This is a genomic window from Micromonospora sp. Llam0 (genome assembly GCF_003751085.1).
In the GTDB taxonomy this organism is placed as follows: domain Bacteria; phylum Actinomycetota; class Actinomycetes; order Mycobacteriales; family Micromonosporaceae; genus Micromonospora_E.
The window spans coordinates 1-57671 of sequence record NZ_RJJY01000002.1 but is presented as its reverse complement, the minus strand read 5'-3'; the positions used below and the strand labels follow the sequence as shown (position 1 = coordinate 57671).

49 protein-coding genes (1 of these 49 running past the window's edge) are annotated in these 57671 nt (G+C 70.6%); 25 read left to right on the top strand and 24 right to left on the bottom strand.

Features of this window, described 5'->3' with window-relative positions; all coding sequences use genetic code 11:
• The 6 genes from pta to EDC02_RS27210 form a co-directional block, all read right to left on the bottom strand.
• Window positions 1-1972 carry the 5' portion of a phosphate acetyltransferase gene (gene pta / locus EDC02_RS27230; RefSeq protein ID WP_123605221.1) on the bottom strand. Its footprint begins 92 nt before the window's first position, so 1972 of the gene's 2064 nt are visible here — the first part of the coding sequence; it begins with the start codon at window positions 1970-1972; its stop codon lies off the left edge, out of view.
• An 80-nt stretch (window positions 1973-2052) separates the two neighbouring features.
• Entirely contained in the window at window positions 2053-2229 is a 177-nt protein-coding gene (locus EDC02_RS41010) for a DUF6104 family protein (protein WP_199757927.1), read from the bottom strand.
• A gap of 12 nt (window positions 2230-2241) precedes the next feature.
• On the bottom strand, window positions 2242-6135 hold the full coding sequence (locus EDC02_RS27225; protein ID WP_370461609.1) for a multifunctional oxoglutarate decarboxylase/oxoglutarate dehydrogenase thiamine pyrophosphate-binding subunit/dihydrolipoyllysine-residue succinyltransferase subunit: 3894 nt from the start codon (window positions 6133-6135) through the stop codon (window positions 2242-2244).
• 234 nt (window positions 6136-6369) lie between these two features.
• Entirely contained in the window at window positions 6370-7197 is an 828-nt protein-coding gene (locus EDC02_RS27220) for an ABC transporter permease subunit (protein WP_123605219.1), read from the bottom strand.
• Complete coding sequence (locus tag EDC02_RS27215; protein WP_123605218.1) at window positions 7194-8108, bottom strand: ATP-binding cassette domain-containing protein; 915 nt, start codon at window positions 8106-8108, stop codon at window positions 7194-7196. Before EDC02_RS27215 ends, EDC02_RS27220 begins: the two co-directional genes overlap by 4 nt.
• Window positions 8109-8121: 13 nt before the next feature.
• Entirely contained in the window at window positions 8122-8850 is a 729-nt protein-coding gene (locus EDC02_RS27210) for a hypothetical protein (protein WP_123607139.1), read from the bottom strand.
• Between the two features lie 103 nt (window positions 8851-8953).
• Here EDC02_RS27210 and EDC02_RS27205 point away from each other — a divergent pair, with 103 nt between their 5' ends.
• The 10 genes from EDC02_RS27205 to EDC02_RS27160 all read left to right on the top strand — a co-directional run bounded on the left by EDC02_RS27205 (window position 8954) and on the right by EDC02_RS27160 (window position 21532).
• A complete protein-coding gene (locus tag EDC02_RS27205; RefSeq protein ID WP_123605217.1) occupies window positions 8954-9739 on the top strand; it encodes a GNAT family N-acetyltransferase in 786 nt (261 codons plus the stop codon).
• Window positions 9739-10704, top strand: coding sequence for a 1-acyl-sn-glycerol-3-phosphate acyltransferase (locus tag EDC02_RS27200; RefSeq protein ID WP_123605216.1), 966 nt, complete (start codon window positions 9739-9741; stop codon window positions 10702-10704). The genes EDC02_RS27205 and EDC02_RS27200 overlap by 1 nt, the downstream gene beginning before the upstream one ends.
• A gap of 89 nt (window positions 10705-10793) precedes the next feature.
• On the top strand, window positions 10794-11495 hold the full coding sequence (locus EDC02_RS27195) for a response regulator transcription factor (protein WP_123605215.1): 702 nt from the start codon (window positions 10794-10796) through the stop codon (window positions 11493-11495).
• Window positions 11492-13114, top strand: a complete 1623-nt coding sequence (locus EDC02_RS27190; protein WP_233606461.1) for a cell wall metabolism sensor histidine kinase WalK — start codon at window positions 11492-11494, stop codon at window positions 13112-13114. Before EDC02_RS27195 ends, EDC02_RS27190 begins: the two co-directional genes overlap by 4 nt.
• Before the next feature lie 62 nt (window positions 13115-13176).
• Window positions 13177-14703: a S1C family serine protease gene (locus EDC02_RS27185; protein ID WP_123605214.1), complete on the top strand. Its 1527-nt coding sequence runs from the start codon at window positions 13177-13179 to the stop codon at window positions 14701-14703.
• A gap of 103 nt (window positions 14704-14806) precedes the next feature.
• Window positions 14807-15262, top strand: a complete 456-nt coding sequence (locus EDC02_RS27180) for an SRPBCC family protein (protein ID WP_123605213.1) — start codon at window positions 14807-14809, stop codon at window positions 15260-15262.
• A gap of 127 nt (window positions 15263-15389) precedes the next feature.
• Window positions 15390-18869, top strand: coding sequence for a cyclic nucleotide-binding protein (locus EDC02_RS27175; protein ID WP_199757926.1), 3480 nt, complete (start codon window positions 15390-15392; stop codon window positions 18867-18869).
• Between the two features lie 84 nt (window positions 18870-18953).
• The gene (locus EDC02_RS27170) at window positions 18954-19109 is read left to right on the top strand and encodes a hypothetical protein (RefSeq protein ID WP_233606460.1); all 156 of its coding nucleotides are present in this window, start codon (window positions 18954-18956) and stop codon (window positions 19107-19109) included.
• 103 nt (window positions 19110-19212) lie between these two features.
• The gene (locus EDC02_RS27165; protein ID WP_123605211.1) at window positions 19213-20025 is read left to right on the top strand and encodes a hypothetical protein; all 813 of its coding nucleotides are present in this window, start codon (window positions 19213-19215) and stop codon (window positions 20023-20025) included.
• A gap of 124 nt (window positions 20026-20149) precedes the next feature.
• Window positions 20150-21532 carry an ABC transporter ATP-binding protein gene (locus EDC02_RS27160; RefSeq protein WP_233606459.1) on the top strand — a complete coding sequence of 461 codons (1383 nt, stop codon included), beginning with the start codon at window positions 20150-20152 and terminating at the stop codon, window positions 21530-21532.
• Between the two features lie 64 nt (window positions 21533-21596).
• On the opposite strand, the gene EDC02_RS27155 is transcribed toward EDC02_RS27160, so the two are convergent.
• Complete coding sequence (locus EDC02_RS27155; RefSeq protein ID WP_123605209.1) at window positions 21597-23138, bottom strand: serine/threonine-protein kinase; 1542 nt, start codon at window positions 23136-23138, stop codon at window positions 21597-21599.
• A gap of 203 nt (window positions 23139-23341) precedes the next feature.
• On the opposite strand from EDC02_RS27155, the gene EDC02_RS27150 reads away from it, so the two are divergent.
• The 5 genes from EDC02_RS27150 to EDC02_RS27130 all read left to right on the top strand — a co-directional run bounded on the left by EDC02_RS27150 (window position 23342) and on the right by EDC02_RS27130 (window position 30429).
• Window positions 23342-24178 (top strand): patatin-like phospholipase family protein, encoded by an 837-nt coding sequence (locus tag EDC02_RS27150; protein WP_123607137.1) that lies wholly within the window; start codon window positions 23342-23344, stop codon window positions 24176-24178.
• Window positions 24178-25200, top strand: coding sequence for a 1-acyl-sn-glycerol-3-phosphate acyltransferase (locus EDC02_RS27145; protein ID WP_123605208.1), 1023 nt, complete (start codon window positions 24178-24180; stop codon window positions 25198-25200). Before EDC02_RS27150 ends, EDC02_RS27145 begins: the two co-directional genes overlap by 1 nt.
• Window positions 25201-25210: 10 nt before the next feature.
• A complete protein-coding gene (gene cutA / locus EDC02_RS27140; RefSeq protein ID WP_123605207.1) occupies window positions 25211-25531 on the top strand; it encodes a divalent-cation tolerance protein CutA in 321 nt (106 codons plus the stop codon).
• Window positions 25532-25657: 126 nt separating this feature from the next.
• Window positions 25658-29176 carry an SCO7613 C-terminal domain-containing membrane protein gene (locus EDC02_RS27135; protein WP_123605206.1) on the top strand — a complete coding sequence of 1173 codons (3519 nt, stop codon included), beginning with the start codon at window positions 25658-25660 and terminating at the stop codon, window positions 29174-29176.
• A gap of 227 nt (window positions 29177-29403) precedes the next feature.
• Window positions 29404-30429 carry an acyl-CoA desaturase gene (locus tag EDC02_RS27130; RefSeq protein WP_123605205.1) on the top strand — a complete coding sequence of 342 codons (1026 nt, stop codon included), beginning with the start codon at window positions 29404-29406 and terminating at the stop codon, window positions 30427-30429.
• A 200-nt stretch (window positions 30430-30629) separates the two neighbouring features.
• On the opposite strand, the gene EDC02_RS27125 is transcribed toward EDC02_RS27130, so the two are convergent.
• Together EDC02_RS27125 and EDC02_RS27120 are read right to left on the bottom strand one after the other, a co-directional pair.
• The gene (locus EDC02_RS27125) at window positions 30630-31436 is read right to left on the bottom strand and encodes a hypothetical protein (RefSeq protein ID WP_123605204.1); all 807 of its coding nucleotides are present in this window, start codon (window positions 31434-31436) and stop codon (window positions 30630-30632) included.
• Between the two features lie 233 nt (window positions 31437-31669).
• Complete coding sequence (locus EDC02_RS27120) at window positions 31670-32482, bottom strand: hypothetical protein (RefSeq protein ID WP_148083650.1); 813 nt, start codon at window positions 32480-32482, stop codon at window positions 31670-31672.
• Between the two features lie 98 nt (window positions 32483-32580).
• Here EDC02_RS27120 and EDC02_RS27115 point away from each other — a divergent pair, with 98 nt between their 5' ends.
• Both EDC02_RS27115 and EDC02_RS27110 read left to right on the top strand, forming a co-directional pair.
• Window positions 32581-32874: a 4a-hydroxytetrahydrobiopterin dehydratase gene (locus EDC02_RS27115; protein WP_123605202.1), complete on the top strand. Its 294-nt coding sequence runs from the start codon at window positions 32581-32583 to the stop codon at window positions 32872-32874.
• Between the two features lie 46 nt (window positions 32875-32920).
• The gene (locus tag EDC02_RS27110) at window positions 32921-34036 is read left to right on the top strand and encodes an FHA domain-containing protein (protein WP_123605201.1); all 1116 of its coding nucleotides are present in this window, start codon (window positions 32921-32923) and stop codon (window positions 34034-34036) included.
• A gap of 13 nt (window positions 34037-34049) precedes the next feature.
• Here EDC02_RS27110 and EDC02_RS41925 read toward each other — a convergent pair whose 3' ends face one another.
• Genes EDC02_RS41925 through EDC02_RS27095 form a run of 3 tightly spaced genes read right to left on the bottom strand, consistent with a single transcriptional unit; the run spans window position 34050 to window position 34864 of the window.
• The gene (locus EDC02_RS41925; RefSeq protein WP_233606458.1) at window positions 34050-34190 is read right to left on the bottom strand and encodes a hypothetical protein; all 141 of its coding nucleotides are present in this window, start codon (window positions 34188-34190) and stop codon (window positions 34050-34052) included.
• Window positions 34180-34473, bottom strand: coding sequence for a hypothetical protein (locus EDC02_RS27100; RefSeq protein ID WP_158632328.1), 294 nt, complete (start codon window positions 34471-34473; stop codon window positions 34180-34182). The genes EDC02_RS41925 and EDC02_RS27100 overlap by 11 nt, the downstream gene beginning before the upstream one ends.
• The gene (locus EDC02_RS27095) at window positions 34457-34864 is read right to left on the bottom strand and encodes a hypothetical protein (RefSeq protein ID WP_123605199.1); all 408 of its coding nucleotides are present in this window, start codon (window positions 34862-34864) and stop codon (window positions 34457-34459) included. The genes EDC02_RS27100 and EDC02_RS27095 overlap by 17 nt, the downstream gene beginning before the upstream one ends.
• 142 nt (window positions 34865-35006) lie before the next feature.
• On the opposite strand from EDC02_RS27095, the gene EDC02_RS27090 reads away from it, so the two are divergent.
• The 4 genes from EDC02_RS27090 to EDC02_RS27070 all read left to right on the top strand — a co-directional run bounded on the left by EDC02_RS27090 (window position 35007) and on the right by EDC02_RS27070 (window position 37184).
• Window positions 35007-35780, top strand: a complete 774-nt coding sequence (locus tag EDC02_RS27090; RefSeq protein WP_158632327.1) for a helix-turn-helix transcriptional regulator — start codon at window positions 35007-35009, stop codon at window positions 35778-35780.
• On the top strand, window positions 35767-35961 hold the full coding sequence (locus EDC02_RS27085) for a DUF397 domain-containing protein (RefSeq protein WP_123605197.1): 195 nt from the start codon (window positions 35767-35769) through the stop codon (window positions 35959-35961). The genes EDC02_RS27090 and EDC02_RS27085 overlap by 14 nt, the downstream gene beginning before the upstream one ends.
• Window positions 35962-36450: 489 nt before the next feature.
• Entirely contained in the window at window positions 36451-36645 is a 195-nt protein-coding gene (locus tag EDC02_RS27075; RefSeq protein ID WP_123605196.1) for a DUF397 domain-containing protein, read from the top strand.
• A gap of 14 nt (window positions 36646-36659) precedes the next feature.
• A complete protein-coding gene (locus EDC02_RS27070) occupies window positions 36660-37184 on the top strand; it encodes a GNAT family N-acetyltransferase (RefSeq protein ID WP_123605195.1) in 525 nt (174 codons plus the stop codon).
• On the opposite strand, the gene EDC02_RS27065 is transcribed toward EDC02_RS27070, so the two are convergent.
• On the bottom strand, window positions 37167-38159 hold the full coding sequence (locus tag EDC02_RS27065) for a fibronectin type III domain-containing protein (RefSeq protein WP_123605194.1): 993 nt from the start codon (window positions 38157-38159) through the stop codon (window positions 37167-37169). The two genes, EDC02_RS27070 and EDC02_RS27065, sit on opposite strands and share 18 nt — an antisense overlap.
• 391 nt (window positions 38160-38550) lie before the next feature.
• A complete protein-coding gene (locus EDC02_RS27060) occupies window positions 38551-39114 on the bottom strand; it encodes a Uma2 family endonuclease (protein WP_123605193.1) in 564 nt (187 codons plus the stop codon).
• A gap of 95 nt (window positions 39115-39209) precedes the next feature.
• Between EDC02_RS27060 and EDC02_RS27055 the strand changes: the two genes are divergently transcribed.
• Window positions 39210-39443, top strand: coding sequence for a hypothetical protein (locus tag EDC02_RS27055; RefSeq protein ID WP_123605192.1), 234 nt, complete (start codon window positions 39210-39212; stop codon window positions 39441-39443).
• 54 nt (window positions 39444-39497) lie between these two features.
• On the opposite strand, the gene EDC02_RS27050 is transcribed toward EDC02_RS27055, so the two are convergent.
• Window positions 39498-39959, bottom strand: coding sequence for an SRPBCC family protein (locus EDC02_RS27050; RefSeq protein WP_123605191.1), 462 nt, complete (start codon window positions 39957-39959; stop codon window positions 39498-39500).
• Window positions 39960-40047: 88 nt separating this feature from the next.
• Between EDC02_RS27050 and EDC02_RS27045 the strand changes: the two genes are divergently transcribed.
• Window positions 40048-43335, top strand: a complete 3288-nt coding sequence (locus EDC02_RS27045; protein WP_123605190.1) for a DEAD/DEAH box helicase — start codon at window positions 40048-40050, stop codon at window positions 43333-43335.
• A 51-nt stretch (window positions 43336-43386) separates the two neighbouring features.
• Here the strand turns inward: EDC02_RS27045 and EDC02_RS27040 are convergent, their stop codons facing one another.
• Complete coding sequence (locus EDC02_RS27040; protein WP_123605189.1) at window positions 43387-44772, bottom strand: FGGY family carbohydrate kinase; 1386 nt, start codon at window positions 44770-44772, stop codon at window positions 43387-43389.
• A gap of 105 nt (window positions 44773-44877) precedes the next feature.
• Complete coding sequence (locus tag EDC02_RS27035; protein ID WP_370461574.1) at window positions 44878-45801, bottom strand: oxidoreductase; 924 nt, start codon at window positions 45799-45801, stop codon at window positions 44878-44880.
• 103 nt (window positions 45802-45904) lie between these two features.
• Here EDC02_RS27035 and EDC02_RS27030 point away from each other — a divergent pair, with 103 nt between their 5' ends.
• Both EDC02_RS27030 and EDC02_RS27025 read left to right on the top strand, forming a co-directional pair.
• Window positions 45905-46729, top strand: a complete 825-nt coding sequence (locus EDC02_RS27030) for a helix-turn-helix domain-containing protein (RefSeq protein ID WP_123605188.1) — start codon at window positions 45905-45907, stop codon at window positions 46727-46729.
• A 120-nt stretch (window positions 46730-46849) separates the two neighbouring features.
• The gene (locus tag EDC02_RS27025; RefSeq protein ID WP_148083649.1) at window positions 46850-47092 is read left to right on the top strand and encodes a hypothetical protein; all 243 of its coding nucleotides are present in this window, start codon (window positions 46850-46852) and stop codon (window positions 47090-47092) included.
• Window positions 47093-47970: 878 nt separating this feature from the next.
• On the opposite strand, the gene EDC02_RS27020 is transcribed toward EDC02_RS27025, so the two are convergent.
• The 7 genes from EDC02_RS27020 to EDC02_RS26990 form a co-directional block, all read right to left on the bottom strand.
• Window positions 47971-49173 carry an ABC transporter permease gene (locus EDC02_RS27020; protein WP_199757925.1) on the bottom strand — a complete coding sequence of 401 codons (1203 nt, stop codon included), beginning with the start codon at window positions 49171-49173 and terminating at the stop codon, window positions 47971-47973.
• 35 nt (window positions 49174-49208) lie between these two features.
• The gene (locus tag EDC02_RS27015; protein WP_233606457.1) at window positions 49209-49823 is read right to left on the bottom strand and encodes an ABC transporter ATP-binding protein; all 615 of its coding nucleotides are present in this window, start codon (window positions 49821-49823) and stop codon (window positions 49209-49211) included.
• A 53-nt stretch (window positions 49824-49876) separates the two neighbouring features.
• The gene (locus EDC02_RS42555) at window positions 49877-51274 is read right to left on the bottom strand and encodes a peptidoglycan-binding protein (protein WP_148083648.1); all 1398 of its coding nucleotides are present in this window, start codon (window positions 51272-51274) and stop codon (window positions 49877-49879) included.
• Between the two features lie 222 nt (window positions 51275-51496).
• The gene (locus EDC02_RS39770; RefSeq protein ID WP_148083647.1) at window positions 51497-52432 is read right to left on the bottom strand and encodes a hypothetical protein; all 936 of its coding nucleotides are present in this window, start codon (window positions 52430-52432) and stop codon (window positions 51497-51499) included.
• Between the two features lie 426 nt (window positions 52433-52858).
• A complete protein-coding gene (locus EDC02_RS27000) occupies window positions 52859-54247 on the bottom strand; it encodes an IS1380 family transposase (protein WP_199757464.1) in 1389 nt (462 codons plus the stop codon).
• 377 nt (window positions 54248-54624) lie between these two features.
• A complete protein-coding gene (locus EDC02_RS26995) occupies window positions 54625-55437 on the bottom strand; it encodes a transposase (RefSeq protein ID WP_233605787.1) in 813 nt (270 codons plus the stop codon).
• Between the two features lie 78 nt (window positions 55438-55515).
• Window positions 55516-57036: a reverse transcriptase/maturase family protein gene (locus EDC02_RS26990; RefSeq protein ID WP_233606456.1), complete on the bottom strand. Its 1521-nt coding sequence runs from the start codon at window positions 57034-57036 to the stop codon at window positions 55516-55518.
• Window positions 57037-57671 lie beyond the last annotated feature (635 nt).

The following is a 57671-nucleotide window of genomic DNA, read 5'->3' as shown; positions in this document are numbered from 1 at the left end:
GCAGACCCTGCATGACGGGCCCGACGGCGACCGCGCCGGCCGAACGCTGGACCGCCTTGTAGGTGTTGTTACCGGTGTTCAGGTCGGGGAAGACGAAGACGGTGGCCCGCCCGGCGACGTCGCTGCCGGGAAGCTTGGTGGCGGCGACCGTGGGGTCGATCGCCGCGTCGTACTGGATCGGGCCCTCGACCAGCAGGTCCGGGCACCGCTTGCGGACCAGGTCGGTGGCGGCGGCGACCTTTCGGACGTCGTCACCGCTGCCGGAGGTCCCGGTGGAGTAGGACAGCATTGCGACCCGTGGCTCGATGCCGAACCGGGCGGCGGTCTGCGCCGAGCTGACCGCGATGTCGGCCAGCTGGTCGGCGTCCGGGTCCGGGTTGACCGCGCAGTCGCCGTACACCAGCACCCGGTCGGCGAGCAGCATGAAGAACACACTGGAGGCGACCGACACCTCCGGCAGCGTCTTGATGATCTCGAAGGCGGGGCGGATCGTCGCGGCGGTGGTGTGGGTGGCCCCGGAGACCATGCCGTCGGCGTGCCCGGCGTGCACCATCATCGTGGCGAAGTAGTTGACGTCGCCCATCACGTCGTGCGCCAACTCCCAGGTGACGCCCTTGTGTCGGCGCAGCTCGGCGTACCGGGACGCGAAGTCGTCGCGCCACGGGCTGACCGCCGGGTCGACGACACGTACCCCGTCGATCTGCACGCCCAGCTCGCGGGCCCGGCGGCCGATGTCGTCGGCGTCGCCGAGCAGGGTCAGGTCGGCGACGCCCCGGCGCAGCAGGATCTCGGTGGCCCGCAGGATCCGTTCGTCGGTGCCCTCCGGCAGCACCAGCCGGCGGCGGGCGGCCCGGGCCCGGTCGATCAGCGCGTACTCGAACATCATCGGGGTGACCCGGGCCGACCGGGTCACGTCCAGCCGGCGGGCCAGCTCGGTCGTGTCCACGCTGGACTCAAAGGCGCCGAGCGCGGCCTCCACCTTGCGCGGGTTCGCGGTGCTGGGCCGGCCGGAGATCCGCCCGGCGGTGGCGACCGCGTGGAAGCTGTCCGCCGGTGCGGACAGCACCGCCAGGTTGGTGCCGAGCCGCTCCACCAGGCGCATCGCCCGCGGGTCCGGCCGTTCGCCCAGGGTCAGCGCCACCCCGGCCAGCGAGACCAGCCCGGCGGCGTGCGCCGCGCTGACCGCGACCAGCAGGTCCGCCCGGTCGCCGGGGGTGATCACCAGCGCGCCGTCGACGAGATGGTCCAGCAGCACCGGCACGTGCGCCGCGCCGACCACGAAGTCCAGCACGTCGCGGCCCAACGCGGCCTCGTCGCCGGCCAGGACGGTGGCGTCGAGGGCGGCGGCGACCTCGGCGACGGTCGGCGCGGAGACCGCCGGGATCTCCGGGATGGCGTAGACCGGCACCGGCAGCGTCGGGGTCACCACCCCGGCGTCGACCCGGTTCGCGATCACCGCCAGCACCGTCGCGCCGAGCTCGGTCAACGAGTGGTACGCGCTGCGGGCCGCGCCGGCGACCTCGGTGGCGTCCCGACGGATCCCGTCGACGAGAGCCACCACCACACTGCCGAACTCGGTGGCCAGCCGGGCGTTGAACGCCAGCTCGCGGGGGAGACCGCCGTTGTCGCCGGTGTCGTCGAAGTCGCTGCCGATCACCAGCACCGCCGGGCAGCGCCGCTCCAGTTTGCGGTACCGGTCGACGATCCGGGAGATCAGCTCCTCCCGCCGACCGTCGGCGACCAGCTCGGCCGCCTCGGCGTAACTGGCGCCGTACAGCTGGTCGTCGGGCAGGTCGATCCGGTAGCGCTCACGCAGCAGGGTCAGGGTCGCGTCCGGGCCGGCGCCGGCGACCAGCGGCCGGAACACCCCGATCCGCTCGACCCGGCGGGACAGCAGCTCGGCCAGGCCGAGGGCGACGGTGGACTTGCCGCCACCGGGGCCGAGACCGGCTAGGTAGACACTTCGCGCCACCGCCCCAACGTACAAGGCGGCGGCGGCCGGAGTCTGGTGACCTTGGTCCCGGCCCGGGTGGGTCCAGCGTCAACTGGTCGTCAGTCGTCCTCGTCGTCGAGCCGGGCCAGCCAGGTGGCGAACCGTTCCACCGGAGTCTCGAACTCCGGGTGCAGGTCGACGAAGTCACGCAGCCGTTCGGCGAGCCAGGAGATGGCGACCTCCTCCTCGCCGCGGCGCTGCGCCAGCTCCTCGATGCCCCGGTCGGTGAAGTACACGTGTGCCTCCGGTCAGCGTCGCGGCAGCGCGGCGTCGATCAGCGCGGACTGCTCGACGTCGTGCAGCTTCGTCGAGCCGACCGCCGGTGCCGCCGCCGCCGGCCGGGAGATCCGCCGCAGCCGTACGCCGTCGAGGTGCTCCAGCAGGTTGAGCGCGACGAACGACCAGGCACCCTGGTTGGCGGGCTCCTCCTGGACCCAGGCGAAGTCCTCGGCGTTCGGGTAGCCGGCCAGCGCCGCGCGGAGCTGCTCCACCGGCAGCGGGTACAGCTGCTCCATCCGAATGATCGCGGTGTCGGTGTCGAGCTGACCGTTGCCGCCGGCGACCGCGTGCCGTTCGGCACGGGCCTGCAGCAGGTCGTAGTAGATCTTGCCGGTGCACAGCAGCACCCGCTTGACCGCCTCCGGCCGGCCGTCGGCCACCGGGTCCGGTAGCACCGGCTGGAAGGTGCCGGAGGTGAAGTCGGCGACGGGGGAGACGCAGAGCTTGTGCCGCAGCAGCGACTTGGGGGTGAACACCACCAGGGGTTTGCGCTTCGGCGACAGGGCCTGCCGGCGCAGCAGATGGAAGTAGTTCGCCGGGGTGGTCGGGATCGCGATGCGCATGTTGTCCTCGGCACACATCTGCAGGTAGCGCTCCGGACGCCCGGACGTGTGGTCCGGACCCTGCCCTTCGTGGCCGTGCGGCAGCAGCAGGGTCAGCGCCGACCGCTGCCCCCACTTGACCTCGCCGGAGGAGATGAACTCGTCGACGATCGACTGGGCGCCGTTGACGAAGTCGCCGAACTGCGCCTCCCACAGCACCAGCGCCTCCGGATTTTCCACCGAGTAGCCGTACTCGAAGCCCATCGCCGCGTACTCGCTGAGCAGTGAGTCGTGCACGAAGAACCGCGACTCGTCGGTGACCAGGCTGGCTAGGGGGAGGTAGTCACGCCCGGTGCGGGCGTCGACCACCGAGGCGTGCCGCTGCACGAAGGTGCCGCGGCGGGAGTCCTGGCCGGCCAGCCGGACGGTGACGCCGTCGGCGAGCAGCGTGCCGAACGCGATGATCTCGCTGAAGCCCCAGTCGATGTCGCCGGAGACCGACATCTTCGCCCGCCGCTCCAGCAACTGCTGGATGCGCTTGTGCGGGGTAAAGCCCTCCGGCAGGTCCACATGCGCGTCGCCGACCGCCTGCACGGCGGCGGCGTCCACCGCGGTCGCCACCTGCGGCTCCGGCCCCGGCTGTCGGCTGGGCAACCGGCTGGTCGCCGAGGTGGCGGCGTCCCGGGTCGCCTTGAACACCTGCTCCAGCTGGGTCTGGTAGTCGCGCAGCAGCTCCTCGGCGTCGGTGATGGTGATGTCACCCCGGCCGATCAGCTCCTCGGTGTAGAGCTTGCGGACGCTGCGCTTCGAGTCGATGATCGCGTACATCAGCGGGTTGGTCATCGACGGGTCGTCGCCCTCGTTGTGCCCGCGCCGCCGGTAACAGACCAGGTCGATCACCACGTCCTTGTTGAACGCCTGGCGGTACTCGAAAGCGAGCCGGGCGACCCGGACCACCGCCTCCGGGTCGTCGCCGTTGACGTGGAAGATCGGCGCCTCGATCATCCGGGCCACGTCGGTGGAGTAGAGCGAGGACCGGCTGTGCTCCGGCGCGGTGGTGAAACCCACCTGGTTGTTGACCACGACGTGCACCGATCCGCCGGTCCGGTAGCCGCGCAGCTGCGACAGGTTGAGCGTCTCGGCGACCACGCCCTGCCCGGCGAACGCGGCGTCGCCGTGCACCAGCAGCGGCAGGACGGTGTAGCCCTCCAGCTTGAGGTCGATCCGGTCCTGCTTGGCCCGGACGATGCCCTCCATCACCGGGTCGACCGCCTCCAGGTGCGACGGGTTGGCGGTCACCGACACGGTGATGCCGTGCTCGCCGTCCGGGGTGGTGAACTTGCCGACCTGGCCGAGGTGGTACTTGACGTCCCCGGAGCCCTGGGTCGACTTCGGGTCGAGGTGCCCCTCGAACTCGGAGAAAATCTTCTCGTACGGCTTGCTGACGATGTTGGCGAGCACGTTGAGCCGGCCCCGGTGGGCCATGCCGATGACCACCTCGTCGAGGTCGGCCCGGGCCGAGGACTGCAGGATCTCGTCCAGCAGCGGGATCAGCGACTCGCCGCCCTCCAGCGAGAAGCGCTTCTGCCCGACGTACTTGGTCTGCAGGAAGGTCTCGAACGCCTCGGCCGCGTTGAGCCGGTTGAGGATGTGCTTCTGCTCGGCGGCGTCAAGTTTCTCGTAGCCGCGTTCGATGCGTTCCTGGATCCAGCGGCGCTCCTCCGGGTCCTGGATGTGCATGTACTCGATGCCGACCCGGCGGCAGTAGGAGTCGCGTAGCACACCGAGGATCTGCCGCAGCTTCATCCGCTGCTGGCCGGCGAAGCCGTCCACCGGGAAGGTGCGGTCCAGGTCCCACAGGGTCAGGCCGTGCTGCAGCACGTCCAGATCCGGGTGCTTACGGATCTTGAATTCGAGCGGGTCGGTGTCGGCCATCAGGTGCCCGCGCACCCGGTACGCGTGGATCAGCTCGTTGACCCGCGCCGTCTTGTTGATCTGCCCCTCGGAGCTGACCGCCACGTCGCGTACCCAGCGCACCGGCTCGTACGGGATCCGCAGCGCGGTGAAGAGCTGGTCGTAGAAGCCGTGCTCGCCGAGGATCAGCTCGTGCATGGTCTTGAGGAACTCGCCGGACTGCGCACCCTGGATGATCCGGTGGTCGTAGGTGCTGGTCAGCGTGATGACCTTGCTGACGGCCAGGTCGGCGAGGGTCTCTTCGGACATCCCGGCGTACGGGGCCGGGTACTCCATCGCGCCGACACCGATGATCGTCCCCTGCCCGGTCATCAGCCGGGGCTGGGAGTGCACGGTGCCGATGCCGCCCGGGTTGGTCAGCGAGATCGTGGTGCCGTTGTAGTCGTCCATGGTCAGCTCGCCCCGGCGGGCGCGGCGGACCACGTCCTCGTACGCCTGCCAGAACTGCCGGAAGTCCATCTGCTCGCACGCCTTGATCGACGGCACCACCAGGGTCCGGGAGCCGTCCGGCTTGGCCAGGTCGATGGCGATGCCGAGGTTGACGTGCTCCGGCGCGACCATGTTCGGCTTGCCGTCGATCTCGGCGAACGAGTTGTTCATCTCCGGATGCTCGACGAGCGCCCGGACCATGGCGTACCCGATCAGGTGGGTGAAGCTGACCTTGCCGCCACGGCCCCGGGCCAGGTGGTTGTTGATCACGATGCGGTTGTCGACCAGCAGCTTGGCCGGGACCGCGCGCACACTGGTCGCGGTCGGCACCGCCAGCGACGCGTCCATGTTCTGCACGATCCGGGCGGCGACCCCACGCAGCGGGGTCTGCCGGCTACCACCGGCCGCCGAACCGTTGCCGCCTGCTGCCCTGTCGGCTGGTGCCCTGTCGGCTGGTGCCCTGTCGGCTGGTGCCTTGGCCGCCGTCTTGGTCGCGGCGGACCGGCCGCCGGTCGACTTGCCGGCGGCTGCCTTTCTGGTGCTCTCCGTGCCGGTGCTCGCCGTGCCGGCGGCCGGCTTGGTCGGTGCTGTCCTGCCGGCCGGGGCAGCCTTGCCGGCCGGTGCGTTCGCCCGGGTGGGGCTGCTCGTGGCCGTGGCGGGCTCGGCCGCCCGGGTGGTCCCGCGCCCCGGCGTGGACGCTTCGGCCTGCTGGACGGGCCGCGCGGCCGGCGCGTCGGTGCCGGCCCGGGCGGCGGCCGTGGTCGCCGTCGCGGCGGCCGCCTCGGTGGGCGAGGCGACCTGCTCATGGCTGTAGTCGGCGAAGAAGTCGTGCCAAGCCGGATCTACGCTGGCCGGATCGGTGAGATACTTCTGGTACATCTCATCGACGATCCACTCGTTCGGGCCGAAGCCCGCCAGCGGATTGTCCTGCGAAGTCTGCTGGGTCGACACGGCCGGTAATCGCCTCTTTCACGCGGTCGGATTGTCACGCGGGGGACGCCACCAGGGTCGGGGCGCTGGTCGGGGACGGCTACCAGGCTACGCTGTACGCCGACGGGCGGCATTGTCGCATGCGGCTCGTGTCACTTTTCACAACGGTTGCCCCAGCCGTACCGGCCGGAATGGCAGGTCAGTGGTGATATTCCGGACCGGTCAGGAGATGTCCCGGCGGCGGGTGATCACCGTACCGACGATGCCGGTCAACAGCGCGTAGCCGATCAGGATCAGCGCGCCGGTCCACCGGGGCGGGCTGTCCGGCAGGTCGGTGCCGGCGACCATCAACTGGGACGCGATCGAGGGCACCAACCACTGCAGGTCGCTGACCCAGTCGCCGAACCGGGACGCCAGTGTGGCCAGGATGATCGCCGTGCCGAGGTAGCCGCCCAGGTAGAGCAGGATCGCCGAGACGGTGGCCCCGAGCTGGCTGCGGATCAGCACCCCGAAGCCGACCCCGAAGATCGCCCACAGCAGGTAGGCCAGACCGTTGAGCCCGACCGCCTCCCAGACCGCGCCCGAGCCGAACTCCGGACCGATGTCGAAGGTGGCCAGCACCAGCGCGCCGGCGATCAGGTTGACCACCGTGGTGATCAGCCAGAAGACGAAGCCGAGCAACGACGCGGCGGCCAGCTTCGCCAGCACCACCTCGGTGCGTCGCGGGCTGGTCAGGAAGGTCGTCGTCGCGGTCTGGTGGAAGTACTCGTTGGTCACCACGATCACGCCGAGCAGCATCACCACCAGCAGCCCGAAGAACTGGCCGTTGGTGTAGAGGTTGGCCGCCAGCGCCGGCGCCTCGCTGACCGCGCTGAGCACCTCGTCGTTCTCCGGCGTCGTCGGGCCGAACCGCCCAGGGTCGGAGAGCACGCTGGTCTGCACGTAGTTGACCAGCAGGGTGACCGCCCACAACGGTAGGTAGATCAGGCCGAAGACCCACCAGGTGGCGGTGGTGGTGATCTTGAGCAGCTCGCTGCGTACCAGATTCATCGGATGGCCGCCTTCGCGCTGGTCAGTTCCAGGAAGACCCGTTCCAGATCGGGTCGCTCGGTGGTCAACTCGTGCAGCTCGACGCCCTCGGCCAGGGCGGTCCGGCCGATCGTCGGCGCGTCCGCCCCGACGACCAGCAGCGCGCCGTCCGGCGCGGTCTGCACCGTCGCCTCGGCCCGGCCCAACGCCGCCGTCAGCTTCTCGCCGTGCGGGGTGCGGACCCGGACCGTCGGGGCACCGGACATCGACGCCATCACCTCGCCGACCGGGCCGTGCCGGACCAGCCGACCAGCCGCGATGATCACCACGTCGTCGGCGAGCAGCTGCATTTCGGCCAGCAGGTGGCTGGAGACGAGCACCGTGCGGCCCTGCGCGGCGAACGACTTGAGCAGGTCCCGCATCCAGCGGATGCCCTCCGGGTCCAGCCCGTTGGCCGGCTCGTCGAGGATCAGCACCTTCGGGTCGCCCAGCATCGCCGCGGCGATCCCCAGCCGCTGCCGCATGCCGAGCGAGTAGCCCTTGAACTTGCGCTTGGCGGCCGGCGTCAACCCGACCAGGCCGAGCGTCTCCTCGGCGCGGCGCAGCGGCAGCCCGGCCGCGGCGCAGATCACCCGCAGATGGTTGATGCCGGAGCGGCCCTTGTGCGCGCTGGAGGCCTCCAGCACCGCGCCGACGTGCCGCAGCGGATCGGTCAGGTCGGCGTACCGCCGCCCGCCCACGGTGGCATGACCGCTGGTCGGCGTGACCAGGTTGAGCATCATCCGCAGAGTGGTCGTCTTGCCGGCCCCGTTCGGGCCGAGAAAGCCGGTCACCCGCCCCGGCTCCACGGCGAACGACAGATCGTCGACCGCGCGGACATTGCGGTACTGCTTGGTCAGCCCGGAGACGACGATGCGTCCGTCCTCCGACATGTGGCTCCTCTCGTCACACCGCCCCGTCACCCGGCGGCGGGCCAGCGATGGCGATCCAGGTCGCCTGGGCCGCCGCCAGCGGTTGTCCCGCAGCATCGTAGAGCGTCGTGCGTACCTCGGCCTTGCGGCCGCTGGTTTCGAGCAGATCGCCGACCACCACGCAACGCTGGCCCGGTGCCGGCAGCGCGGCCACCGTCGCGGTCATCCGGCCCAGCAGGTACGGCCGGCCGGGGGCGAGCACCGTCCAGCCGCCGGGGCAGTCCAACGCGGCCCAGACCGTCGGCACCGTACGGTCGTCGGGGACGACGAACGGCGCGGCGGTGCGTCCGTCACCCACCGGCCCGGGAAACACCCGCAGGCCGTCGGGGTGTCGCGGGCCGCAGACGTAGCAGTCCGGGAACGGATGCGCGGCGTGGCCAGGATACCGGGCGCTGGCGGCCTCCGCCGTGGCCAGGTCGACCGGCGGTACGGTCGGTCCGTCGACCGTCCCGGCGACCGCCTCGGCCTCGGCGATCAGTGTGACCGGATCCCCGCCGGCCTCCACGCTCAGGGCGTCGTCGGCGGTACGCGCCACCCGCAGCTCGGTGTCCAGCGGCGGCGGCCGGCGCAGGGTCACCCGGACCGGCCGACCGGGGACCACGGTGGCCGGCTCGGCGCGCAGCAGCGCCTGGGCGAACCGGCCGGCCGCGTACCCGCCGTTGGCGGAGCCGGTCGGGCCGTTGAACCGGGCGGAGATCAGCACCGGACCATCCTCGCAGTCGATCGCCACCGTCGTTCACCGGATCGACACCGGTGCCATCCGCTGCCGACACGTCGACGGTTCCGGGGCACCTTACACACATCTCATGGCCGTGTTGCTGACCGCCGCCACCCCAGCCAGGACCAGCGAGTACGTCGTCTCCGTCGCCGACGACACCGATCAGGTCGCCGCCGCGCAACGACTGCGTCGCCAGGTGTTCGCCGCCGAGTTCGGTGCCAATTCCGACACCCGCTCCGGCGGGGTGGACGCCGACCGGGACGTGGACGGGTTCGATGAACACTGTGACCATCTGATCGTCCGGGACACCCGGACCGGTGCCGTGGTCGGCACCTACCGGCTGCTGCCGCCGGACCGCGCCGCCCGGGTCGGCCGCTGGTACGCCGACACCGAGTTCGACACCAGACCGCTGCGGCTGATCGGTGACCACCTGGTGGAGGCCGGCCGGGCCTGCGTGCACCCCGACCACCGGGGCGGTGCGGTGATCAACCTGATCTGGGCCGGCATCGCCCGCTACCTGCGGGAACGTGACCTGCGCTGGCTGGGCGGCTGCGCCTCGGTGCCACTGCACGACGGCGGGGCGAGCGCCCACGCGGTCTGGCGTACGGTCCGGGACCGGCACCTGGCCCCACCGCTGCTGCGGGTCCGGCCACGCCGCCCCTGGCTCGCCGAACCCGAACCGCCACCTGCACCGGCCCTGCCGAGGACCGGCCGGGTCGGCATGCCGCCGTTGCTGCGCGGCTACCTGCGACTCGGCGCCTGGGTGTGTGGCGAACCCGCGTACGACCCCGACTTCGCGGTCGCCGACCTGTACGTGCTGCTCTCGCTGGACCGGACCGATCCCCGTTACCTGCGTCACTTCCTGGAGCTGTGATGGCACCGCGACCGCTCGCCAGTTCACCGCGACCGCTCGGCGGGTCACCGCGACCGTACGGCCACGGCACCTTCTGGCGACCTCGATCCGGGTGCGGGGTCGGCTGCCTGCCGCCCCCACCCACCGTGCCCGCCGCCGGCCGGCTGACCCGGCTGACCCGGCTGACCGGCGTGCTCGGCATGCTCGCCGCCGGGCTGGTACTGCTGGTGGTGCTGCCGCTGCTCACCCGGCGGCTACGCCCGGTCGCCGGGCGGCTGTGGGCCCGCGGCCTGCTGCGTACGCTCGGCGTCCGGCTGCGGCTGGTCGGCCGGCTGCCGGACCGGGCGGCGTTGCTGGCCGCCAACCACGTCTCGTGGCTGGATACCCTGGCCATCCTCGCTGTCACCCCGGCCCGGCTGCTCGCCAAGCGGGAGATTCGTGGCTGGCCGGTGATCGGCGCGCTGGCCCGGGTCGGCGGCACCCTGTTCATCGACCGCGACCGGCCCCGTACGCTGCCCGGCACGGTTGCCGACATCGCCGCCGCGTTGCGCGCCGGGCACCAGATCGCGGTGTTCCCGCAGGCCACCACGACCTGCGGCACCGCCGGCCGGGCCACCTCCGGCGGCCGGTGCAGCTCCGGCGCGCCGCGCCCGGCACCGTTTCGCCCCGCGCTGTTCCAGGCCGCCCTCGATGCCGAGGTGCCGGTCGTCCCGCTCACCCTGACGTACCACTTCGCCGGGCCGGCCGACCGGGTAGCGGCCGGGCCGGTAGCGGCCGGGCCGGCGCCGACCAGCGTGGCGGCGTTCATCGGGGACGAGGCGTTGTGGCCGTCGGTACGGCGGGTGCTGGGGCTACGGGATCTGACGGTGACGCTGGACGCCGGCGCGCCGCTGCCGCCGGACCGGTTCCGGCACCGGCGGGCGCTCGCCCGGCTCGCCGACCGCGACCCGGTGCCGACCCGCTCCGCCCTCGACCTCGTCGGCTGAGGTCACTCGTCCCGCGCTTCGAGCTCACTCTCAGCTGATTGTCAGCGGCTCCCCAGGCCGAACCCAGACCGATCCGGGATGATGCGGTCATGACCGCATCGCAGACCGAGGCGAAGCTGCTCGTCGTCGAGGACGACCCGAACATCCTCGAACTGCTCTCCGCCAGTCTGCGGTTCGCCGGGTTCGACGTCACCACCGCGACCAGCGGCAGCGCCGCGCTGAACGCCGCCCGCGAGCGCCGGCCCGACCTCGTGGTGCTCGACGTCATGCTGCCCGACCTGGACGGCTTCGAGGTGATCCGGATGATGCGGGAGGCCGGTACCCGTACCCCGGTGGTCTTCCTCACGGCGCGGGACGCCACCGACGACAAGATCCGCGGGCTGACCCTCGGCGGCGACGACTACGTCACCAAGCCCTTCTCGCTGGAGGAGCTGACCGCCCGGATCCGGGCGGTGCTGCGGCGTACCAGCAACGGCGGTCAGACCTCGTCCCGGCTCACCTTCGCCGACCTGGAGCTGGACGAGGAGACCCACGAGGTCTACCGGGCGGGCAACCGGGTGCAGCTGTCACCGACCGAGTTCAAGCTGCTGCGCTACCTGATGCTCAACGCCAACCGGGTGCTGTCCAAGGCGCAGATCCTCGACCACGTCTGGAACTACGACTTCCGGGGCGACGACAACATCGTCGAGTCCTACATCTCCTACCTGCGCCGCAAGGTCGACAACACCCAGCCCCGGCTCATCCACACCCTGCGTGGCGTCGGCTACGTGCTGCGCAAACCAGCGGCGTGAACCGGCCGACGCTGGCGCCCGCCCCGGTGACGGGCTGGCTGCGCGGCGTACCGCTGCGGGTCAAGCTGGTCACCTCGGTACTCAGCCTGGTCCTCACCGCGCTGCTGGTGATCAGCGTGAGCAGCGCGTTCTTCCTGCGCAGCTACCTGGTCGACCAGATCGACACGGACCTGCGTGACTACGTCACCGACCTGCGCGACGAGGTGAGCAAGGCGCAACGCCTGCCGGCGTGGGACCAGCCCGCCTCGGTCGTCAGACCGCTGCCGACCAACTACCTGGTGGTCGTCTCGTACCAGGACGGCCCGCTCGGCGGGCCCTACTACGACGACGACCGGATCGCCACCGGTGAGCTGCCGCGCTGGCCGGCCGACTGGGACGGCTTCGCCGCGCTGCAGGGCGAGCCGAAGACCGTGTACGCCCGCAACGGCGCCCCGCGCTGGCGGATGCTCTACGCGTCGCTGCCCACCGGCGACGTCATCGCGGTCGGGCAGAGCCTCGTCGACGTCGACCGGGCGGTCAGCCGGCTGGTCTGGATCGACATTCTGGTCGGCATCGGAGTGGTGACTCTGCTGGCGCTGGCCGGTGCCGCGATCGTGCGGACCAACCTGCGGCCGCTGGTCGAGATCGAGCAGACGGCTGCGGCCATCGCCGCCGGCGACCTGAGCCGGCGGGTGCCCGACCCGGAGCCGGGCGCGCACGTGCCGCAGACCGAGCTGGGCCGGCTGTCCCGCACGCTCAACGCGATGCTGACCCAGATCGAGGCGGCGTTCACCGCCCGGGCGAGCTCCGAGTGGGCGGCCCGGATGGCGGAGGCGTCGGCCCGGGAAGCCGCCGTCGCCGCCCAGTCCTCGGAGACCCGGGCCCGCCGGTCCGAGGAGCGGATGCGCCAGTTCGTCGCCGACGCCTCGCACGAGCTGCGGACCCCGTTGACCACCATCCGTGGCTTCGCTGAGCTGTACCGGCAGGGGGCCGCCGCCGCGTCGCCGCAGGAAGCGGCCCGGCTGGTCCGCCGGATCGAGGACGAGGCGGCCCGAATGGGTCTGCTGGTGGAGGACCTGCTGCTGCTGGCCCGCCTCGACCGGGAACGCCCGTTGGACCTGGCTCCGGTCGAGCTGTCGGTGCTGGCCAGCGACGCGGTGCAGGCGGCCCGGGCGGTCGACCCGCAGCGCCGGGTGGAGCTGGACATCGGGCCCGGTGCCGGCCGGCTGGTGGTGCTGGGCGACGACGCCCGGCTGCGTCAGGTGATCGGCAACCTGATGACCAACGCGATCAGCCACACTCCGGCCGACACACCGGTCACCCTGCGGTTGCGGGCCGCCGAGCCGGGCTTCGCCACGGTCGAGGTGGCCGATGAGGGGCCCGGTCTCACCCCGGAGCAGTCCGAACGGGTCTTCGAGCGGTTCTACCGGGCCGACGCCGCCCGTACCCGCAGCGCGGAGCGGCCGACCGGCACCGGACTCGGGCTGGCGATCGTCGCCGCACTCGTCGCCGCCCACTCGGGCACCGTCGAGGTGCACAGCGAGCCCGGCGCAGGCGCCGCCTTCCGGGTCCGGCTCCCGCTGGCCGAAACCGAACTCGTCGACCCCGACTCCGACTCCATCGACAACGGCGAATCATGATTTTCAGGAAAACCTCAGCCGCAAATCAGGTACGTCAAAGTGGCAGGGGGCAATCTGAACACATGAGCGAGCACGAGACCACGCCGCCGGCGGAGCCGTCGGACAAGGCTCAACCGCCGGCCAGCCCCTGGCAGGCCCCTGCCGCGTCGGGTCAGCCCGACCCGGCCGCCGGTCGTTCGTCCACCGACTGGACGCCGACCAACCAGCCGTACGCCGGCTCACCCGCGCCGGCCCAGCCCGCGCCTGAGGCACTCGCGCCGGCTCAGCCCGCGCCCAGTTCACCCGCGCCTGAGGCACCCGCGTCGGCTCAGCCCGCGTCGGCTCAGCCGGTTACCGGGCCGCCGCTCAGCGGCCAACCGCAGGCCGGCCCGTACGCTCCCGGCTACGCCCAGGTGCCGTACGGGCAGCACGGGCAGTGGAGCCACGGCCAGCCGTACGCCGGACACGGCTACGGCCAGCCGCACGTAAGCTGGTCGCCGCCGCCCGGCGCCGCCGCCCAGGCCGGTGCCCAGCGGCCGCCGAACCGGGTCGGCCGGATCGTCGCCGGCTCGGCGGTCGTCCTCGCCCTGATGCTCGGCTCCGGTGCGGTCGGCGGTGCGGTGGTGGCCGCCTTCGACAACGGCGGCGCGGCGCCGGCGGTGCAGACCGGCAGCAACGGCGGCGGCAGCGCGGCGCCGGTGATCGACCGGTCGTCGCTCGCCGAGATCGCCGACGCCGTCCAGGACAGCGTGGTGTCGATCTCCACCGGCTCCGGTGAAGGCTCCGGTGTGGTGCTCAACGCCGAAGGCTTCATCCTGACCAACAACCACGTCGTCGAGTCGGCGCGCGGCGGATCGGTCACCGTGTACTTCGCCGACGGCGGCTCCGCGTCCGGCAGTGTCGTCGGCACCGACGCGCGTACCGACCTGGCCGTGGTCAAGGTCGACGACGTGGACGGGCTGTCCCCGGCGACCCTCGGCGACAGCAGCACGATGCGGGTCGGTGACACCGTCCTGGCCCTGGGCAGCCCGCTCGGTCTGCAGGGTTCGGTGACCGCCGGGATCATCAGCGCGCAGGACCGCACCATTTCGGTGGGCGGCCAGCAGCAGAGCCCGTTCGGCGGCGGGGGGCAGGTCAGCTCGATGTCCGGGCTGCTGCAGACCGACGCCCCGATCAACCCGGGGAACTCCGGTGGCGCCCTGGTCAACACCAACGGTGAGGTGATCGGCATCAACACCGCGATCGCCACCTCCGGGCAGGGCGAGGGCAACATCGGGGTCGGCTTCGCGATCCCCAGCAACAAGGCCGCCGACGTGGCCGAAGCGCTGATGGCCGGCGAGGAGGTCAGCCACCCGTACCTCGGGGTGAGCGTGACCGCGGCCGACGAAGGCGGCGCGTTGATCGCGGCGGTCGAGGACGGCAGCCCGGCCGACCAGGCCGGCCTGGCCCAGGGCGACGTGGTCGTGCAGATCGGCGACACCCCGGTGAACGACTCGGACGACCTCGTCGCGGCGGTGCAGTCCGGCCAGGTCGGGGAGCAGATCGAGATCACCTACGAGCGCGACGGCGAGGCGCGGACCGCCTCCGCCACCCTCGTCGACGCGCCGTGACGACGACTTGACGACAGATTGACTTGCCTCCCCAGAAAAGAGCGGCGGGTGGTGTGACCAAGGGGGTTGGTCACACCACCCGCCGTTCGCTAGTTTTCCTGGCGTGCGCACCGAGACCTTCACCGACCGGTTCACCGTCGCGGCGGCACCGGACCGGGTGCACGCCCACCTGGCCGACCCGACCAACCACATCGGGCTGTCGCCGCTGATCGTCGCGGTCCGCGACATCGAGCGGAGCACCGACACCGACGGCCACACCGTGCTGAGGTATGTCGCGGTGGAGCGGTTCCGGATCGTCGGGCCGCTGCGGTACGACAACATCCTGCACGTCCGGCAGGCCGAGACCGATCCGGGTCGCCGACTCGTGATGCAGGTGCGCAGCCCGGCGCGGGTGTCGGTGCGGTTCGTGATGGACACCGAGCCGGACGGCACCGGGTCGGCGGTGACCGTCACTGTGAGTCTCACCATGCCCACCCTGCTGCGCTCCTATGTGGTGCGCACGGCCAGGCGGGTGCAGATGTTCCGGGCCCGTACCCTGGCCGAAAGGATGAGCGGCTGACCCCGGCGTAGTCGATCGACGAGACATTTTCCGCACGACATGCTGTCCGAAAGCGGTCGAGCAGTCGCGTGCGGTCGACAAGGCGGTCTAACCTGCAGCCGCGAGTAGCGGCGGAGGAGCAGGCACAGTGACGGTCGTCGAGACCAGGATCAGCGTGTGGGAGGCCCTGGCCGGTCGGGCACCGGGCCAGCCGGTCGCCCCGGCCGACGCCGGCCTGTGGGACGCCGTCGTCGAACGGCTCAACCCGGCCCGGGCCCGGCCGGTGCTGCGGCCCGGCATCGAGCACGTCGAGTTGACCTCGGTACGCGGGATGCCGTACGTGATGCTCCGCTCGCCGGACGGTCGCGGCGGTGCCTGCTACCTGCGGCTTACCCCGGACGAGTGGCGGCTCGCCCAGCTGATGGACGGCAGCCGTACGGTGGCCCGGTTGGTCGCCGAGTTCGCCCGGATCGCCGGCCGGCTCGCCCCCGACCAGGTCACCCGGGTCGTCGCCGATCTGGCCGGCAACCGGATGCTCGCCGAGCTGCCGGTCGACGCGTTCCGCCCACTGGCCCGGGTGCACCGCCGGCCGTGGCCGCTGCGGTTCGGTCGCACCCTGCTGGCTGTGGCGCAGGGCCGGCGTACCGTGCTGGCCGACGTCGACCCGCTGGTCGGCGCCCTCTACCGGGGCGGTGGGCGGTTCCTGTTCACCCGGCTGGCGGCGGTGCTGCTGGCCGTCGTCGCGGTGGTCGGGTTCGCCGCGTTCTGCTGGACCTGGTGGCGCGGCGAGCAGGCGGTCTTCCTCACCGGCGGGTCATACGCGGCCGGCGCGGCGGTGCTGCTCGGGTTGAACGTCGTCGCCCTCGCCTGCCACGAACTCGGCCACGCCCTGGCCACCAAACACGCCGGCCGCCGGGTGCCGGCCGCCGGATTCCTCATCTATTTCGGCATCCCGTCGGTCTTCGTCGACACCACTGACGTCTGGCTGGCCGGCCGCCGGCAACGGCTGATCACCACCGCCGCCGGGCCGGCCGCCGGGCTGGTGCTGGCCGGCGTCGCCGGCATCGTCGGGCTGATCTTCCCGGCGACCGCGCCGTGGACGTTCAAACTCGCCTTCGCCTGGTATCTGAACGCCCTGTTCAACCTCAATCCGTTCCTCGCCCTCGACGGCTACTACCTGTTGATGGACTGGCTGGAGATCCCGAACCTGCGTACCCGTGGGCTGGCCTACGTCGTCGGCCGGCTGCGCCGGCGCGGCCCGCGCTGGTCGGCGTTGGACCGGGAGGGCCGGCTGGTCGCCCTGTACGGGATGCTCGCCGTGCTCTGGGTGGTCATCGCGGTGAACCTGTTCTGGCGGATCTGGACCGACCGGGTCGCCGGTCTGGTCCTCGGCCTGTGGCGGTCCGGCTGGCCGGCCCGGCTGCTGCTGGCCGCGGTGGTCGCCGGTCTGGCCGCCCCGCTGGTCTACCTGGCGGCCGGCTGGCTGGTCCGGCGCTGGCGGCGGTTGCGCGGCGCGTTCGCCGAGCGGCGGCACGCCTCCGACACCCCGCGCCGGCTGGACGCGCTGCGGGCCAGCGCGCTGCGGACGTTGCCGGCCAGCGCGTTGAACCGGCTCGCCGCCCAGGCGCGCTGGGTGCACCCGCGTACCGGTGATCAGCTCGTCGCCGCCGGCGCCGCCCAGCCGGCGGTCTACGTCGTGGTCGACGGCGCGGTGGAGGGCCGGGCGCCCGGTGACCCGGCCGGTATGGTCCGGCAGCGGCTCGGGCCGGGCGGCCTGGTCGGTCTGGCCAGCGCCCTGACCGGTACGCCGGCCACACTCACCTGGCGCACCGCCGGTACGACGCTGCTGGCGCTGCCGCCGACCGCGGTCGCCACGGTCGTCGGCCCGCTGCCCGGTCCGCCGCCGGCCGACCGGACCGCCGCCGAGTCGCTGTTCGCCGAGACCCCCGCGCTGTCCGGGCTGACCCCGGAGGACCGGCTGGGGCTGGTGTCCCGGGCGCGACCGGTGACGTTGCCGCCCGGCGCGCCGGTCCGGCTGTCCGGTCCGTACGACGCGGTGGTCCTCGAATCGGGTGTGATCGCCCTGATGGACGGCCTCGAACTGCGCCGGGGCACGATGATCGGCCCGGTCGGTGCCGACCCGCCGGACGTGGTCGCGACCACCCGTACGCAGACCCGGCTGTGGCAGTTGCCGGCCGTCGCCGGGCTGCCGATGCTGCTCGGCGCGGCACCGTCGCAGGTGGCCGAGGCCGCCGCGGCGACGGTACGCGGCGGTCCGCCGACCAGCGGCGTGCATCCGCCCGCCGACTATCCGCCGCTGGCCGCCCCGCCGGGCCCGCCACCGCCGGGGGACACCGACGACCGGGTGGACCGGCGGTTCGAGCGCCGGCTGTGGTGGCTGGTGCTGCTTCTGCTGCTGTTCGCGTTGCTGATCAGCGGCGGCAACCTGATGCCCGGACCGGCCTGGGCGGAAATGCCGGCCGACCGGGCGCTGCTGCGGGCCGAGCGGGGATCCGTCGAGGTGCGCACCGCAGGGGGGCGGCTGTTGACGCTGCGCGACGGTGCGGCGGCGTACGTCGCCGAGGGGGACCGGATCGAGGTCGCCGACCGGTCGGCCGGTGAACTCGTCTTCCGTGGCGGGGCCGCCACGGTGCTCTGCGCCCAGGTCGAAGCCGAGGTGGGGGCGCTGTGGAGCGACGGCACCCGGCCCGTCGCGCCCAGCGGGGAGCTGACCCTGGACCGGGGCCGGATCCTGGCCGACACCGCCAGCGTCTCCGGTGCCTTCCGGCCGCTGGCGATGACCGTGATCAGCCAGGATGCCGTCCTGGCGAACCGGGGCGAGGCCTGGTTCGCGGTGAACGCCGGATCGGCCCGGGTGTCGCTCGGCGAGGTGCGGCGCAACGGGGTGTCCCTGCGGGCCACCGGGGAGCAGCTCGGCTGCGGTGACGGCCGGGTGGTCGACCCGCCCGGCGGTACGCCGAGCGCTCCCACTCCGGGTGCCACCAGTGGATCGCCGACCGTGCAGAGCCCGTCGCCGGATCTCTCCGCGACCAGCCAGCCGACGCCGGCCCCGGCGCCGAACCCCGGCGTGACTCGGCAGCCGGTGCCCGACCCGACCACCCCGGCCGCGCCGCCGAGTCCGCCCGGTCCGCCGCCGACCAGCGCGCCGTCACCGACCACGGCAGCGCCGACGACCGATCCGTCGCCGTCCTCCGATCCGCCGACGTCATCGCCGCCGACCAGCGAGCCACCGCCGACCACCGAGCCGCCGCCAAACGAGCCGCCGACCATCTTCTGGGAGGTCCGTCCGCAGGGCCGGATCACTCAGCTGGTCAACAACGAGCCCTGCAGCGATCACCCGACCAGCGTGCGCTGGATGGTGGTGGTCTCCGACGACTCACCCGACGGGCTGACCGTCGTCGCGAGGCAGAGCGGACCGGTGGAGAAGACCGAGACCTTCAGCGGCGCCGGGACACACAGCGGCTCCGTCGGCCCGGTGGCCAGCCGGCAGGGCGGCGCCGGAGGGATCGTGACGATCACGGTGACCGTCACGGACAGCGCCGGGCTCACCCGACAGGTGGAGAGCAAGGTGGAAGTCGCCACCTGTGCCCCCGGTGTTGTGACGTAGATATCGATTCGAGCGGAGATACAGGTGCTTTGTTGGTTCTGCCCGAAGGCGGCGCGGGGTGGCTGCCGGTTCTGCGGTCGAGGCGTGTGTGAGGACCATGCCCGCTTCGGCCCGTACCTGCTGGAGGTGCACCGGTCGGAGCGTCGGGGACGGGCGGAGGGTCTGGTCGTCGAGGACGCGTTGCAGTGCGGCACCTGCCGGCCCAGGCCGCAGCCCGTACCGATGCCGGAGCTGGACTGACCGCGGACCGTCGGTCACCGGTGGCCCGGACTGGTCGCTGCCAGGCTCGTTGCGGATTGTCGTCGCGGACTACCCTGGAGCGACATCGACGAGGGGAACGGCGATGAGTGACTTCGACACCGTGCTCGAACGCCTGCTGACCGACCCCGGCTTCGCCGCCGGGCTGGCCGCCGACCCGACGACGGCGCTCGCCGGCTATCAGCTCACCGCAGAGGAACAGGAACTGCTGCGGACCCAGATGGGCGGCGCCGCGACCGGCTCGACAACGGCGGTGGAGACGCGGGCGAACCAGTCCAGCGCGTTCGGGCTGCTGAGCCCGTTGACCGGGATGATGGGCGGCTTCGGCGACATCGGCGCGGCGGCCGGCGTCGTCGACGAGGCTCTCGGTTCTGCCGGTGCGCAGAGCGGCTTCGGTCCGGCCGGGTCCGGCGGCGGGCACGGGTCGGCTGGGGCGGACAGCGGCTTCGGGGCACCGCCGGAGGCTGCCGGCCAGCCGGTGCCGGACCGGGCAGCCGGGTTCGGCGCGGCACCCCAGCCGGTCGAGCCGGCGGTGCCGGAGGACTACCGGACCCGGGTGGACGTCGACGGCGACGGCGAGTGGGACCGGCACATCGTCCGGGGACGGGCGGACGGCGGGGTGGACATCCTGGTTGACCAGGACGGCGACGGCCGGGCCGACTTCGTCGGCCGGGACGACGACGCCGACGGTCTGGTCGACTCCGCGGCGTACGACACCGACGGTGACGGGTTCTTCGAACGGACCCACTACGACGACGACGGTGACGGGTGGCTCGACCGCAGCGTCACCAACCAGCCGCCGACCACCGAACCACCCCCGCCCACGCCTCCGTCGCCGCCCCCGGTCGGTGGCGGGCTGATCGGCGACAACCTGCGGCTCCCCGAGGAACTGCGCTGACCTTCCTGGCGGTCGCCGCCAGCGGCGGTGCCGACGACCGCTCACCGGTGGTCGCGGGCCGTCCGTCGACAGGGACTGGCGCCGACGGCCGCCGGGCCTGACGATGGGGTCAGGAGGTGATCGCGTGGTCGCCATCGCCACCGACCGACTGACGAAGGTCTTCGACGACGGCACCGTCGCAGTCGACGGGGTGAGTCTCGCGGTCCCGTCCGGCCAGTTCCTGGTGCTGCTCGGGCCGACCGGATGCGGCAAGTCGACGATTCTGCGGCTGGTCGCCGGCCTGGAGACGCCGACGTCCGGGCACGTGCTGATCGACGACCGGGTGGTGGACGGCTGGTCGGCGCAGCGACGACAGGTGTCCATGGTGTTCCAGGACTACGCGCTGTACCCGCATCTGACCGTCGCCCAGAACATCGCCTTTCCGCTGCGCGTGGGGCACGGCCCAGCGGTGGAACAGCGAATCCGGCAGGTCGCCGCCGAGCTGGGCATCGCCGAACACCTGCACCGGCAGCCCGCCGTGCTGTCCGGTGGGCAACGTCAGCGGGTCGCCATGGCCCGGGCCATCGTGCGCCAGCCGAAGGCGTTCCTGCTGGACGAACCGCTGTCCAACCTGGATGCCGGGCTGCGGGCCGAGTTGCGTGCCGACGTGACGGCGCTGGCCCGCCGGCACGGGGTGACCACCGTCTACGTGACCCACGACCAGACCGAGGCGTTGACCATGGCGGACCAGCTCGCGGTGCTCCGCAAGGGCCGGCTGCAGCAGACCGGGCCGCCGGCGCAGGTGTACGGTGACCCGGCGAACCTGTTCGTCGCGGCGTTCCTCGGTACCCCACGGACCAGCCTGCTGCAGGGGGCGGTCTACGCCGAGCCGGACCGGGTGGTGATCGATCTCGGTTCGCAGGTGCTGGAACTGCCGGTGGGTGACGCCCGGGTGGCCCGGCTGGCCGAGCACCACACCGAGCGGGTCACCGTGGCGTTGCGGGCCGACGCGCTGCACCCCGTACCGCCGACCGGCGCTGACCCGGCGCGGCCCGACGGCCCGGACCCGGCCGGGTCCGACCGGACGCTGTCGGTCACCCTGCGCGGCACGGTCCGGGCGGTGGAGAACCTCGGCCACGAGGCACTGGTCTGGGTGGACACCGGTGGCCTGCCCACTTCCCCGGCCGAGTCGCAACTGGACCTGCCGGATCCGCAGACCCACCTGGCCGAGCTGCTGGCCGAGGATCCGCCGCCCCGGCACCAGTTGCGGGAGACCATCGCCCGGATGATCCCGCAGCAGCGCCGTCCGGACCCACCGGCGACCGCTCGGACCCGGTACGGCTTCTACCCGGTGTACGAGCCGTCACCGTCCGACCCGCCGGAGGGCGACGGCGACGTCGTGGTTCGGGTGCCGGCGGCGGCACCACCGCAGCCCGGCGAGACGATGACCATGGCGCTGGATCTGGACCGGCTGCTGCTGTTCGACCGGTCCGGGCACCGCATCCGCCTGCACCCACATCCGGACTGACGCCTGCATCCAGCCTGAACTGACGCCGGAGCCGGGTCGGTCGTCGCTCGGGGTGCCCCGGTGGTCAGACGGCGGCACCGGCCAACTGGTCCAGTGCCGAGTCCAGCTCGTCGGCGTACGCGTAGGTGATCGCGCCTTCGTCGGCGCGGATCCGCACCTTGCGGCGCAGCTGGTCGACGTCCCGGTCGATGTCGGCGGTGCCACTGGTCAACGAGGTCCGCAGGTTGCGGACCAGGTTCTGCAGGTCGAGGCCGGCGTCGCGGCGGATCGCGCCGTCCGCCAGCCCGTCGTCGATCACCTGACCGAGCAGGGTGATCGCCTCGTCGACGGTCGGAACGACCGGTGCGGTGGGCGCCGGTGCGGTGTCGGTCGCCGCTGGGGTCGGTGCGGCACCGGTGGCGGGAGCGTCGGTGGGCGGTGCGTCCGCCGACGGTCCCGGCCGGGTCGGCTGTGTCGGCGGGGCGGGATCGGCGGGCGTACCGGTGGACTGTGGTTGCCCGGCGGGCGGCGGATGGTCGCTGCCCGGCCACCGCGGCACCTCGGGCTGCAGCAGCAGGATCACGGCGACCGCGACGGCGCTGACCACCAGTAGCGTGGCGACTCTGGAGTCGAGCCGGCCGACCCGCCGTCGACCCTCGACAGCCGGTGGCCCGGCGTCGGGGTCCGGTGTTTCGGCGTCGGTGTCCGGTGGCCCGGCGTCGGGGTCCGGCGGGGCGTCGGACCCGGCCATCGTCGGCAGGGTCATCGTCGGCGCGAGCATGGTCGCCGCCTGTGGATCGGCCGGTAGCAACTGGTCCCGCAGCGCGGCGCCGACCTGGTGCGCGGTGGGGCGGCTCAGCGGCTCCCGGGACAGGCAGCGCAGGCAGATCTCGGCGATCGGGGTGGGCAGTCCGGGCACGGTCAGCGGCGGGATCTCCTGGTCGAGTGCGCGGTGCAGGTCGTCCCAGGTGTCAGCGGGGTACGGTACCCGGCCGGTGAGGGTCTCGTAGAGCAGGACGCCGAGCGAGTAGACGTCGGTGGCGGGCTGCGCCGGTCGGCCGTCGAGGCGTTCCGGTGCCACGTACGCCGGGGTGCCGAAGGTCTCGCCCTCCTCGTCCTCGTCGGGGGCACCGATCTGGGTGGCGATACCGAAGTCGAGCACCTTGGCGCCGATCGGGGTCATCATGATGTTCGCCGGGGTGACGTCGCGGTGCACGATGCCCAACCGGTGCGCGGCGGCCAGCGCCTCGGCGACCTGGGCGCAGGTCTCCACCGCCGCCGGCCAGGTCAGCGGGCCGGCGGTGAGCCGGGCGTCCAGTTCCTCACCGGACAGCAGCTCCATCACCACGAACGCGGTGACGGTGCCGTCCGGTGCGACCGCCTCGCCGTAGTCGTGCACCGCGGTCACGTGGGGATGGATCAACTGGGCGGCGGACCGCGCCTCCTCCCGCACCATGCTGCGGAACCGCGCGTCGGCGGCCAACGACGCGGCGAGCACCTTGACCGCGACCACCCGGTCGAGCACCTCGTCGCGGGCGCGCCAGATGACCGACATGCCGCCGGCACCGATCCGGTCGATGAGACGGTATCTGCGGGCGAGCAGTTCGCCCGCTTGCAGCGATGCCATCGTTGTCGCACCTGCCTGGGGAGTGGAGGTCGTATCAGGCTGCGCGAATTGACACGTCCTGTCAACGGCACGTTAAACAGGCGAACATTTATCATTTAACCCGACATAGGTAGGCATTGCCGATGAGCCGGTAATTCCGACCGAGCCCGGGCGGTCGGCCGACCCTGACCGGCGGCCGACGGGCCCGTGCCAGGATGAACGCCATGGTCAACGGTCCGGTCGCCTTCGTACTGGGCGGCGGCGGGGTGCTCGGCGCGGTCGAGGTCGGCATGCTGCGTGCCCTGTTTCGCTCCGGAATCGAGCCCGATCTCGTCGTCGGCACCTCGATCGGCGCGGTGAACGGCGTACTGGTCGCCGCCGACCCCTCCGAGGCGGTCACCCTGCGGCTGGTCCGGCTCTGGGCCTCCCCGGAGGCCAGCGAGGTGTACGGCGACTCGATGGCCCGCCAACTGCGCCGGTTCGCCGCCCGTACCCACCTGCACTCGCCACGGCCGCTGCGCCGGCTGCTGGAGGCCGAACTCGGCGACACCACCACCTTCGCCGACCTGGCCGTGCCGTTCCACTGCTGTGCCGCCAGCATCGAACGCGCCGCCGAACACTGGTTCGACACCGGCCCGGTGGTGCCGGCCGTGCTCGCCTCGGCCGCGGTGCCCGGCCTGCTGCCCCCGGCCGAGATCGACGGCGAGCACTTCATCGACGGCGGGATCGTCAACTCGATCCCGATCGGCAAGGCCGTCGAGGCCGGGGCGAAGCGGGTCTTCGTGCTCCAGGTCGGCCGGATCGAGCGGCCACTCAGCGCGCCCCGGCGGCCCTGGGAGGTCGCCCAGGTCGCCTTCGAGATCGCCCGCCGGCACCGGTTCGCCCGGGAACTGGCGGCGCTCGGTCACGATGTGGAGGTGCACGTACTGCCGACCGGTGGGGGAGAGACACGTGACGACACACCCTGGGCGTACCGGGACATGACCGCTGTCGGCCGCCGGATCAGCCGCGCCTACACCGCCTCGCGGCGCTACCTCAAGACCAACGTGGCCGGTTGCTGATGCCGCTGCCACCCCGCTGGGTACGCCGGGCACTGCTCGTCCCGGCCGTACCGCTGCTCGCCGCAGCGGTGCTCACCACGCTGCCGTTCTGGGTCTTCCTGGCCGCGGCCGCCTCGCTGCTGGTGCCCGGCCGGCTGCGGGTGTTGCGGCTGTTCTGGGTCGCCGTGGTCTATCTGCTGTGGGACGCCGCCGCGCTGGTCGCCCTCTTTGGACTCTGGCTGGCCTCCGGCTGCGGCTGGAAGATCCGCAGCCCGGCCTTCCAACGCGCCCACTACGTGCTGACCGGTTGGTTCCTGACGTTCTTCTTCTGGCACGCCCGCTGGGCGTTGCGGCTGAGCATCGACGTGGTCGGCACCGATCCGGACACCGCGCTGCCCGGCCGTCCCGAACTGGTGGTGTCCCGGCATGCCGGCCCGGGTGACTCGTTCATCCTGATCCACGGCCTGGTCAACTGGTTCGACCGGGAGCCGCGGATCGTGCTCAAGGAGACCCTGCAGTGGGATCCGGCGATCGATGTGCTGCTCAACCGGCTGCCCAACCGGTTCATCGCCCCCGGTGACCGGCGCGCCGAGCCGGTCGAGACCCAGATCGCGCACCTGGCGACCGGGCTGGACGCCAACGACGCGTTCGTGATCTTCCCCGAGGGCGGCAACTTCACCCCGGGCCGGCGCAGCCGGGCCATCGAGCGGCTGCACGCGTTGGGACTGCACGGGATGGCGGCCCGCGCCGAGTCGATGCGGCACGTCCTGGCACCGCGCCCCGGCGGCCTGCTCGCCGCGCTGGACGCGGCCCCCGACGCGGGCGTCATCTTCGTCGCGCACACCGGCCTGGACCGGATGCTGACCGGCGCCGATGTGTGGCGGGAACTGCCGATGGACAAACGGATCGTGATGCGGTTCTGGTCGGTGCCGCCCGAGGAGATCCCGGCCGGCCGTGACGAACGCATCGAATGGCTCTACGACTGGTGGGCGCGGATCGATTTGTGGATCGAGAAGAACCGTTCGGACACCTTGAGGGCGTAGGGTTCGCCCCGTGGATCAAATCTCCGTTGTGACGACGGTGGTGGATGCCCGCTCGGTCGCCGAGGTGCTTGCCGCATCCGCGGTGGCCGGCCGGTTCGCCGCCTGCGCCCAGATCGGTGGTCCGGTGGCCAGCACCTACTGGTGGGAAGGCCGGGTGGAGACCACGAAGGAGTGGTCTGTGCAGTTCAAGACCGCCACCGACCGTAGCGACCCACTGGTCACCTATCTCCGCACCGCGCACCCCTACGACGTACCCGAGATCCTGGTTGCCGTCATCGAAGCCGGCAATCCCGATTACGCCCGGTGGGTGTACGACCACACTCGGCCCTGAGCTGTCTATCAGTCGTCCGTTCGGGGTCGAACTGTTCCTGAACCGGCTGTTACCGGATAGTCCCCTCGGTCGGACTGAGTACCCGCACTCTGTCGGCCGCACCGGCCGGGCGACGACGATGCGGTCATGAGCAGTACCGCGACAGCCCACTACCCGTGCCCGGCCTGCGGCACGCCGGCGAGTCTCGCCGCCGGCTGCCCGGGCTGCGGCCGGGGGCCCGACCCGGTCGCCGCCGAGGTGATCCGGCTCGACGGCGAGATCGCCGGGCTGGCCGCCCGCGTCGAACATGCCCGGGCGGCGTGGGCCACGCTGAGTGCGCAGTTGCACGCCGCGCAGGTCCGCCGGCAGCAGTTCGCGGTCCAGGTGCAGGCGGCGGTACGGGCGACGGCCGTCCCACCGGCCCGACCGACCGCCGCGCCGGTCGGCCCGCCGCCAGGGCCGGTCGCCGCGAGCCAGCCGGGTCCGGCCGCGACGCCCTCGGTACGGCCGGAGACCTCCACCCGTACCGTGCAGACCATCCTATTCGTCCTCGGTGGACTGCTGCTCGGCACCGCCGCGATCGTCTTCACCGCGGTCGCCTGGGCCAGCGTCGGCGTCGGCGGCCGGGCCGCGATCCTGGCCGGCGTCACCGCCGTATGGCTCGCCCTGCCGCTGCTGGCCACCTGGCGCGGCCTGCGCGGCACCGCCGAGACGTTCGCCGCGCTCGGCCTGCTGCTGGTGTTGCTCGACGGCTACGCCGCCCGCTACGTCGACCTGTTCGGCGCCGCCGACCTGCCCGCCGCCCGGTACGCCGCCGTGACCTTCGCGGTCACCGGTCTGGTCGCCGCCGGCTACCACCTGATCACCGGCCTGGCGGCGGCCCGCTTCGCCGCACTGCTCGCCGCGCAACCCGTGCTGCCGCTGCTCGCCGTCGACCTGCGCGCCGACGCCGCCGGCACCACCCTGCTGCTGCTCGGCACCGCCCTGGGCACCCTGGCGATGATCGCGCTCACCCCGCCGGCCCGGCTGGCGCTGCGGATCACCGGCTGGGTGGCCGTCGGCGCGGCGCTGACCGCCGCCGGGATCGCCGCCCTGACCGCCGTCGTCCTCGGCCACCCGGCCGGCGCCCCCGCCCTGGCCGGGCTGCCGCTGCTGGCCGTCGCCGCCGTGCTGGTCGTCGCCGGCCGGCTCACCGGCGTACCGGCGCTGCTGGCGATCAGCCTGGCCGGGCTGGCGCCGGCGGTCACCATCGCCGTGGTCCGGGCCGGCACCGAACCGGCGCCGTCGCTGGCGCTGGCCATCGTCGCCGGCACCGCCGTCGGGCTCGCCTTCGCCGGCCGGTACCTGCGCGGCCGGCTGCCGGCGGTGGTCCGCAGCGGGCCGTGGGCGGGAGCGCTGCTGGTGACCGGGCTGCTCGGGGTCGGCGTACTGCTGACTGCTCTGGCCGTCGCAGCCGAAGGCATCGCGGCGGCCCGCCCGCTGTGGCGGGCCGGCGCCGGCCCGGTCGACGCGCCCGGCGACTGGCAGTTGCCGTTCGCCGTCGTCGCGGTCACCGGCGCGCTGATCCTGCTGCTGCCCCGGGCGGTCCGGCCGATGCTGATCACCGTCGGGGCCGCCGCCGGGCTGCTGACCGTACCGGCGGCGATCCCGGTGCCCTGGTGGGCGGTCGCCGTCGGCGGCCTGGCCGGTGGGGCGGTGGCGGCGGTACCGGCCGCCCGGTCGCGTCACGCCGTCGTCGCGTTGCCCAGCGCGGCCGTCGCCGCCCTGCTGACCGGCCACGCGCTGCTGGTCAGCGCCGGCCGACCGGCCGTTGCCACGACCGCCGTCGCGGTCGTGGTCGGCACTGCGGTCGCCGTCGCCGCCGTCGCCCGCCGCGCCCTGCTGCGCCCTGAGGCCCGCTGGTGGCAGGCCCCGATCGGCGGCCTCGGCGTCGCCGTCGCGGTGGCCGGCTGGCCCGTCCTCGTCGCGCTCGCCGTGCACACCCTCGACACGTCGGCGGGCTGGCCGGCCCGCGCCGGGGCGGCCGCCGCGATCGGGCTGCCGGTCGCGCTGGTCGCGGTCCGCCGCTGGTGGCCCGGATACCTCTGGTACGCCGGGGCGGCGCTGCCGGTCACCGTCGTCGGCACCCTCGTCGCGCCGGCCACCGGCACAGTGCCGTACGCGCCGGGGGAGTCCACCGGCGGGTACGCCGCCGCAGCGGCGCTGCTGCTGGCCGTCGCCGCGACCCTCGTCCCGCGTGGCGTGCTGCGAGTGCTGCTGACCGGCGTCGCCGCAGCGCTGGCGCTGCCGGCGGCGGTCAGCACCCTGCCGGTACTGGCGTCGCTGCTGCTCACCCCGTACCGCTGGCTGGACGCCAGCTGGGCCGGCGTACCGGCCGGGACGGGACTCAGCCCGGCGCTGCCGGTGTCGGTCCCCGCCGCCGGGGCGGTCACCCTGGCCGTGCTCGCCGCCGCCGTCACCGTGGCAGCCGTGGCCGGCCACCGGTCGCGGTACGCGGTGCTGGCCGGCGGCCCGGTCGCCCTGGCCGCCCTGCTGGCCGCCCTGGCCAGCGCCGGAACGCCATGGCCGGTGGTGCCGGCACTCAGCCTCGCCGCCGGACTCGCGGGGCTGGTGGTCGCCGCCCGGTCCACCGCCGCGCCGCAGGTGGCGGTCACCCTGCTGGTCGGTGCCCCGCTGGCCGGGGCCGGGTTGGCCGGTCTGCTGCCCACCCGGGTCAGCACCCTGACCGCGCTGGCCGCCGTGGTGGCCTGCGCCGCCGGGATCGGCGCGGCGGGTCGCCGCACCCCGGTGCGGGTGGCCGGCGGAGTCGTCGCTGTGGTCGCCGGCGGTGTTCTCGCCGCGACCGCCGTGCGCGCCGCCGACCTGCCGGTCCGGGTCGGCGGGTACGCGGTCCTCGCCGTCGCCGCACTGGCCCTGTCCGTCGGCGCGGTGCTGACCCTCCGGCTGACCACCGGGGGCGTACGGGGGCGGGCCGAGTCGATCGGCGTCGAGGTAGCCGGGCACGCCGCCGCCGGCGCGGCCCTGCTGATGACGGTCGGCTCGGCCCGGTACGCCGCCGGGGTATGCACCCTGTGGGGTGTCGTGCTGGGTGCCCGGGCTCTGCTGGCGACCGCCTACCCGGTGCCGCTGCGGCCAGGCGAACGGCCGGCGGTACCGCACCGACCGTGGGTGCTGGCCATGACAGCCCTGGCCAGCGAGATCGTCGCCTGGTGGCTGCTGCTGAGCAGCGCACAGGTGGCGCTGACCGAGGCGTACACGCTGCCGCTGGCCCTCGCCGCGCTCGGCGTCGGCTGGCTGACCCTGCGCGCCCACCCGCAGCGTTCCAGCTGGCTCGGGTACGCCCCCGGCCTGGCCGCCGCCCTGCTGCCCAGCCTCGGCTCGGTGCTGGTCGCCGACGGCCAGCCGGTGCGCCGGCTCCTGCTCGGGACCGGGGCGGTGGCGGTGGTGCTGGTCGGTGCGGCGTACCGCCGACAGGCCCCGGTGATGATCGGCGGTGCGGTGCTGACGGTCCTCGCGCTGCGGGAACTCGTCGCCGTCTGGGACCTGCTGCCCCGGTGGAGCTTCCTGGCCGTCGGCGGTCTGGCGTTGATCACCTTGGCGGTCACCTACGAGCGCCGACGCCGGGATCTGCGCAGACTGCGTACTGTTGTCGGCCGGATGACCTGACCGGGAGGGGGCTAGCGTCACCCGGGTTCCGGGGGCAGACAGGATTACCCTGCGCCATGGATCCCCGCAGACTGGAAACGCCGCCGGTGCTGCAAGCCCGGCATCGCCACCCCGGCACCAGCCACCACCCCCGGCACGGCCACTATTTTTAGGCACGGCCACCACCCTGGTACCGCCACCCCGGAATCGCCGGCCCGACGGGCCGGGTTAGCCACGGAAGGCATTCGATGACTGCTGCCGCACCCACCCGTACCAGCCCCCGCCCACGGGGCAGCGACTACGCCGACCTGTCGCGGCGGGTGAGTCAGGTCGGGCTGCTGGACCGCCGACCCGCCTGGTACGCCGCCCGGATCGTGCTGACCGTCGGGGCCTACCTGGCCGGCTGGGCGGTGCTGCTGGCCGGCGGGGACAGCTGGTGGCAGCTGCTGACCGCCGTCGGGCTGGCGGTCGCCGCCACCCAGGTGGCGTTCCTCGGCCACGACGCCGGACACCGGCAGATGTTCCGCACCCGGCGGGCCAGTGAGACCGCCGGCCTGCTGCTCGGCAATCTCGGGGTCGGGCTCGGCTACGGCTGGTGGATGGACAAGCACACCCGGCACCACGCCAACCCGAACCACGTCGACGACGACCCGGACGTCGGAGCCGGGGCGCTGGTCTGGACCGAGGAGCAGGCCGCCGCGACCCGGGGATTCGGCCGCTGGCTGGCCCGCCGGCAGGCGTACCTGTTCTTCCCGATGCTGCTGCTCGAAGGCCTGTCGCTACGGGTGGCCAGCGTCCGGTCGGTGATCAACGGCCCGGTGAAGCGGCGCGTCGTGGAAGGGGTGCTGCTGGCGGCGCACACCGCCGCGTACCTCGGGATCGTCTTCGCGGTGCTGTCGCCGCTGCGGGCGGTGGCCTTCATCGCGCTGCACCAGGCGCTGTGGGGTCTCTACATGGGGTGCGCGTTCGCGCCGAACCACAAGGGGATGCCGATGTTCGGCCCGGACGACGACCTGGACTTCCTGCGCAAGCAGGTGCTGACCTCCCGCAACGTGCGCGGTGGCTGGTTCGTCGACCTGCTGCTCGGTGGGCTCAACTACCAGATCGAGCACCACCTGTTCCCCAGCATGCCGCGGCCGCATCTGCGGTACGCCCAACCGATCGTGCGCGGCTACTGCCAGGAACGCGACCTGCCGTACACCGAGGCCGGGTTGATCGACTCGTACGCCGAGGCGCTGCGCCACCTGCACTCCGTCGGCCAGCCGCTGCGCTGACCCACCCGGCTGCCGCCGCTGAGCCCTCGCTGACCCGCCTGGCCGCCGCCGCCTCCATGATCAGATGACGAAAATTCGGCCTGGTGCCCGCGTGTCGCCCAGCTCAGCGTCAAGTGATCATGATGACCGCTGGGTAGCAAGTGCGGGGCCACCCCAGTGGGTGGCCCCGCACCGTCGGTCGGACAGGCGCTGCCGGTCGGTCAGACGTCGAACATGTCCAGCATGTCGTCCGACATGTCGATGATCTCGCCGTCCGGCTCCTCGACGGTCACCGGCTCGCCGAAGTTGGCGTACCCGATGGTGATGGTGCCGAAGTTGGCGTACCCGATGGTGATGGTGCCGGAGGTGGCCGACACGCTTTCCAGGTCGATGACCATCTCGACCAGCCGGCCCTCGGCGTCGAGGGTCGCGGTGAACGGCACCGCCTTGGCGGCGTCACCCAGGTCGGCGAGCATCTCCTCGTCGGCGCTCGGCGACTGGGTCATGTCGATCGAGCCGGTGATCTCGGTGTCGGAGGACCACTCGGCCTCGGCGACGCTGCCGATCATCTCGGCCGGGTCACCGGTCGGCATCATGCTGAAGCCGGCACCAGCGGGAAGCTTCGACGTGTCCGACTTCATCCACACGTCGGCGAGCTCGGCCATGTCCGTGCCGCCGAGCTGCATGTAGATGTCGGTGCCGAGCTGGCGAAGAACGATGCTCACCGTGTCGTCGTCGGCACCCATGCTGATCTCGATGTTCGACTTGTCACTGGCGGGGTCGACGTCGCCGACGACCTCCATCAGGACGCCGTCGGTCTCAGTGCCCAGGCTCATGGTGAGCCGGGCGCTCTCCTCGGTGCTCTTCGCGGTGGCGGCGGCGATCGCCTCCGTGGCGTCACCCCGGTCGTCGGCGGCACCGGCCTCGGTGCTGCTGTCGGTGGCGGGTGCGTCGGTGTCAGCCGTGCCGCCGCAGCCGGAGACCGCGAGCGAGAGCGCGGCGACGACGCCGATTCCGGCATGCGTCAACCGTCGAATGTGCATGAAGATGTTCCGTCCCCTCGTGAATGCAGCCGGCGGGAGAAGGCCACGATGGTGGCGCCTTCGACGTTGTGCCGTACCACTGAGGTAGGACGTCCGCCGGCTGGTGCCGCGTCGGCCTACCGGTCGGTGCCGGTCCCGGGTGGACCGCCGCACAGTGGTACGCGGCCCGCGGCCGACAGGTGCGCGGCCGACAGGTGCGCGACCGCTGCCGGTCGGGGTCATTCGGCGAGCGTGGCGACCATCGCCTCCGGCATCGGCACGATCTCACCGTAGGTGGGGGCCTCGATGGTCTCGGCCCGACCGAAGTTGCCGAGGCGCAGCCAGATCGTCGGCACCTCAGGCGTCTGCTGCTCGTCGCCGAGGGACAGGTCGACGAGCCGGCGCTGGCCGTCGAGGGCGGCGGTGAACGGTACGGCGCGGATCGCGTCGCCCAGCTCACCGAGGTCGCCGAGTTCGCCGAGATCGGGCAGGGCCACGGTGGACCATCTGGTCAGGTCGACGGTGCCGGCGATCACGTTGTCCCCGGTCCACTCGGCTGCGGTGACGCCGCGGATCAGACCGGCCGCGCCGATCACGTCGCCTCTGGCCATCGTGTCGAAGCTGCCCCCGGGCGGGAGGTTCGCCCGCTCGGTGTGGAACCAGACTCCAGCCTGATCTGCACTGTCGTTCATCAGGTAGAAGTCTTGTTCCAGCAGGATCATGGTGATCATTACCGTGGACCCGTCCTCCTCGAAGTAGGACTCGATCTTGATCCGTTGGTTCTCCGGGTCTGTCTCGGCGTGCGCCTCGGTCGTCCCGCCGGACCGGCCGGACATGATGAACCGCACCCTGGCAGGCTGCTCCTGGGCCTTGCCGATCGCGGCGGCCAGCGCTTCCGTGGCGTCGCCCCGCTCGTCGGCGGAGCTGGTCGAGGCGGTGGCCGTCGGGTCCGGGCCGGTGGCGGGGCCCGACCGGCCACAACCGGTGACGACGAGGGTGAGCGAAACAACGAGCCCGCCGACAACTGCAGTAACTCGCCTTATTTGTGGCATTTATGCCTTCCCTGACAGGAATGACTGATGAGCGGTCAACCTACTCGCCGCGACCCGCGTGCCGATCAGCTGGGCGAGACAGACGGTAAGGTCACCGCATGGCAGAGGTGCTGGACACCGCACAGGTGCAGGCCGCGCTCGCGGAGCTGACGGACTGGGTGGGCGACCCCGAGGCGATCGCCCGTACCGTCTCGTTGGCGACCTTCCCCGACGCGGTCGCCGTGGTGACCCGGGTGGCGATCGCCGCCGAGGAGATGGACCACCACCCGGACATCGACATCCGGTGGCGGACCCTGACCTTCCGGTGCCGCACCCACTCGGCCGGCGGCACCACCGCCTTGGACATCGAGCTGGCCCGCCGGATCGACGAGATCGTCGCGGCGCAGGGCTGACAGGGGGAGCGGACACGGTGACATTCCAGACCGGGGGAGGTACGCGGTGAGATTTGAGGTCAGCAAGGTGCTCGACGCGATCGAGCGCCGACTCAGCACCGACCCGGCGACCGCACGCGCCGTCGTGGACCTGGCCGAGGTCGTCCGGTACGTCGACTTCGACAACGGGCGACCGGCCAACATGCTGCGCCTCGGGCAGCTGATCGACGCCCTCGGCCGCAGCGTCGCCGAGGAGAACGTCCCGGTGTACGTGGTCGTGCACCGCGGCCTGCTCTCCGACGCCGACCTGACCTCCAACGAGCGGATGGTCGCCCGCCGGTGGTCCGACGACGGTCTGGTGGAGGTGCTCGCCGACCCCGCCGACCGGCTGCTGGAGGTCGCCGAACTGCTCGGCCTGCCGGTGCTCAGCCGCCACCGGTTCGACGGCATGCGCGGGCGTTACCAGTGGCTCAACCAGCCTGGCCGGCTGCTCGCCCCGCTGCCCGGCCACGGCGGCCCGGCGCTGACCGCCCGCGCCGGCGGCGGCAACACACCGGCGACCGCCGAGCCGTCGCCGGCCGGTGCCCAGCTGCTGGCCCGGCTGTGGAGCTGCCCCGACCCGGAGTGCGCGCTGTTCGGCCGGATGCGGGTCGGCCGCCCCGGCGGGCAGCCGCCGCCGACGCTGCGGACCGGCCAGCCGACCTGCCCCCGGCACGGGGAACGACTCACCGAGGCCGGTGCCCGCCCGCCGGCCGAGGTGCTGTCGATCCGGATCGACGGCATGGTCCGGCAGCGGTTCGTCGTCGCCGCCGACCACCCGATGGTGGTCGGCCGGGCACCCGAGCGCGGCGAAGGCATCATGCTCGGCCAGTGGCTCACCGAGGAGGCGCGGCGCTGGATCAGCCGCAGCCACGTCCGGTTCGAGCTGCACGGCAGGGATCTCGTCGTGCAGGACGTCAGCACCAACGGCACCGGCGTACGGCCGGGTGGCTCACCCGACGACGACGAACGCCGCACCATCAAACGCCAGGCCCGGCCGTTGCAGGCCACCGACGTCGTCGAGCTCTACCCGGGGGTGCACATCGCCCGGTCGAAGGTCTGGGCCACCGGTGGCGTGTCGAACCCGACGTCGGTGATGGCCGACGCGCCGACCATGGCGCTGCGGATGATGGACCGCCCCTGACCCCGCGTTTCCTTCAGCCGAGGTGGTCGGCCGGTGACGTCTGCAGCAGCTGCTCTGCCGGCCAACCCGCCATGATGAGCCAGGCGCACAGCCGGCTCGCGGTCACCGCGTGCGCGGAGTCGAGTGGTACGGCCGGCGTGCGCTCAGTGCCCATGGGGCTGATTGTCGTAGGTCTCGCCGTTGACGGGGCGTGGGCGCTCGACGACACCGGGGCGGGTCAACGCGCTCTTGTAGACCGCGATCGCCACCATCCGGCCGTCGCGGCCACCGGCGACGACGGTGCCGATAAGCCCGACGACCTGCGACTGCTCCTGGTCGAGCCCGTAGCGGATGTCGGCGACCCGGACGATCATCGGCCGGTCGGCATACACCCAGTCGGCCTTGCCGAGACGCAGCGTGTCGCCGACGCGGAGCAGTTCGTCACGCGACATCGTCACCACTCCCATCCTCATCGGAGTCGTCGTCGCCTGTGTCGGCGTCGTCGTCGAGGGTCACCGGAGGCCACAGGCCGGCGAAATAGAGTACGGCCATCACCCGTCGGGCCTTTCCCGGATCGTGCCGGCGCAGCACCGCGAGTGCCTTCGTGAACGGCTCGCAGAGCGCGGCGGAATTGCACACCCGGCATTCGGCGAGCCGACTCGGCAGGTGGGTGCTGACGATCTCGCGGGCCCGCTGTACCACCGGATGATCCACTGACAGGTGGACGCTGTCCGGCAACGGCGGGCGATTCGGCATCGGATCATGATCCTCTTTCCCGCCGGGTGGGGTGCCGATCGAGGTGTAGCGGGCGAGGCGGGATGTGCCGCCGATTCCGTCGTTACGTAACACGCGGTCTCCCTTGCCGTCGTCGAAGCACCTGTGGCGATTTCCACCCTGGACTGTTCGACCTCGACACGGAATACTCAGTTCACCGATTGCCGTGCGTCAGTCATTCCAGCGCGTACCAATGGATTCCAATGGAGGCCAGGAAATGAGCGAGCTTCAGGATCTGTTGCGCAGTGAGCGCCTCAAGCGCAACCTGACCCAGGCCCAGGTGGGTGAGGCCATCCGGGTCAGCAATTCCCTCATCGGCGCGTTCGAGACCGGCAAGTCGATCCCGCTGCCGGACACCGCCGTCGACCTCGACCGCATCTACGAGACCGGCGACCAGATCCAGCGGCTGTCCCGGACAGCCCGGGAGGACGCGCAGGCTCTGTGGCTGCGCTCCTGGCTGGAGAGTGAGCGCCGGGCGCTGGTGCTGCGCTCGTTCCAGCCGCTGGTGATCCCAGGGCTGTTGCAGACCGAGGCGTACGCCCGCGCGGTACTCACCGCCGGGCCGCGCACCCGGCGGCGGCTCGACGAGGCGCTCGCCGTCCGACTGGAACGCCAGTCGGCCACGCTGGACCGCGACGAGGACTTCCAGTTCACCGCGATCATCGCCGAGGCGGTGCTGCGCCTGACCGGCGCGTTCATGAAGGACCAGCTGGAGCACCTGGTCGACATCGGTCACCGCCCGGATGTGCAGATCCGGGTGCTCCCCGCCGACGTCGGCATGCACCCCGGGATCGCGGGCGCGTTCGTCATCGCCTGCCTCCCCAACGACCGGCGGGCCTGCTACCTCGACGACCAGCTGAGTGGCCGGATCGTCACCGAGGCTCAGGACGTGCTCGACCTGGAACAGACGTGGGATGCTGTGTCGGGACTGGCACTCACCGTCAGCCAGAGCCGCGACCTGATGCTAAGGATGATCGATGAACACGAGTGAGCCGATCTGGCGTAAGTCCAGCCGCAGCAGCTCCAACGGTGGCGACTGTGTGGAGGTCGCCGACAACCTGCCGGGCCGGGTGCTGGTCCGCGATTCCAAGGACCGGGCCGGTGGCACGTTGGCCTTCGCGCCGGCTGCCTGGTCCGCCTTCGTCGCCCACACCCCGTCAGCCGTACGCTGACCCACCCTCACCGCCGCCCCATCAAGCCCTCGGGCATGTGCGCTCAGCCGACCGGCTCGCCCCCGTCTCACCGGCCGGGGGTGAGTCCGGCCGCGCGAGCCGCGCCGAGCGGATCGCGCTACGCCGACCAGCGCCCGTACGTGGTCAGCGACCACCTCGACGATCTGCGCGGGCCGGTCAGTGGGCAGGTCACGCTGACCAGGAGTCTGGTCTGGTCGGGGCGAGCGCAGTACGACCTTGCCAACCCTCGCCGGCTGGCCAGCTTGTACGAGACAGTGCTCCGCGAAGCGACAACGGCAGATGATCTCGTTCGATGGCTCGATGGCTCGATGGCTCGATGGCTCGATGGCTCGACGGCCCGACGCTCGTCCGTCTCTGGCCCACCTTGGTCGTGCCTCCGCAGGTACGGTGGCTGTGGGAGTCCAAACACCAGACACTCGTTCACACCCGGCACGGAACCGGGCCGCGATCTGATCGTGAGGATGATCGATGAACACGAGTGAGCCGATCTGGCGCAAGTCCAGCCGCAGCAGCCCGAACGGCGGCAACTGTGTGGAGGTCGCCGACAACCTGCCGGGCCGGGTGCTGGTGCGCGATTCGAAGGACCGGGCCGGTGGCACGTTGGCCTTCGCGCCGGCCGCTTGGTCCGCCTTCGTCGCCCACACCCCGTCAGCCGTACGCTGACCACTGGGGCCGGTGTGCGCCCGCCGGAGCTTCCGTCGACGCCGATCGGCCTGACGCCGGTCGACCGGTCGCACCGTGCGGTGCTCGGCAACCTGGGGCAGCTGTACCGGTACGACCTCGCCGAAGCGTACCGTCACCTGCCGAACGCGGACGGCACCTACAACAATCGCCGTCTCGACCGCTTCCTGGCCGGCGCGGATCCGGACACTCGGGCGTGGCTGATCACGGTCGCGGGAGGGCTCGGCGGATTCGTCATGGCGGGCCGGGCGGATCAGATCGCCTCGATCAACGATTTCTTCGTGGTCCGGCCGTTGCGGCGGACCGGGGTGGGACGTGTGGCCGCCGGCCGGGTCATCGCCGAATGGCCGGGCCGGTGGCGGATCGCCTTCCAGGCGTACAACCCTGGAGCGCAGCTGTTCTGGCAGCGGGTGGCGACCGACGCGGTCGGACCGCACTGGCACCGGTCCGAGGCGCCGTCAGTACCGGGCGCACCTGCGGATATCTGCCTCAGCTTCGATACGTCACCAACGACCGGGTGATGTTCGATCATGGCTGGGGGCGGTGAAGGTCACTGTTTCGGAGGGGGCGGACGTTATGCCAGCCTGGTCGACCGCCCGTACGTAGACCTCGTATGTCCCGCCTGGGGAAACGGCGAACGTGACGGTCCGTACGTCCGGCGTGGGGTTCGGGATTCCGAGGCCGACGCCGTTGACGTACGGGTAGTACCGAGAGATCGGGAAGTCGCCCGGCGTCGAGGCCGTCCACGACACCGTTGCAGAGGTCGGGGTGAGCGCGGTGACGGTCAGGTCGGACGGCGGGGACGGCGGCACCGACGGGACGGTGGTGAAGGCGCCCCGTGCCGACGGGGCCGAACGCGGCGTGCCGCCGGTGTATCGGACGACGACGAGGAAAACGTAGCTCGTGCCCGGCCTGAGCCCGGTGAGCTGGACGCTGGTCGTCGACGGGTCGGTCCTCGCCCGGATCTGGATCGGCTGGGTCGGGGTAGCGGGTGGGACGATCAGGTCGTAACCGGCGATCCGTTCGACGGCGACCGCCGGTGGTTGCCAGGAAATCGTGGCGGTGGTGGCGGTGACGTCGGTCGCCACCGGCGGGCCGGGAACGATCTCGCTCGGCAGGGTCGTGATGTTCACTGGGGCCGAGGCAGGCCCACGGAGGCCACTGGTGTCCCGCGCGCGTACGAACAGGTCGTAGTTCGTGGTCGGGCGCAAGCCCTCGATCGGCACGAAGACCCACGATCTGGTCGTGGTGGCGACCAATTCGTCCGGGTAGATCCAGCCCAGCCGGCGGGCGTAGACCTCATATGCCGCGATTGGGTTGGTGCCTGCGGCGGCCGGCATCCACGCCAGGTCGACGGTGGTGGCGGAGAGGAACTGCGTGCCGGCGGCTTGTGGAGCACCGGGCGGGGTCACCGGCGCGCTCGCCTGTGCCGGCACCGGCCCGGAGATCACCAACGCGACGGCGAGCGCGATGCCGAGAAAATGCCTGTGTCCCACTCCGACATGCTGCGCCAGACAGTTATGCCTGTCAATCACTCGATGATGTTTCAGCTCGCGGTTGACGCCTCGGTCTCGACAGCTCCGGCCGGGAGTGGGTGACGGCGCCCCGATCCCCGGCGGTGGTGGTTGAACTCGACCACCCTCCACCTCGGTCACCTCACGTCGGCGAGCGGTCGCCGGGCCAGCACCCGGCGGACCAGGTTGTGGATCGTCGCCGCCATGTCGACCGCCATCGGCACCACGACCAGCTCCGTCACTCCAGGTAGGAAGGTTCCATCCCGAGCCGGCGGGAGCTGAGCTGGTCTCCAGCCGGCGGCATCCGGAAACTGCTTCCGGCGTCACCGCAGCGCCGCCCCGGTGTTCCGTTGAGACGAGAATCGCGAGGATGCTAGAAGTCGAGCAGGGCGTCGGTCGTGATGTCGATCGGGAACGGAAGGTCGGAGGTCAGCCGCTGTCCGTCTGCGGCAACCGCATGCTCCACGTAGTGCTCGCCCTCAAGCCGGAACAGTCGCAGCGTAAGTGCTTCGTACTCGACCATGTCGGGCTCGACGAGTAGGTACCAGCCGATCCGCGCGGCCGCGTAGAACTGCATCTTCTGTACGCGGTCGGTGGCGACACTGCTCGGCGAGGTGATCTCGCCGGCCAGGACGACCTCGTGTGCGTCGGCGACGCCGCCGAGTCGCCCGACCTTCGCCACCACCAGGTCCGGGATCACGATCCGGTTGGCGGCCAGTCGTACGTTCACCGCCTCGTGTGCGCGCAGACCGGCCGACCGCGCGGCCGGCCGGATCGCGGTCAGGAGGAGGAACGAGATGTCCTGATGTGGCCTGTTCGGTGCGGGGCTCACCCACAGTCCTCCGTCGATCAACTCGATCCGGTTTCGGGTCTCCCCGAGCGCGAAGTACTCGGACTCGGTCCACGGCTCGGGGTGATCAAGTGCGGCAACGCTCATCGGCAGACTCACCTCCTGACGGATGCTGCCACAAGTCTCCCACCACCGCGTGCCGCCGGGCCGCGGATCGAGCTCGACGGTGTTACAAACGTTGGGTGCGGGAGATCGAGCTGCGGGAGATTCGGCAGAACGCCAGCGAGTTGGTGTGTCACGCCCAGGCGGATGAGCTGGCGACTGCGCTGTCGCGCATCATCGTCGGCGAGCAGGTGGCAAAGATGCCGGACATCGCCACGATTGCCTGGGCGACCGGACACACGGTTGCCCAGCTCACCGGCCTAGTGGAGGTGGCCGAGAGGGTTCAGGTCGCGGCGGCCAGCCATCCGGCTTGATCAACCTGTGCGTCGCTCGGCAGTCGGAAGCAGCCGCAGCGGAGCCGGCGGAGGCTACCGTTCGACGTACGTGGCGAGGTTCGCCAGCGAGGAGGCGAGGCCGGCGGCGTGGTCCGCCGCGCTGATGCCGGCCGGTACGTCCTCGGCGCGGATCGCCACCCGGGTGCCGCCGTCGACGGCGGTCACCTCCCAGATCATGGTCATCGTGCCGGCGTACGCGGGATCGTCGGCGACGAAGTCGACGGCCTGCACGACCCGCACGCCGGGGACGATATCGACGAAGCGGGCCTCGACGATGTCGGAGTCGGCGGTGGCCTTGCCCGGCGCGGTCGTCGCGTCGGCGTAGGTCAGGACCAGCCGGTAGCCGCCGCCGGGCCGGGCGTCGAACCGCTCGAACCGGCCGGTCATCCCCTGCGGGGGCAGCCACGCGGCGAGCGCGTCCGGGTCCACCAGAGCGGCGTAGACGCGCGCAACCGGGGCGGCCATCACCCGGGCCGCCGAATCCGTACGAGTCACGGCGCGTCACCGGGGCGGGCGTTCGATCGTTGCGATGACACCCGGCTAACCTACGTCGCGACGCGGCCTATTCGGGAGACGACGAACAGTGGCGAAGCTGGAACTCACCGTCGAAGAAGCGGCGCTGTGCGAGATCGTCGGCGTACGGGCGTTCCTGCGCGCCCGTGCCCAACTCGCCGACGGCGAGTTGACCGGCGCCCGCTGGGATCCGGCGACCGGGCACGCCCAGGGCCGGCTGGAACCTGGTCGCGGCGGCACCGTGACGGCGGCGGTCACCACCGACCCCGACGGGCTCGTCGCCACCGTCGACGGTGCCTGCTCCTGCGGCGAGCGGTCCTGCGGACACCCGTACGCGCTGGTGCTGCAGGCCGTCGTCGGTGCCGCGCCGACGGTTCCGAAGCAGCGGCAGGCACCGGACGCGCCGACGGCGGACTGGGAGAAGAGCCTGTCGGCGCTGGTCTCCGACGTCGCCCCGGTCGTCACCGCCGCGCCGGCCGAGGCCACCGTCGGCCTGCAGTTCGAGCTGGTCAAACCGGGCGCGGCCGGCGGCGGGCACGCCGGACGCATCGCGCTGCGTCCGGTCCTACCGGGTCAGAGCGGCTGGGTCCGCTCCGGCATCAGCTGGTCGAACGTGCAGTACTCCGGGCACGGCAGATCGCCGGAATCCAAACGGCACCGCCAGTTGCTCGGCGAGATCCTCACGCTATCGACAGTGGGCAGCGACCGGTACGGCTACTACAGCCACCCGACGACGATCTTCCTGGACGCGTTCGCGAGTCGGCGGATCTGGGACCTGCTGGCCGAGGCCGACGACGCCGGGCTGCCGCTGGTCCAGCCCGGCAAGTACGGCCGGCCGGTGTTCGTCGGCCGGCAGCCGGCCCGACTCTCGGTGCAGGTCGACCGCGTCGACGACGAGTTGATCGTGCAGCCGGTGCTGCTGGCCGACGGCGTACCCGTCGCCGCCGAGTTCTCCGTCTTTGTCGGCCGACCGGCGCACGGGATCGCCTGGTGGGGGGAGCGCGGCGGCGTCGAGCCGCAACCCCGGGACCGGGTGCTGCGGCTGGCGCCCCTGTCCGGCGCGGTGTCGGCGGCGGCGAAGGCCCTGGCCGGTCCCGCGATCCGCGTCCCCGCTGCCGACGAGACGCGGTTCTTCGAACGGTTCTACCCGGAGCTGCTCAAACAGGTCGAGGTCGTCGCCGCCGGCCCGGCGGTGCACCTGCCACCGGTGTCGCCGCCCACGCTCACCCTCGCCGTGACCCCGATGCCGGAACAGGCGCTGTCGATCCACTGGCAGTGGGTCCGCGCGATCGGCGCGCACCGGCAGACCGAGCCGCTGTGGGCGACCGGCCCGCGCGGGGACGCCGACCCGCGTGACGCCGTCGTCGGCCAGGTCACCGAGGTGACGGCCAAAGCGGTACCGGAGGCGATCGAGTCGACTCCGAACGGCGCACGACTCGCCGCGCTGACCACGCTCCGCGGCGACGCCATGATCCGGTTCCTCAGCGAGGTCGTGCCCCGGCTCGCCGACATCGACGGCGTCGAGGTGGTCGAATCGGCAGCGGAGCCCGTACCGGACTACCGGGAATCCGACGAGGCACCGGTCATTCGGTTCGCCGGCACCGACCATCCCGGCGAACACGACTGGTTCGACCTGTCAGTGCAGGTCAGCGTCGGCGGCGAACAGGTCGTCTTCGATCAGCTGTTCACCGCGCTGGCGCAGGACCGGCAGTACCTCATCCTGCCCAGCGGCACGTACTTCAGCCTCGACCGACCCGAGTTCGCCCAGCTCCGCGAGCTGATCGACGAATCGCGGGCACTGGAGGACCGGCCGCCGGGCGTGCTGCGCGTCGGCCGCTTCCAGGCCGGCCTCTGGGCCGAACTGGCCGAGCTGGGGGAGATCACCGGCCAGGCCGCCGCCTGGCAGCGCGCGGTCCGCGAGCTGGCCACCGCCGGCGCCGCCGTCGACCACCAGGTGCGCCCGCAGGTACGGGCGGAGCTGCGCCCGTACCAGCTCGACGGGTTCCGCTGGCTCGCCGCCCTGCGGGAGCACCAGCTCGGCGGCATCCTCGCCGATGACATGGGTCTCGGTAAGACCCTGCAGGCGCTGGCCCTGATCCGGCACGCCCGTGCCGACGTACCGTTCCTCGTCGTCGCCCCCGCCAGCGTCATCCACAACTGGGTCGCCGAGGCCGCGCGGTTCACCCCCGACCTGACCGTACGGGTGGTCACCCAGACCACGGCGCGGCGTGGCATGGCACTCGCCGAGGCAGCCGCCGGGGCGGACATCGTCGTGACCTCGTACACGCTGCTGCGGCTGGAGTTCGACGACTACCAGGCGCTCGACTGGGCCGGCCTGATCCTCGACGAGGCACAGTTCGTCAAGAACCACCAGTCGCAGAGCCACCGCTGCGCCAAGCAGCTCACTGCGCCGTTCAAGCTGGCCATCACCGGTACGCCGATGGAGAACAACCTGCTCGAACTCTGGGCGCTCTGCTCGGTCACCGCCCCCGGGTTGTTTCCCCGGCTGGACCGGTTCACCGACTACTACCGTACGCCGATCGAGCGGGACCGCGACGGTGACCGGCTCGCCCAGCTGCGCCGCCGCATCCGGCCGCTGATGCTTCGTCGCCGTAAGGCCGACGTCGCCGCCGACCTGCCGGAGAAGCAGGAACAGGTGCTGGAACTCGACCTGGACCGTAAACATCGCCGGATCTACCAGGCCTATCTGCAACGGGAACGGCAGAAGGTCCTCGGCCTGCTCGGGGACCTGGAGAAGAACCGGTTCGAGATCTTCCGGTCGTTGACGTTGCTGCGCCAGGCCAGTCTCGACGTCGCCCTGGTCGACCCGAGACACGAGGGTGTTCCGTCGACCAAGCTGGACGTGCTGGCCGACCAGATCACCAACCTGGTCGCCGAAGGCCACCGTACGCTGGTGTTCAGTCAGTTCACCCGCTTTCTCGGCGCGGCGCGTGACCGGCTCGTCGCCGCCGGCGTCCGGTGCGGTTACCTCGACGGGTCGACCAGTAACCGGGCCGCCGCGATCGCCGAGTTCAAACGCGGCGCCGCCGACGTGTTCCTGATCAGCCTCAAAGCGGGCGGGTTCGGTCTCAACCTGACCGAGGCCGACTACTGCATCCTGCTCGACCCGTGGTGGAACCCGGCGGCCGAGGCCCAGGCCGTCGACCGCGTCCACCGGATCGGTCAGACGTCGAACGTCATGGTCTACCGGATGGTCGCGAAGGACACCATCGAGGAGAAGGTCATGGCGTTGAAGCAGCGCAAAGCCGAGCTGTTCAGCAGTGTGCTCGACGGGGGCGAGTTCGCCTCCGCGCAACTGTCCGCCGCCGACATCAGGGACCTGCTCGACCTTGACTGAGCCGACCTGTCACCGGGGACCGGATCGGGCCGGCGTGTGCGGCGGCCGGCGTCAGGTCAGCAGCGGCAGCGCCCGGTCGCGGACGTCGACGTAGCGTTCGTGCACCTGCGGGGTGGCGGCGGCGGTGATTTCGTCTGCCTCGACCGGCCACTGCGGCGGCTCGGTGCTACCGGCCAGCGCCCAGGCCGCCTGCCGGGCCGCGCCGAGCGCCACGTACTCGGCCGGGCGCGGCACGCTGACCGGCGCGCCGAACAGCGCCGGCGCGATCGCCCGTACCGCGCGGGACTGGGCCGCGCCGCCGACCAGCAGCACCCGGCCGACCGGCACGTCCTGGGCGCGCAGCGCGTCGAGGGCGTCGGCGATGCCGCCGAGCATGCCCTCCACCGCCGCCCGCGCCAGGTTCGCCGCCGACGCGTTCGCCCGGGTGATCCCGGCCAGCAGACCGCAGGCGTCGGGCAGGTTCGGGGTCCGTTCCCCGTCCAGGTACGGCAGCAGCGTCAACCCGCCCGCGCCCGGCTCGGCCGACAACGCCAACTCGTCCAACTCGGCCAACGACCGGCCCAGCAGGTCGGCGACCGTCACCAGCACCCGGGCCGCGTTGAGCGTGCACACCAGTGGCAGGAACCGGCCGGTCGCGTCGGCGTAGCCGGCCACCAGCCCGGTCGGGTCGGCGGTCGGCACCTCACTCACCCCGGACACGCAGCCTGAGGTGCCCAGCGACACCACCACCTCGCCGGGGCGCAGGCCGACGCCGAACGCCGTACCCATGGTGTCGCCGGTGCCGGCCGACAGCAGCGCGCCGGACGCGGTCTCACCGACCACCTCGGCCGGTCCGGCGACCCGGGGCAGTGCCACGTCCCGCCCGAAGGCGAGCCGCACCAGATCGCGCCGATAATCGCCGGCCGCCGCCGACCAGTAGCCGGTGCCGGAGGCCTCGCCCCGGTCGGTCGTCGGCGCTGCGCCGTCGGCGCGCAGCCGGTGGGTGAGCCAGTCGTGCGGCAGCAGCACCGTCTCCGTCCGGGCCGCGAGCTGCGGTTCAGTACGGGCGAACCAGCGCAGCTTGGTCACCGTGAAGCTGGCCACCGGCACCAGTCCGACCGCGTCGGCCCACGCCTTCGGGCCGCCGAACTCGTCGGTGAGGTCGACCGCGGCCTGCGCCGACCGGGTGTCGTTCCACAGCAGGGCGTCCCGGACCACCTCGCCGGCGTCGTCGAGGCAGATCATGCCCTGCTGCTGCCCGCCGATGCCGATCGCGGCGACCCCGTCCAGCAGCCCGGCGCTGGCCTGCTCCCAGGCGGCCCACCACACGCGTGGGTCTACCTCGGTGCCGTCCGGGTGCGGGGCGCGGCCCTCGCGCAGCAGCTTCCCGCTGTCCGCGTCGCAGACCACGACCTTCGTCGACTGGGTCGACGAGTCGACCCCGGCAACTAGTGTCAACGCACACCTCGCACGTGTCGAGTCCTACGGCCAGCCGAGGTCGACCTTACGCCCGTCGATGGAATGGTCCAATGGTGATCTTTCGCGGCGGTCAGAGAGCGGCGGTCAGAGGTATGTGACGCCGGTGAGCCGGGCCGCCGCCGCCCACATCCGCCGGCCGTTGCCCGGATCCCGGGCCTGAGCGCTGGCCCGCACCTCGGTGACCGGGCCGCGAATCTCCTGGAACCCGCGTGGCCCGAAGAACTGCCCACCCCGTACGCCGGGGGCGGTCGTCGCGTACAGCTGGGGTCGGGCACCGGCCTCGACCGGGCTGACGACGAGTGACATGAGCCGGCTGGCGGCGCGCATCAGCCGGCCCCGGTCGGCCATCGCGCGCGGGGTCAGGTTGGTGCGGGTCATACCGGGGTGGGCCAGCATGCTGACCACCGGCGACCCGGCGGCCCGCAGCCGCCGGTCCAGCTCCAGGCCGAGGATCGTGCCGACCAGCTTCGACATCGCGTACGCCCGGTTGCCGTTGTAGGACCGCTCGGACATCAGATCGTCCAGGTCGAGATTGCGCCATTTGTGGACGATCGATGACACGGTGACCACCCGGGGCTCCTTCCCTGCGGCCAGCCGGTCCAGCAGCAGCCCGGTCAGCGCGTACGGCCCGAGCGCGTTGGTGCCCATCTGCAGGTCGAACCCGTCCACGGTCAGCGGGGGTCGCGGGCCGGTCAACACCAGCCCGGCGTTGTTGACCAGCAGGTCGAGGTTGCCGGTGAAGTCGGTGGCGAAGGATCGGATCGAGGCGAGTGACGCCAGATCCAGCCGGCGTACCTCGACGTCGGCGCCCGGCACCTCGCGCCGGATCGTGGCGGCCGCCTCCTTACCGGCCGTCACGTTGCGTACCGCCAGCACCACGGCGGCCCCGTGCCGGGCCAGCTCCAGCGCTGTGACCCGCCCCACGCCGGAGTTCGCCCCGGTCACCACCGCGCGCCGGCCGTGCTGGTCGGGGATCTGCTCTTCGGTCCAGTTCCGTATGTCCTGCATGACCGCCGACGCTAGGTAGCCGGACGGGCCACCGGAGAGACCTGGCCAACCTGGGACCACGGGACCTACCCTGCGGCGGGTGGACGGGGGCACACTTGATGGTGTGACGAGCACGGTCTACGCCCGCGAGCTGGCCGACTTCCTCCGTAACCGCCGCTCCCGGCTGCGGCCGGAGGAGATCGGCCTGGCACCCGGCCCGCGTCGGCGGGTCGCCGGGCTGCGCCGCGAGGAGCTGGCGCTGCTCGCCGGGGTGAGCACCGACTACTACCAGCGGCTGGAGCAGGGCCGCGACGTCCGCCCGTCCGACGACGTGCTGACCGGCATCGCCCGCGCCCTCGCGCTCAACGCCGAGGAGACCCGCCACCTGCGGGCGTTGGCCCGCCGGGCGCAGCAGCCCCCGAAACCACGACGGCGTACCCGGGAAACCGTCCCGGAGAGCACCCACCGGCTGCTGCACAGCCTGCACACCCCGGCCGTGGTGGTCAGCCGGCACCTGGACCTGCTGGCCTGGAACGCCATGGCCGCCGCACTGTACCCGGGCATCGGGCCGACCAACGCCCTGGTCGACATGTTCGACCATGCCGAGGCGCACGGCCGCTGCCCCGGCTGGCGGGAGACGGTGCTGGACTACCTGGGTTTCCTGCGGGCGGCGGTCGCCGCCGACCCGGAGCACCCGCGTGCCCGGGAGATCGTCGGCACGCTCAGCATCCGCAGCGACGAGTTCCGCCAGCTCTGGGCCCGCCACGACGTACGCGAGTCGGTCAGCGGCAGCAAGACGTTCCCGCATCCACAGGTCGGCGAGCTGCGGCTGGACTGGGACGCCTACACCCCGCCGGGGCGCACCGGCCCGATCCTGATCGTCTACACCGCCGCGCCGGGCAGCGCCGACGCCGAACGGCTGCAACTGCTCGCCACGTACGCCCGCTGACGCCCCGACGAGGTTCTCGACCGCTCGACCGCAGGCGACGCTCCTCAACCGTCGAGGCGGCGGCGGACCTGCTCGAGTATGGAGGTCCACGACGAACTGGAGCCTAGCGACCGGCCGTTGTTGGACCGACTCGATGACCCCTTCGGCAGCCTGCCCTGGCATCTGGACCGCGACGAGGTGGCACCGGGTGTGCCACCGGAACCGATGACGCCACGACAGCTGCGTAACTGGCTGCTGGGACGCATCGACCAGCTACGAGACCCGCGACCAGATGTGGACGGTCGTCGTCACCCGCGCCCGCCGCCCCGACCCGGCAGGCGGCATCCACTTCTCGCCGCGCTCGGCCTGGCCGAGACACGTTGATCAACTCCTGGGTCAGCTCCGACAGCTCTGCCTTCTGCAACCAGAACGGGTCCGGCTCCAACCGGATCACCCCGTCGAACGCCGACGAGAGCACGAACACTGGCCCACCCGAGCGGGCGACCAGGCTCGACCTCTCGCCGTGAGCGACGACCGCCACCCCCGCTTCACCGCTGTTCGAGCGCACCAACTCCCGGGAAGGGGCCGAGCGGGCCAGGTCCCACGCCTAGGTCACGATGTCGGCCAAGGCGGGGTCCTCGTGCACGTGCGACATCCGGGCCTGCGCCGCCTCGGCCGCATGCTGCAGCCACCCCTGCCGCGGATGACGCGACAGCCCCAGCGCCAACGCCCCAGCCCGGCGCCGCCGCAGCGGTACACCATCCGACGATCTCGGCGCGCGACCAAGCCCGGCCTGCCAGTCAGCGCCGAGCCTGTCACCCAGCCCACCAGCCTGCCACCTTCCGTCATGATCCGCGACCTGCCCTTGTCCCCAAGCTGGCAGCGCGAACGTACCCACCAGTTCGCCAGACGGAAGCAAGACCGAACCCGAGGCGGGAAACCGCCGCCGACGCTGCAGAAGCACAACACAGGGGCGCTGTCCGGATATGCAGGGGGCCTGTTATGGACGCTTGGTGCGGGCGCGTCCATGACGGGAGGCTCGGGTGGGGTTCGGGTGCAGCAGCTGCGCACGCCGGGCACGGGCGGCGCGGACCCCATCCCGGCGGCAGCGACGAGACAGCACCCCCACCGACACCTGATCCGCCGTCACCACTACAGCCTGGGTCATGACCGGCAAGCACACCAGCACCAGCCTCGCCGGTCACGCCGCCATGCCGAAAGGTCTACAAACGTCCAGCTCAACACCGACAAACGACACTGGCTCAGCGACGGAGCGCATCCACCGGCTCGATCCAGGCCGCGCGTAGCGCCGGATAGAGGCCGGCAAGGAGGCCGACCAGGCCGCCAGCTAGCGGTGCTGGCAACACCGTCCACGGCGCTAGGATTGCTGTCCACTCACGGACGACAGCTATGGTTACCACGACGGCTACAGCAAGGCTGGTGCCAATGAGGCCACCGAGCGTACCTAGAGTCACGGACTCTGTTAGAAACTGCGCGGCGATGTGGCGGGGTCGGGCCCCAAGCGCGCGGCGCAAGCCGATCTCCTTTGTCCTCTCCAAGACCGCCACGAAGGTCGTATTGGCGATTCCAACCGCGCCGATCAGTAATGAGACGCCAGCCAGCAATAGAAAGAGGACGTTGAGGTCGGAGGTTACGCCACTGCGCAGGGCCTTCGGATCTGGCGGTGCGATGACGCGGAAATGATCAGGTGCATCGGGCCGAAGCGCAAGTTTCGCTTGTGAGGCGACGAGTGGACCTGCGCCCACCGCAGTTTCGACGATCATCCGGGCTGGATCGTCGGTCGGCGGGCCATACGTCGCTAGTGCCGTTGATGTCGGAATCACTACGGACAGGAGGAACTCAGGCCGCCGCTCGGCGCTATCGATGAGCCCGATAACCGTGTAAGGGCGTCCGTTGATGAAGACTGCAGGGAAGGAGTCGAGTCGCGTTATGCCAAGTCGGGCTGCAGCGGGCGCTCCAAGTAAGGCGACCTGCTCGCCGCGTGACTGGTGGAATTCGTCATAGCTTCGACCAAAAGCCATCTCGACGCCCATTGCCTCTAATGCGCCTGGCTCTGCGGCGTAAAAAGTGAGACTGCCGCCTTCGCCGCGGTCGCCCCTTGGTAGTGCGGGGGTTGTAGAGATCTGAGGGCTATGAATTGGAACCTGCCACCACAATCCGGCATGCACAACGCCGTTGAGTGCTTCGATGCGGTCAGATGCATTACTAGGAAACGAAAGTTCATAGCCCGTCAAAGCGCCCGTTCCTGTGTCTTCCACCGTCACTTCCGTAACAGCGAGCTGTGTGAATCGTCGGTCGATTTGACCGGCGGCGGTCGTTGACAGGCCGAGGACGGTGACGAAGGCACAGATTCCGAGAACTGTGCCAAGCATGGTGAGAAGTGACCTACCGGGACGTTGTAGAATGCCTGCGAGTGCCTCATTGAATAGATCAATTGAGGACAACGTCGAACGCGGCGCCGTCTTACCTCGGCCCACGGTCACGACCAACTCACCACACCGTCACGGACCTGGAGCGTACGTTCCCCACGCGCAGACACCTCCGGGTCATGCGTAATCAGGAGTATGGTCAAGCCATCCGCGTGGAGCTCATCCAGCAGCTCTAGAACAGTTGCACTCGTTGCCGTGTCCAGGTTCCCGGTAGGTTCGTCGCACAGCAGGAGCTGCGGGGCGTTTGCCAGGGCCCTGGCAATAGCCACCCTCTGCCGCTCTCCCCCAGAGAGCTTAGCGGGAAGGGCCTCCTTGCGATGTGACAAACCCACCCGATCCAGCATTTCAGTGGCGGCGGCGATACGCTTTCGACGGTTCGCTCCCGTGTACAGTTGCGCCAAGGCAACGTTCTCGATTGCCGTGCGGTGTGGCAACAGATGGAACTCTTGGAAAACGAAACCGATGAAATGCGCTCTAATGGAAGCGCGGTCCGTCTTGCTGAGTTCGCTCGTGTCTATTCCATTCAGGATATAGCGACCACCTGTGGGCCGATCCAACAGGCCGGCAACATTTAGGAACGTAGACTTACCTGAGCCCGATGGGCCGATCACGGTCACATACTCGCCGGCGTGTATCTTCACATCGCACGGCTGCAACGCCTCCACGGAAGGCGAGCCAGGATAAGTAAGCCCAACTCCCTGGAAATCCAAGACAGTGCTCATGCGCCGTCGGACGCCATGTCGCGAGCGGCCTCACCGACCACTACTCGATCGCCAGCGGCCAACTCTCCATCAATCGGCCTGATCTGGACCCAGCCGTCAGCGGAGGCTCCCGCGTTCACTTCGACAGGAACGACGCTCTCTCCTACATCGACCCGAGAAACGGTCGTACGCCCATTCGCGCTTGCTGTCACGGCGGATATTGGGACGACTAGTACCGGTCCGTCCGTCTGCGCGGCGGTTATGGTGAGTCGCACGTCCTGCCCAGCCCAAGCAGCCTCCAAGGGCTCATCCGGCACGACGTTTAGCGGCACATACGGCGCCCCGCTCCCCCCTCCCGACGCCTGATCGGTCGCGCCATCGATGGTGACTTCCCCAATACTTCCAATGGTTGCCGAGGCGGTGAGGCCGAGGATCTCGGAGTATATTTCCACCCCCATGTCATTAGCAAGCAACTCTGATTGGTCCGGCGCGAACTGAGCAAGAATCTCCAGTTCGCCCGCAGATATCATAACCAGGGCACTTTCAACCTGATCGCCCACCTCTGCGCCAAGCGCAGTCGTGCGCGCCGGGAAGGCTGGGACGAAGACGACCTCGTTGCGAGGCATCATCGGCCCAGTACGCGCGATCAGCTCCTCAAGATTCATGGTGGCGTCATCAAGTTGCTTCTGAAGGTACTCCATCTGGACTTCGAGGGGCTCTTCCGTTGGTTGCGGCGTCTCCGCAGATTCTGATCGACTGTCTATGACTCGCTGAAGGTTGTCGACCTCGCGCTGGGCCTCTTCGACCGCGTCCTCGGCCGCCCGCAAAGCGTCTCGCTCCTCGACCCCGTTCACGCCACCGGTCTCGGGCATACGGTAGCCTAGCTGGCCGTAAAGCCGAGCCACGGCATTCTTTGTTGCTGCGCCGAAATGACCGTCGACCGCGCCACTGTAGTAGCTCAGTTCTTGCAGCGCGGACTGTAGCTGCGCCACGTCGTCGCCTTCGTCGCCGGGGCGGAGGTCCCGGTAGGCCGGCACTGAGCCTGGTAGGGCGATCAACGGACGTCCGGACACCTCCACCAGCACCGAGCCTGGCGTGACCGGCGCACCGACGCTTGTGTGCACACCCGTCACCACGAGGGCGTCGGCCCCCTGAGCTGCGACAGGTGTCACCTCCAGCAGATGGGTTGCCACCACCGTGCCACGAGTGACCATTGTGGTCGCCAGCACCCGTTCCTGTACAGTGGCTGTCAGGAGAGACGGCGTCGGCGGTGCGGTCTCAGCAAGATGTTGCGCTGGCGACTTAACTAACGTCGACAGAACCAACCCTCCGGCTGCCAGCACTACAGTAGCGGCCGCCACAATCAGGGCGATCCGCTGACGCCGCACAAGCGTCGAGAGGTCGGCTTCGGGCACGTTCAACCCCCGGCTAATTGCTGTTGATGAGCCGATTGCATGTCATCTTGGATGATGCTAGACGACCCGTCGGCGTCAATCAAACCAAGTCTCGGCGCACGCAGGTCCTCGGTCGCGAGGCACCTGCGGGTACCTCGATCGGCGAGTCTGCTTGCCGCAGTTGCCGGGTCTGCCGAGATTCTGCATCCGGGGTCGTTGCTGGAGGCGCTCAACAGAGTTTCGTCATCGCCGTTCGAGGACCGCCAGAGCATTGGCCTCCTCAATCCGGCGGTACTCCTGGACTGACGCTAGCGCTTCAGCGTTTTCCTCGATAGCCCGCTTCTCGTATGCCGTATGCACTGATGCCCAGATATTGATCAGGCCAACCTGCTGCTTGCACTCAACATCTGCAACGGCTGTGGCAATTTCTCGTGATGACGGAGCTTCGCTTGACCACCAAGTTTCATCGTTGTTCGCATCCATTGGCGCAGGGTACTCAAATCCAAGCTGCCGCATGCACTCGCTCCACTCAGAAAATGTAGACAAAACCCGGCTGTCCTCCTTAGAGCGCTGGTAGCTATCGATGGCAAGACGGTCGGCAAGCTCGACATCGGTATTCGGTGTGCCCTCCGACAACTCTCGAAGCGCAGCGCCGCGACAACCTCCATCTGGAACTCGCTTGCCCTCAGCTGTCTGTGACGCTGATCCTTCTGCTGCCGTTTGCCATGCGGCCGATGGAACCTGCCTCGGAGCGCTGTCCGGTTGTGAGTTCTCGGACTCCTGAGGTGGGTGGTATCCCCAGCGCTGCGCTTCTTCCTTGTCTGTAACGCCGTAGAGCCCTTCGTTTCCCTCTGGGTCCGAGGCTGGGCTAGGCCGCCACGGCTCCTCAGTGAAGCCAAGTTCCTGCATGCATTCTACGAACAACTCTTCGAACGCCTGCGAGACGACCTGCGCTGATTGCTTTGACAAACGATAGGTGTCCAGCGGAAGCGAGAACGCCTCAAGGCTGTCAACCGTCATCATCTCCACAGGCGGCTCCGGCTGCGAATCATCGTCGCTTTGTCGGGCGTTCTGTGGTGAGCAACCGACGACAGCCGCCGCCAAGACGGCGGGTAGGACCAGAGCTATACACCTGCCTGTGTCACCTCTGGCAACCATGTATGCCTCCTTGTGCTGCACCCAACGCCCTCTGGACGCCCTCCATCAAGGAGAACGTCCAGAGGGCGGTCAGGTGGCGGGTGAACTTATTTATAGTACCAAGATTGCGGGTACTCGCTACCCCCAGACTATGGCGGAGTCAAGTAATCATGGCGACACTGCATTCTTAACCAGATCGTTGAAAACCTCGATCGGCTTCAGCCAGTTCAACGTCTGACGCGGTCTGCCATTCAACTCTGCGGCGACTCTATCAAGATCCTCCTGAGCCTCGATCCACCGACGCGGTTGCCGCTAAATGTTGGTTGAACATTTCTGTATTGGGGTGGTGGGGCGGGCGTGAGGGAGTCGCCGATCACGTGATCGGCTTGCTCCGAGGGTGAGGGTTCGAGGTGGAACGGGGATTGTGGCCTGTGGTCGGGCCGCCTGGTTTCGGCTGGTGGGGTGTGGTCAGCCGGGTGCCGGCTGGACGGCGGTGAACAGGTTGTCGAACGCCGCCTGCCAGGGCCAGTACTCGGGCAGGTGTAGGTGGATGGTGCGGGCCCGGTGGGCGAGGCGGGCCGCGACGGTGATGATCCGGGTCCGGATGGTGGCGGGTCTGGCGGTCGACCAGGTGCCCGCGGCGAGGTGTCCGGCGGCGCGGGTGAGGTTGTGCGTGATCGCGGCGCAGGTCAGCCAGGCGTCGTTGGCGCTGAAGTGTCCGGAGGGCAGGTGGGCGAGGGGCCCGGTGATCAGGTCGGCGTTGACGTGCTCGATGATCGCGTGTTGCCGGTGCTGGGCTTCGGCCTGGACGAGGGTGTACGGGCTGTCGGTGAACACGGCGTGGTACCGGTAGGTCGGCAGGAGTTCGTCCTGGCCGGGGATCTGTTGCGGGTCGTCGCGGCGGACGCGGCGCACGATCAGCCGGGCGGTCGCCTCGTGTCGGGTGCCGGCGAACGCGGTGTACGTGGTTTCGGCGATCTGCGCGTCGGAGATCCACCGGCCGGCGTCTTCGTCCCAGACGGCCTGCGGATAGGTGATGTCGACCCACTGGTCGGCGGCGATGCCGTCGCACGCGGCGCGGATCTTCGGGTCGATGCGGCAGGTGACCGAGAACCGCACGCCACGACGCCGGCAGCCGCTGATCACCGTCTTGGCGTAGAACGCCGAGTCCGCTCGCACCATGATCTCCCCCGAAGCGCCGCATGCCCGGGCGGTCGTGATGGCCTCGGCGATCATGGTGGCGGCGCCCCGGGCCGAGCCGGCGTTACCCGACCGCAGCCTCGTGGCGGCGATCACCGGCGCGGACAGCGGGGTGGACAGCGTCGCGACCAGGGGGTTGTAGCCGCGCAGGTAGACGTTGTAGCCGCCGACCTTGGCGTGGCCGAACCCGATGCCCTGCTTCTGCTTGCCGTACACCCGCCGCAGCATGGAGTCGATGTCCACGAAGCACAGGGTGTCGGCGCCGGTCAGGATCGGTGCCCGGCCGGTCAGACCGATCAGGGTGTCGCGGGCGGCGGCCTGTAACTGCCGTACGTGCCCGTGGGTGAACGTACGCAGGAACGACCCGAGTGTCGACGGCGCGTACACGCCGCCGAACAGCGACCGCATGCCGCCGTGCCGGGCGATGTCGAGGTCGTCGATGCTGTCCGCGCCCGCGAGCATCCCGGCCACGATCGTGGCGACCTTGCCGGCCGGGTTCGCGCCCTTGTCCGTCGGTAGCCTGACCCGGTCTGCGACCGCGTCGTGCAGACCGGCCTGCTCGGCAAGGCGCATCACCGGAACGAGACCGGCACACGACACCAGATTCGGATCGTCGAACGTCGCGCGCACCACCGGCGCGTCCTGGCGTATTCTCACCTGCGAGGTGCCCTCTCGAACCGAGTGATAGAAGCGTCAGAACTCCTATCCTTCCAGTTCAGAGGGCACTTTCTGTAGCCGGGGTCCTGCCGGTCAAACCTTCATCGGTGGATCGAGGCTGAGAGCTCCTGAGCTGCTGTAACGCTAGAGGTACCGAGGGTTGATGTGGCATAGATCACATCATATAGATGCAGAGTAGAGTCATCCGTAGTCGTGCTGGCCTCAATCCGTCAGAGGGTGTTGATCCCTGGTAGTCCGGTTCGGCTGACCGTTTTGTCCACTCGGGGTGGGGGTCGGTTCGCCGCGTGTCGCTGCGGGTGCGCCGGTCCTCCTGGTGCCGGTGGCGTCTTTCTGCTGGTAGGGGCCGGTGTTGGGGGTCAGGTGGGTGGGGGTATCAGGCTGAGGCGTTGCCAGCAGAGGGTGAACGCTTCGGCCCAGGGCCAGGTGTCGGGGATGGACAGGATCGTGCGGCGGGCGTGGGTGGCGAGTTTCGCGGGGAGGTGCAGGATTCGGTAGCGCAGGGTGTCGGGTTCGGCGTGGGCGAGGTCGGCCTGGTCGTGTAGGCCGAGGAGCCGGGTCCAGGTGTCGAGGTCGGCGGCGATGTTCGCGGCGAGGACCCAGCCCTGGTTGACGGTCCAGTCCTTGGAGGGCAGGTTCCGTAGGCCCATGGCCTTGTTGGTGCGGACGCGGTCCTCGACGCCGGCGTGGGCGCGGTGGAGGGCGTCGAGCCATTGTGGCTGGTGCGAGCCGGCTACCCGTCCGAGGCGACCGATGTTGGTGGCGACGATCGCGTATCGCCAGCCGGTGGATCGTTCCAGGGCGGTGAGGTTCTTCGCGTGCCGGGCCGACGCTCTGGTGCGTCGCACGATCAGCCGTAGCCCGGTGTTCCAGTTGTCGAGGCGTTGGTTGAGGCCGGTCAGCTCGGCGGTGTGTGCCTGTCCGGTGGTGGCGGTGCCGTCCTGGCCGAGGCTGTCGGTCCACGCGGTCTCGGGTAGCCGGGCGATGGCGGTCTCGTCGGCGGCGGTGATGGTCCAGCCGACGGTGAAGCGCACGTTGCGTCGTGTCCGGTTCAGCCGCTCCAGGTGTGTCATGAGGTCGTGGGTGGCGCCGGCGCCGTCGACGCGGATCAGGATCTTCCGCCGGTAGGACGCCGGTAGTTGGGCGATCGCGTCGTCGAGTACCCGAAACACCGGTAGGCCGTTGGCGAGGTTTCCGCTGTGTGCGGCGCCTTTTCCAACGGCCCCCGGTCCGAACCACGCGGGCACCTTTCAGCGCACGTAGCTCTCCAGCGGCTGTTCCGTGAGTGTCGCGGTTGGCTGTCCCGCATGGATGGCCTTGTGGCAGTCCGCGCAGACCACGAGGGTCTTGCGGCGTTTCCGGGCCATGAGTTGCGCCCACGCGGGCTGTGGTCGCCCCGGCTTGTCGAGGTCGGCGAGCTTGCGGACCTGGTGGGTTTCCACCGGGCCGCGTCGCTCGCACCACTCGCACTGTCCCGCCGTGAGCCGGATGACCAGCTCTTTACGACGGGTGGTGATCGGGGCTGGTAGGCGGTCGTTGATGGCCGCCTTCTTCTGCCGTTTCAGGGGGATACCACCGAACCTGGCGACCAGTGGTTTCCTGCCCGGCCGTGCCACGATGGCCTGGAAGCAGGTGCGCGGCCCGTGCGGTGTGACGATTTTGGCCTTGTACTTGCGGGCCATCTTCATCACCGTCGAGCGATGCTTCGCAGCCAGGGTCTTGAGCATCGACGTTTCGGCGACCCACCGAAGCCGTTTCAGCTTCGACACGTCGCCGGCGAGCAGGTAGTACTGAACCACGCCCCGGTACTCGGCGTCGTAGGTGCTGATGATGGCGTGGTCGTCCCAGCTCATCAACTCCTTGCGGCGCTCGGGTTGACCGCGTTCGAGGTAGGGGGCGATCTTGGCGGTGATCACCGTCCGGGGAACCCGCAGCCAGATGCTGCCGTTGACGCTGGGGCGGCACTGACTGTGTTGGACGGTGACCTCGTAGCCGAGGTATTGCGCAGCCTGGGTGCGGGCATGCGTGATCAAGGTCTTGTCCTGGCTCAGGTCCAGTTTGAGGTCGTCATGCAGGAACTGGGCCAGGCGTTGTTTGATCTGCTCGGCTTCGGCCTTGGGTCCGATGAACCCGAGGAGGTGGTCGTCTGCGTAACGGGAATATCGTAGCCGCCGGTATTCGGGATCATGAGTGTCCCATCCGGACATGCCACGTCGTTCCACACGCAGCCGGCGTGCCGCTATCCGATCGCCGCGCCGGTAAGCGCGTTTGATAGCGGCCGATATCCTGTGGTAGGCAGGGTTGGGTGTTCTGCCAGCCCTTCGGGTGTACTGCGGGATGAGCACTGTCTCGACGAATCTGTCCAACCGATCCAAATAGATGTTGGAAAGGATCGGTGATGCCACACCACCCTGCGGGGCGCCGCTGAGTGTTGCGTGATACTCCCAGTCCTCCAAGTACCCGGCTTGTAGCATCTGTTTGATGAGCCGGAGGAGCCGGTTATCGTGGATGTTTTCCGCCAGGATCGACAGCATGACCTCATGGTCAAGACTTCCGAAACAGTCGGCGATATCTCCCTCGATGAACCAGGTCGTCCCAGTCCAGGTGGTTGCCACTTCGTTTAGTGCGGTGTGGCAGCCACGGTTGGGACGGAAACCGTGTGAGCGATCGGAGAATCGCGGCTCGTAATACGCCTCCAACAGAAGGCGGACGACTTCGCCGACGAGTTTATCCGGACCATGACGGTAGACCCAGGGGTCTCCGTTTTCCATTCTTTTTGGGAATGTAGACGCGTCGTGCTGGCTGGAATCGGTAGCGTTCGTGGGCGCATCGCATCAATGATGCGGTCGATCTTGGGCCAAAGACATCGCGTCGGCGGTTTCTCCGCAGGCCCCAGGCGTCATCGCTCCGTCGTTGGAGTAGATTCGGCCGTAGGCCAGTAGTACAGGCTCGGTTGAACAGTTGTCGGTACAGTTCGTTGCACGGCAGGCCACGCCTTCCGCGTTCACGTAGGACATTCAGCCACCATTTCGGCGTTCTGCATTACGCATACCTCACGGTCGTTGAGTATCCAGCCACCTGGCCCCCTTCGCCCTGTGGACGGCCTTCCCGTCCTCCCTGGGTCGGGCGTGACTCCGACGACTAATACGGGGCCTCTGTCACCATAGGGTTCGCACCCGACAGGTGATCCCACGTTCGTCCCTGTCATACGTAATAGCGCGTTTAGGTTCCCCACATCATTCCCTTGATCTCCCTCGCTGGGAGCCGTTCCAACCGCTCCGAAGGTTGCGCGACCACCACATCATGTCGACGCAGAGCGTGACGCCGTTGCAGACGCCTTTTCCGGCGGAGTCAGCCGGCTTCACCTACCGGGAAATTGGGGGTTCAGGCAATCCAGCTTTAACCA

What these genes read in the sequence shown, in the direction of transcription:
- EDC02_RS27090 (WP_158632327.1), top strand. Translation starts at nt 35,007, where the DNA reads ATGAGCGAGCTTCAGGATCTGTTGCGCAGTGAGCGCCTCAAGCGCAAC.
- EDC02_RS27185 (WP_123605214.1), top strand. Translation starts at nt 13,177, where the DNA reads ATGAGCGAGCACGAGACCACGCCGCCGGCGGAGCCGTCGGACAAGGCT.
- EDC02_RS27145 (WP_123605208.1), top strand. Translation starts at nt 24,178, where the DNA reads ATGCCGCTGCCACCCCGCTGGGTACGCCGGGCACTGCTCGTCCCGGCC.
- EDC02_RS27115 (WP_123605202.1), top strand. Translation starts at nt 32,581, where the DNA reads ATGGCAGAGGTGCTGGACACCGCACAGGTGCAGGCCGCGCTCGCGGAG.
- EDC02_RS27085 (WP_123605197.1), top strand. Translation starts at nt 35,767, where the DNA reads ATGAACACGAGTGAGCCGATCTGGCGTAAGTCCAGCCGCAGCAGCTCC.
- EDC02_RS27195 (WP_123605215.1), top strand. Translation starts at nt 10,794, where the DNA reads ATGACCGCATCGCAGACCGAGGCGAAGCTGCTCGTCGTCGAGGACGAC.
- EDC02_RS27120 (WP_148083650.1), bottom strand. Translation starts at nt 32,482, where the DNA reads ATGCCACAAATAAGGCGAGTTACTGCAGTTGTCGGCGGGCTCGTTGTT.
- EDC02_RS27075 (WP_123605196.1), top strand. Translation starts at nt 36,451, where the DNA reads ATGAACACGAGTGAGCCGATCTGGCGCAAGTCCAGCCGCAGCAGCCCG.
- EDC02_RS27130 (WP_123605205.1), top strand. Translation starts at nt 29,404, where the DNA reads ATGACTGCTGCCGCACCCACCCGTACCAGCCCCCGCCCACGGGGCAGC.
- EDC02_RS27200 (WP_123605216.1), top strand. Translation starts at nt 9,739, where the DNA reads ATGGCACCGCGACCGCTCGCCAGTTCACCGCGACCGCTCGGCGGGTCA.
- EDC02_RS27220 (WP_123605219.1), bottom strand. Translation starts at nt 7,197, where the DNA reads ATGAATCTGGTACGCAGCGAGCTGCTCAAGATCACCACCACCGCCACC.
- EDC02_RS27150 (WP_123607137.1), top strand. Translation starts at nt 23,342, where the DNA reads ATGGTCAACGGTCCGGTCGCCTTCGTACTGGGCGGCGGCGGGGTGCTC.
- EDC02_RS27205 (WP_123605217.1), top strand. Translation starts at nt 8,954, where the DNA reads ATGGCCGTGTTGCTGACCGCCGCCACCCCAGCCAGGACCAGCGAGTAC.
- EDC02_RS27060 (WP_123605193.1), bottom strand. Translation starts at nt 39,114, where the DNA reads ATGAGCGTTGCCGCACTTGATCACCCCGAGCCGTGGACCGAGTCCGAG.
- EDC02_RS27155 (WP_123605209.1), bottom strand. Translation starts at nt 23,138, where the DNA reads ATGGCATCGCTGCAAGCGGGCGAACTGCTCGCCCGCAGATACCGTCTC.
- EDC02_RS27165 (WP_123605211.1), top strand. Translation starts at nt 19,213, where the DNA reads ATGAGTGACTTCGACACCGTGCTCGAACGCCTGCTGACCGACCCCGGC.
- EDC02_RS41925 (WP_233606458.1), bottom strand. Translation starts at nt 34,190, where the DNA reads ATGGGCACTGAGCGCACGCCGGCCGTACCACTCGACTCCGCGCACGCG.
- EDC02_RS26990 (WP_233606456.1), bottom strand. Translation starts at nt 57,036, where the DNA reads ATGGAAAACGGAGACCCCTGGGTCTACCGTCATGGTCCGGATAAACTC.
- EDC02_RS27035 (WP_370461574.1), bottom strand. Translation starts at nt 45,801, where the DNA reads ATGCAGGACATACGGAACTGGACCGAAGAGCAGATCCCCGACCAGCAC.
- EDC02_RS27215 (WP_123605218.1), bottom strand. Translation starts at nt 8,108, where the DNA reads ATGTCGGAGGACGGACGCATCGTCGTCTCCGGGCTGACCAAGCAGTAC.
- EDC02_RS27135 (WP_123605206.1), top strand. Translation starts at nt 25,658, where the DNA reads ATGAGCAGTACCGCGACAGCCCACTACCCGTGCCCGGCCTGCGGCACG.